Genomic DNA, 57,671 nt, shown 5'->3' on the forward strand with positions numbered 1-57,671 from the left:
CTCGCTCGGACCTTGCTGCTTTCAAGTCCACAGCGGTGACGCTGCTCGGCGGGCCGGCAACGCTCTCGGCCGATGTCGCTGAGCTGCGAGGCTGCTGATTCGCTGGTCCGCACGAGGTGCGCATTGGCCCACCAGTACTACGAAGTGTGTGACCCTTTGGTTGGTCGAGGAGCACGCGACGCAGGAGCGCGCATCTATTGGCCATATGGGCCATTTCGTTGATCGAGGAGCGCGCGAGCTTGCGAGCACGCGTCTCGAGATCTCGCGAGCCAATCCTTGAACTCGGGTTGCGTTTGAACGTCGGCTCGCGAGGTCTCGAGACACTCGCTGGCGCTCGCTCCTCGACCAACGAAATGGTGATATTCGTCCACCACCATGCCGCGCAGCGGCCCGGAAGCTCGAGACCGGGCGAGCCGATCTCCGGACTTGGGTATCGTGTGAATATCGGCTCACCTGGTTTCGACAAGCTCGACCAACGAGATGGTCCGATGCCGAGAGTAGGCCGCCAGATCGAGGCTGGATGGGGCGGCCTCCTCCGTGCGAGGCGACCGCCGAATCCGGTGGGTTACTTCTTCGTCCAGTAGGCGTAGGCAGTGGCGTTGGTCGCCACCTTGGCGGTGAAGTTCCACTTGCTGCCACCCGTGGCCTTCGTGTACCACCCCTTGAAGACATATCCACTGCGAGTGGGCGACTTCGGTGCCTTGATCACGGTGTTGTAGTTCGTGCTCACCGCGGCAACCGTGCTCCCGCCCTGCGCGTTGAACGTGACCGTGCGCTTCTGCACTGTCCAATGGGCGTACGCGGTGGTGCTGGTCGTCACCTTGGCGGTGAAGTTCCACTTGCTGCCACCGGTCGCCTTCGTGTACCACCCCGCGAAGGTGTAACCCGTGCGCGTCGGCGACTTCGGCGCCTTGATCGCGGTGTTGTAGTTCGTGCTCACCGCGGCCACCTTGCTGCCGCCCTGCGCGTTGAACGTCACGGTGCGCTTCTGCACCGACCACTGCGCGTACACCGTGGTGTTGCTCGTCACCTTGCCGGCGAAGTTCCAGGCGCTGCCACCGGTCGACTTCGTGTACCAACCCGAGAAGGTGTAGCCGTCGCGAGTCGGAGACTTCGGCGCTGTGATGACCGTTCCGTTGTTCACAGTCACTGCGGCAACCGTGCTGCCACCCTGTGTATTGAAGGTGACCGTCGACTTGACGACCGGCGTCGTTGTCGGAGTCGGAGTCGGCGTGGGCGTGGGAGTCGGAGTCGGAGTCGGCGTCGGAGTCGGAGTCGGAGTCGGCGTCGGAGTCGGCGTCGGCGTCGGCGTCGGAGTCGGAGTCGGCGTCGGAGTCGGAGTCGGCGTCGGCGTCGGAGTCGGCGTCGGCGTCGGCGTCGGCGTCGGAGTCGGAGTCGGCGTCGGAGTCGGAGTCGGAGTCGGAGTCGGCGTGGGCGTGGGAGTCGGAGTGGGCGTCGGCGTCGGAGTCGGAGTCGCCTCCAACTTGACCGACACCGTCGCGGTTGTGCCCGACACACTTGTGACCGATACCGTCACGCCACCCGATCGGGTCGAGAGGGATTCCCCGGCAACCAGGTAAAGCTTGCTTCCTGTTCGCGGAGCCTTCTCTGGGCTGTTCAGCACAATCGACGATCCGTCCGGGCGGGTCGTCAAGACGCGAACGCCCATGGCTGTTCCAACCCCAGCGAGCATGCCGGATTCGTACAAGGAGCCGGCATCCGTTCCTCCGCCGCCCCGGAAGTCCACGTAGTAGACCCGCCCGGTGCGAGGGTCGGTCAGCGCGACATCGCGCAAGCCGGAGGTCGAGCCGACGGATGTCAGGGCAAACGAGGTCTCGGACGTCTCGCTGTCGGCCGGCAGGGTCACCGTTTCCATTTCGCCGTTTGCCACGGCGCCCAAACGCAACTTCTGCGTCACGTTGAGGGCGGTCGGACGGGCGTTCGTGTAGATAACACCACCCGCTCCGTTCACCGACCAGCTCGGACCCATCACGTCGAAGTAGTCGCCGTAGGAGTAGTCGACGCAGCCGTCAGAGAAGGCTCCCGTCGTCGGATCGATCAGGCCCTCGCTCATCGTGGCTACGGGGCACTGGTGCGAGTTCGAGTGTTGAAGGCCGAGGTTGTGACCGAATTCGTGTGTCACGGTGTCGAGATCACCGCGCCCCTTCAGCGAAACCCACATCAGCCCGCCGTAGCTGGCACTGGCCACACCGCTGCCGTTGCCGACCGTGCCGAGTCCCGACGCGGTGCAGGTCGCAGGCACAAGTACGAGCAGGTGCGACGAGGCCGCACCACCGTAGTAGTCAGAGACCTTGGTATGACCGAACCGTGCTGCCGCTTCGGCCCACGCTCCCGTCTGGTTGTCGCACGTGGCCGTGCTCGTGTAGCGCTCAACCGCTCCGCTCAGCGACACCGATTGCACCTGGTTGTTCGATTGCGTCTTCCACGACGCACCGACCTGGGCCAGCAAATCGGCAATCGCCGCATCGCTGATGAAGTCGGTATTGAGCGCTACGCCAGCCGGCGAGACCACCGCAACGTTCACGGTGTGATTCGACGGCGCCGCCGCGGCAGCAAGCGGAATCGGGCTCGTCGCTGCGCCGTTGCCCGAACGAAGCCAATCAGTCGTGCCTGCGTCGTCGCCGACGAAGACCATGTCGTCCCCCTGCGAGCGCGTCGTCGGCGTCAGCCCGCCATCGCCCGCCGGAGATTCAGCAACGGAAGAGGAAACGGCTGCGAGCGCGGTCGGCACGTCAGCGGGACCATCTGGGGTAGCCGTTGCCGCAAAAGCGGTGCCGGCCGGAAGCATCCCGAGCAGCAGTGCACCAGTCACAAGAACGCCACTTCGGCGCAGGAGAGCGTTCATTCGTGTCATAAGTGGCGGGCCTCTCGGGGCAGTCGTCGCATGGCAGGGACTGTTCGCTGCCCGAGCAACGGGGCGCACAGATGAGCAAGATCGTTGCCTATTGTCGACTATCGGCAGCAATATCGCGGTAGTCAGGCGAAAAAACCTTATCGTTTCGCGGGCATCCTACGATCAGGGCCCGCTCAGGGGCCGCCCAGTAGACTGACGCTGCCACTTTTACGTTTACAGACAGGTTACGAACACCCATGAAGATCCTCGTCACCGGCGGCGCCGGGTTCATCGGCTCGAACTTTGTTCGCCGCACACTCGAAGACGCCTACCCCGGCCTCGAAGGAGCAGACGTCGTCGTTCTCGACGCGCTGACTTACTCGGGCAACCTCGCGAACCTGGCCTCCGTCGCCGATTCGCCGCGCTACACCTTCGTCAAGGGTGATATCCGTGACGGCGCGCTGCTCGACACGCTGTTCCCCGACGTGGACGCCGTCGTGCACTTCGCCGCGGAGTCGCACGTCGACCGTTCGGTGCGCGATGCGTCGATCTTTGTCGAGACGAACGTTCTCGGCACCCAGCAGCTGCTCGATGCCGCACTGCGCAACAACCTCAAGCGCTTCGTGCACGTCTCCACCGACGAGGTCTACGGCTCGATCGCCGAAGGCTCCTGGGACGAAGAGCGTCCGCTCGAGCCCAACTCGCCCTACTCCGCGTCGAAGGCCGGCAGCGACCTGCTCGCCCGCAGCTACCACCGCACCCACGGCCTCAACGTGTCGATCACGCGCTGCTCGAACAACTACGGACCCTTCCACTTTCCCGAGAAGGTCATCCCGCTGTTCGTCACGAACCTCATCGACGACAAGCACGTTCCTCTCTATGGCGAGGGAAACAACATCCGTGACTGGCTGCACGTTGACGACCACACCCGCGGCATCGCGATGGTGCTCGTCGGCGGTCGCGCCGGTGAGATCTACAACATCGGCGGCGGAACCGAGCTCACCAACAAGGAGCTCACCCAGATGCTGCTCGACTCGACAGGCAAGGACTGGTCGTACGTCGACCGCGTCGCCGACCGTCTCGGTCACGACCTGCGTTACTCGGTCGACATCAGCAAGATCCGCGCCGAGCTCGGCTACGAGCCGCAGGTTCCGTTCGAGCAGGGCCTGGCCGATGTCGTGGAGTGGTACCGCTCCAGGCGCGAGTGGTGGGAGCCCCTCAAGGCCCGTGCGTCGCTGAGCTAAGCATGACCCGTTATCTGATTGCCGGCGCTGCCGGAATGCTCGGCCGCGACCTGCAGAGCGCCCTCGCCGGGCGCGAGGTCACGGCTCTCGGCCGCGCCGACCTCGATGTCACCGACCTGTCAGCGGTGACGGATGCCGCGGCCGGCCACGACGTGATCATCAACGCGTCGGCCTACACCAAGGTCGACGACGCCGAGTCCCACGAAGACGCAGCCTACGCTGTCAATGCCGTTGGCGCGCGCAATCTCGCTGCGGCGGCATCCGCTCAGCAGGCACGCCTCGTGCAGGTCTCGACCGACTACGTTTTCAACGGCAGCGCCACGCTGCCCTACGCGGAGAACACGCCGCGCGATCCGATTTCGGCGTATGGCCGTACGAAGGGTGCCGGTGAGGAGTTCGTGCTCGCCGAGAACCCCGACCGTAGTTTCATCGTGCGCACCGCCTGGCTTTATGGCGCCCATGGGCCGAACTTCGCGACCACGATGCTGCGCTTGGCCGGCTCCCACGAGACGGTCAGCGTTGTCAATGACCAGCTCGGGCAGCCGACTTGGACTGCCGACCTGGCCGACCAGATTGTGGCGCTGCTCGACAGCGACGCTCCGGCTGGCATTTACCACGGAACCAACTCTGGGGTGGCGAGCTGGTACGACTTCGCGCGCGCCGTCTTCGCGGCAGCGGGGCTCGACCCCGAGCGCGTGAAGCCGACTGACAGCTCCCAGTTCGTGCGACCGGCCCCGCGCCCGTCGTACTCGGTGCTCGGGCATGACGCCTGGAAACTGGCCGGCCTTGAGCCGATGCGCGACTGGAACGCCGCACTCGCCGCTGCCGCACAACAGGGAGTTTTGGGGAAAGTATGACCACGCTACGGGTCGTCGTCGACCAGCTGATTGCACCGGTGCCCGGCAGTATCGGGCGGTACACCGAGCAGCTCACGCAGGCTTTGATCACGGCGGCCCCCGCGGGCTGCGAGGTCGAAGGCATTGTCTCGTCGTCGACCCCGGCCGAGTACGCCCTCATCGAGGAACGCCTCCCCGGCCTGGCGGGGCTCTACAAGACCACCCTGGGTCGTCGCGAACTGGCTGCCGCCTGGCAGCTGGGTATCACCACCTCCCCCGGGCCCGGCATGATCCATTCCCCCAGTCTCCTTGCCCCGCTGCGCCGCCACGACCGGGTGAACGGCGGCACGCAGGTTGCCGTGACCGTGCATGACACCCTGGCCCTGTCGCATCCGGAGGCTTTCACATCGGCGACAGTCGCCTGGACCAAGGGCATGCTGAAACGGGCACGCAAGCACGCGGATGCTGTCGTTGTTCCGAGCCATGCCGTTGCCGCAGAACTTGCAGAGTTCGCCGATTTCGGCGATCGTGTGCGCGTGATCGGCCCGGCGTTGAGCCGCACTTTTCATCTCCCCGGCGCCGAGCTTGCACGGAGTTTTGCCGACGAGCTCATCGCCGAGCGCTTGGCCGCACTCGACCTGCCGACGGAGTTCATCCTCACCGCCGGCACTCTGGAACCCCGCAAGGCTGTGACGTCGCTGATCGCCGCGCTCGGCCGCCCGGGTGCCCCCGATCTTCCCCTGCTCGTGCTCGGCCCCGACACCTGGGGCGAACTCGATCTGGCCGCCGTTGCCGACGAGGCAGGGTTGCCAGTCGGACGCGTGAGATCAATCAGCGGCCTGTCAGACGAGAATGTGGCCTTGGTCATGTCGCGCGCCTCGGCGTTCGTGGCACCGAGCCTGGCGGAAGGCTTCGGCCTGCAGATCATTCAGGCATTCCAGATGGGCACCCCGGTGATCCACTCGGACGCACCGGCCCTGGTGGAGACCGCCGGAGACGCCGGCTTCGTCGTCGAGCGTGAGGATGCCGACGGCTACCCTGAGCGATTGGCGGCCGCACTCGACCGCGTGCTTGGCGACCGTGAGCTGGCCGACCGGCTGCGGGTTTTCGGCAGCGACCGCGCCAAGGCGTTCAGCTGGCGCGATTCGGCTGAGCGCGTCTGGCAGCTGCACGCCGACCTGTAGGCGGCCCGAATCCCGGGTCGGTCAACGGCCGAGCGGTACTACGCGGTCAGCTGGTCAAAGTCGGTGATCAGCTGCACCTTGTCGGCCGAGGCGGAGGAGTCGTCGAAGCGGTAGCGCAACCACTCCTGGGTGAGGCGGCGCGCAACCTCTATGCCGATTACACGCTGGCCAAAGGCGAGTATCTGGGCGTTGTTGCTCAGCACTCCGCGCTCCACCGAGTAGGCGTCATGCGCGGTAACCGCTCGTATTGAAGACACCTTGTTCGCCGCGATGGCCATGCCCAGCCCCGTTCCGCAGATGAGCAGGGCCCGGTCGGCCCGTCCGGCGGCCACCAAGCTGGCGGCCTCGATGGCCACGCTCGGGTAGGGGGTGTGGCTGCTCTCGTCCACTCCGATGTCGATGACCGACGCCACCAGGGGACTAGCCTCGAGGTCGCTCTTCAGAATCTCCTTATAGCTGTAGCCGGCGTCGTCGGCGCCGATGATGATGGTGAGGGGCTGCAGAGTCATTCGACGTGCACCTTTCTTTCGTGCGTTGCGGCATCCGCCAGGGTTGTCACGATGAGGGCGAAGGATGTGGCGCCGGGGTCTGGAGTGCCCAGGCTCTTGTGGGCGTGCGGGCGGGCGCGGCCAAGCTTTGGCAGCAGGTCGGCGGTACTAGCCGCCGCTGCCGAGGCGCTGGCTGCGGCGGCCAGAAATGCCTCCGACAAGGGACGGCCCGTGGCGACGGCGTCGTGCAACGTGGCGGCGAACGGGGCGACGGCGTCGACCATGGTCTTATCACCCGGAACGGCCTTGCCGAGCCGGGTGAGGGCCGCCGCGTAGGCGTCGACTGCGGCGAGTACGCCTGCCGCATCGACCGCGTCATCGTCGCCAAGCACTTGTCCGGCAGCGCGCAGCGCCGACCCCCAGAGCACCCCGGAAGTGCCGCCAGCATGCTCTGCCCAGGCGTCGCCGGCTCGGGCGAGGGTGCTGCCGGCACCAGCGCTCTGGGCGGCCACGGCCGTCGCTGCAGCGAGGGCGGCGTCGAGGCCACGCACCATGCCGCGGCCGTGGTCGCCGTCACCGGCAATGGAATCCATTTGGGCGAGGAGGTCTTCGTTCTCGCGAACCGTGGTGAACGCAGCCGTGGTCAGAGCCACGACCTGCGCGGCGAGCTCCTGCGAGACCGGGCTGCCGGGTGCAATCTGCTCGACCACGGCATCCGCCACAGCCCCGTCATCGTCGCTGCCCGAATCGGCCCCGGGCGCGGAGCCCTTGCGGTAGGCGGGGGTCTCGACCGGCGCGCACCAGAGTGGTTCAAGTTCGTCGTCGAGCCAGACCAAGCTGAGCGAGACGCCGGCCATATCGAGGCTTGTGACGAGCTCCCCCACTTCCGGCTCCACGAGCTGCAGCCCTGCGTCGGCCAGACGCGGCGCGATCTCACCCCAGAGCAGGAACAACTCCTCATACTTGGTGGAGCCCAGACCGTTGAGGATCACACCAACCCGACCGCTGCTGCCAGCGGGCGCCTCGGCGAGCACCGTGCGCACGAGCAATTCGCCGATCTCCCGGGCGCTCTGCAGCGGCACAGTTTCGAGGCCTGGTTCACCGTGGATGCCCAGACCGACCGCCATCGATGCGCGGTCGACAGTGAAGAGCGGCTCGACCGCGCCCGGAAAGGTGCAGCCGGAAAAGGCAATGCCTGCGGTGCGCGTGCGGTCATTGGCCTTGCGGCCGAGGCGCTCGACCTCATTGATGCCAGCGCCCGCCTCGGCGGCGGCGGCGAGCACCTTGAACACCACGAAATCACCCGCGATACCGCGTCGTTTGCTGGTCTCATCGACGGAGGCGCTGAGCATGTCGTCGGTGACGATCACGGAGCGCGCATCGATGCCTTCGGCTGCGAGCTGTTCACACGCAATACCGAAGTTCATCACGTCGCCGGCGTAGTTGCCGAAGCTGAAGATGACGCCGCCGCCACGGTTGGCTTGCCGGCCCACTGAGTAGGCGTACTGGGCAGACGGCGAGGTGAAGATGTTGCCCACCACGGAGCCGTCGCCGAAGCCGGGGCCCACCAGCCCGGCAAAGGCCGGGTAGTGGCCACTGCCGCCGCCGAAGATCACCACGGTCTTGCCCTGGGGGCCCGGGCGACGTCGCACGACGCCGCCCGGCACCGGGCGCACGAATCGCTCGTGCAGCAGTGCGAAACCCGAGAGTGCTTCTTCGGCGAAGTCGGCGGGGTCATTGTGGATTCGGGTCATGGCGGTCTGCTCCTCAGTGGCTATTCGAAGTTGCGGTGGCGAGGCGCGAGGTCGGCGAGAGCTAGGCCGAGACGTTCGGCGAGCTGCAACACCAGGGTGTCGAAAACGAGCTGGGTGCTCTGTTCGAACAAGCTGCCCATCGGCTGGATCGATGCGACCAGATCACCGTCACCTCGGTAGACGGTGGCCGGCACGATGAGGGCGACATCGGCACGTCGGGGCGTACGGGCCTCGGCGATGGCCGAGACGACGATGGTCGTTGCGCCGACTTCCCGCACCCGGTCGAACACGTAGTCGAGGTGGCCGATGGCGCCGGACCCGTTCACCATGACGAACGCGTCGCGGGCGGTGACAGCGGGCGTGGTGTCGTCCCAGCCCCAGTGCACGGTCAGACCGAGGTGTGCCAGCCGCATCGCGAAGCCGCGCGCGGCCAGGCCCTCTCGGCCTACACCGATCACGAAGACGGTGTCGGAGGAGAGGATCGCCTCGATCGTGCGCTCCACCTCGTCGACGTTCACCCGAGCCAGCGTGGCTGCGAGCTCACCGGCGATCGTGGCGGACTGCTCGTGGAAGCCGCTCACAGCGATCGCCGCGCCGACACGACCGCATCCGCCGCGTCGTGGGTCTCGGCCGCGTCCGACGGAGCCGGCTTGGCGGCGGACCTCGCCGCGCCGGGACCGCTGCTCACCGCGGTGGCTCGTGGGTTCCAACGGGCCACGTAGTAGTTGACGATCATGACGAGCAGCAGCATCGAACCCCAGATGAGGTTCTTCACGTAGGGGTTGAATTGCAGGATGGTGAAGGCGCTCTGCAACGACTGCAACAGGATGAGGCCGAGACCCACGCTGATCACCCGACCGCGACCACCGTTGGGGTCGAACCCGGCGAGCACCACGACGAGGATCGCCTGCAGCAAGTAGGACTCGCCGAACCCGACGCGGGCTGAGTTCACCCTGGACACCATGATCACGGCGGCAATGCCCACCAGCAGACCAATCAGTAGATAGGTGAGGATAATTACCCGGTCATTGCGCACCCCGGAGAAGCGCAGCGCCACGTCGTTCTCACCAAAGAGGTAAACGCGTCGGCCGAACCGGGAACGCCGCAGCACGAAGCCCACGACGACGTAGGCGACCACCATCAGGATGAAGATGAGCGGGACGTTCGCCACCGTCGCCGCGCCGAGGGCAGAGAATCCGGTGATGGCGATGGGAACACTCTGACCGTTGGTAATGACCATGCCGACGCCTGTGAATAGGATCATCGTGCCCAGCGTGGCGAGAATGGGCGGGATGGACAGTTTCGCGATGAGTAGGCCGTTGAGCAAACCGCAGAGCATGCCGGTGACCAAAGCCGCGACGATGCCGGCGAGCATCAGCGCTGACGAGTTCGACGCGGTCACCGGCACGAGCTGACCGCTCATGACGGTGGCCCCGACGATGCCCGCGAGCACTGCCGCCGACACAATCGATAGGTCGATGCCTGCGGTCAGCATGGCCAGGCCCATTGCGAGGGCGAGGAAGCCGAATTCGCTGACCTGGGAAGACATCGACTGGAGGTTACCGGCGGAGAGGAAACGGCCGCCGAGCAGGGTGATCAGCACGATGAGGGTGACGGCCGTCATCACGACCAGGACTGACAGGTTCTTGTCTCGGGCGACGAGACGAGCGATGGAACTCATGGTTTCTCTTCTCTCCGGTTAGCTCGTCGCGAAGACGAGGTTCTTTCTGTCCTGGATGCGTTGACGGTAATACATGACGCCCAGACTCATCAGCAGCACGGCGCCGAAGAACAAGTCGTTCCAGGAGGAGCCCAGGCCGAGGAATACGAGAGTGGACTGGAACAGCTGTACGACGACGATGCCGAGGATGGTGCCAAGGATGGTTCCTTCACCGCCGGTGAGCTTGGCACCGCCGATGACGACCGCGGCGATGATCATGAGCTCAGTGCCCACGAGTGAGACCGGGTTGACATATTTGAGTTCGCTGAAATAGATGATGCCCATCAACCCGGAGAGGGCACCCGAGTAGCAGTAGACAAAGAGCTTGGTGCGAAAGATGTTGATGCCCAACCTCGACGCTGACTCCTCGTTACTGCCCACGGCGAAGACCTGTCGCCCCAGCATGGTGCGGTAGAGGATGAACCAGGTGATCACGAGTACCGCGATCACGATCGGCAGGAACACTGTCAGGCCGTAACGTCCGGTATTGGAGTTGATCACGAGCAGGTCGGTGGATCCGAATTCGACGAGTGCCTGCGGCATCGCACCGGTCGGGAACGACTTCGTCCCCAGCACCATGGCCATGAGTCCGTGGTAGGCGCTGGCCGTGCCCAGAGTCACGATAAGGGTGGGCAGCTTAAAGCGATAGATGATCAGGGCATTGATCGAACCAAGCAGGCAGCCCACCACGATCGACACGATGAAAGCGAACAGTATGTTGTTGACGCCGAGCGCCAGCATGAGCTTCACCGACGTGTAGCCCGACACCACGGCAATCGCCGTGAACGAAACGTCAATGCCGCCCGAGATGAGCACGATGAGCACGCCAATGGCCAGGATCATCACACCCGACCCGCTACGCAGCATGTCGAACAGGGTCTCGACACTGAAAAACAGCGGGTTCTTGACGGCGACGATGAGGATGTAGGCGACGATGATGCCCAGGAGATACTTCTCCATCGCGGTGAAGGGCCGATTGAAGACGGCGCGGAACGGGGAGGTCTTCATCGCTGGTCTCCTGTGTTGGTGGTGGCGGGAAGTGTGGTCACGTGACTCACGTGGGAATCCGGGTCGCCGATGATGCTGGCGAGGCGCTCCTTGAATTCGGGGGCACGCAGGTCGGCCTCGTCAAACCGGTCGAGTACGGCACCCTCGTGCATGACGAGCACCCGGTTGCAGTTCGCGATGATCTCTTCTGGCTCGTCTGAGATGACAATGACTCCGATACCGCTGGCGGCAAGAGCATGAATGCGATCGTAGATCTCCTGCTTGGAGCCGATATCGATACCGACGGTGGGGCTGTCAAGAATGAAGACCGTCGGGTTGCGTGCGATCCACTTGCCGATAACCACCTTCTGCTGGTTACCGCCGGAGAGATTCTGCACGAGCGTGTCAACGTTCTTGTTATTCACGTTCATTTCGTGCACGGTCGCCACGGCGAGCGCCTGCTCTGCCTTGCCGTCGATAAGTCGAGCGCGGTCGAGCAGCGAGTCGAGCACGTTGGACGAAACGTTGTTTCGGATCGATTGTGCTCCGAACAGCCCCTGGGTCTTGCGGTCTTCCGGCACGAGCGCAATGCCAAGTTCCATGGCCTCCCACGGCGACCGCATGCTCACCGGCTTACCACCAATCAGAATCTGGCCGGCATCGGGGGCGTTGAGGCCAAACAAAGACAAGGCGAGCTCGGTGCGGCCGGCGCCGAGCAACCCGGTGAGGCCGAGAATGTCCCCCTTGCGCAGGTTGAAATTGACGTTGGAGTAGTTTCCGGTGCGTCCCAGGCCTCGCACCTCGAGGAGGGGGGTCTCATCGGTGAGCTGCCGGTGGTAGCGGGCATATGAGACGCGGCGACCGGTCATGTGGAAGCTCAACGACTCCTCGTCGAGCTCAGCCGCAGTGAAGTCGCCCACCTTGCGGCCATCGCGGAAGATGGTGATGTTGTCGGCGATGGCGAAGACCTCGTCGAGCTTGTGACTGATGAATACGATCGACAGGCCGCGGCTCTTGAGTTCGAGCACGATCTTGAGAAGTCGCTTCACCTCGTTAGTGGTGAGTGCGGTGGTCGGTTCATCCATGAAGAGGATGCGGGCATCCATACTGAGCGCTCGTGCGATGGCGACGAGCTGCTTGTTGGCCACGGACAAGGTGGAAACCCGGTCATCGAGCGGCAGTTCGACGCCCACTCGAGCGAGCTGCTCGGCCGCGATGGTGCGCATAGTCGAGCGCTTCACGAGACGAGAGCCGTCGTGCATCATCCGGTTCATTGCGATGTTCTCTGCCACAGAGAGGTGGTCGAAGAGAGAGAGATCCTGGTAGATCACCTGCACGCCGGCGCTGATCGCGGCGCGCGGACCCTGGTTGTCAACCCGGACGCCGTCGATCGTCACACTGCCCGCGCTCGGCGCATACACGCCGGACACGATCTTGACGAAGGTGGATTTTCCGGAACCATTTTCGCCGGCGAGGCAGAGGATCTCGCCTTCTCCGATTGACAGGTTGATGGTATCGAGTGCGGTCACCCCGCCAAAGGCGATGGAGAGGTCTTCCGCGATGAGAATGGGAGTGCCCATGATCGCTCTATTCGTGAGTAGAAGGGGTGCGACCAAAACCAAGGGCCGCTGCAAGCGGGGGTCGCGCGAGGGCGTCACGCTAGGCGTGACCGGAGGGGTGGTGGCGTCAACAGAGCGCTGGCACCACCACCTGAGATTCGTTACAGGCGCGTGGTACTTAGAACGGGTACTTGTTGCCGGGGTACTGACCCTTTTCGATCATCAGGATCGCGGCGCCAGTGATGAGCTTGCCGTCGACCGTGACGTCGTTGTAGCCCTCGAAGTTGAGGTCGCTGCCCGATTCCACAGCCTTGTTCTGCAGCACGGCGAGGGCAACAGCGTTGGCTGCGTAGCCGGCGCCTGCGGGGTTCCACGCCTGGGCAGAGCGCACGACGCCCTCTTCCAGGTAGGGGCCGGCGACCGAGGGCAAGCTCAGCATCGACGTGGCGATATTGGTGAGGTTCTTCTCCTTCAGCACGGCGGCGAAGTTCGCCCCGGCGGAGACGGATGTGCCGATGAACCCGCCGAGGTCGGGGTAAGCCTTGAGGATCTCGAGCGCGTTGTCGCGGGCCTTGGAGTCGTCATTGTCGTCTTCGTAGGGCTGCGCCGACACCGGGGTGACATCGGGATAGTTCTTCTCCAGGTAGGCGATCCCCGCGTTGTACCAGGCCATGTGAGTCTCGCTGGTGAGTGAGCCAACCTCGCCCACGAACGTGCCCTTGCCGCCCATCTGGTTGGCGAGCTGCTCGAACATCTTCTCGCCGAACTCGGCGTTGTCGAAGGCTTCCAGGTCGTAATCCACACTCTCGGTCGCGGCGAGCGCTGGCGCTTCATGGGTGATAACCACGATGCCGGCATCCCGGGCCTTCTTGAGCACGGGGGCGATCGACTGCGGGTCGTTCGGCACCACAACGAGTGCGTCGACACCTTGGGCGATAAGGTCTTCGACGATCTGCACCTGCTTGGCAGGATCTCCACTGTCCGGGCCGGTCTGCCACGCCTCAACGACGCCGCTATTGTCCTCACCGAACTGGTCGACGCCAGTGCGCATCGCTTCAAACCAGGAGATGCCCTCCACCTTCGACACCGTCGCGATTCGGAAGACACCGTCATCGGACCCGGCGGCCGTGGCTCCACCAGTGTCTCCCACCGTGCCACAGCCGGCCAGTAGGGCAGTTGCCGCGATGGCAGTGACCGCGAGGCCTAAAAACTTAGTTGGTCGCTTCATTACTGTTCTCCTTTGAACGCATCTGTGTTACAAGACACTCCCGACATCACAATGGCCGGGACGGTTGTAACAGTAAAGCACAACTTATCATCAACTCGAATTACCAATCTTGGGCAATCGGTCGATTGATTACCGGTGAAATTGGAGGTATGCGAATGAAGATAGTAAGTGAATACACCGTGTGACAAGTCTGATATGTTTCGTTACATCGCCGTGATTCACGCCGTTTGTAACGGAATTATTACCATCTGATGCGGCGAACACAAACAAAGGGGTTCTAGTGAAGAGTCTGTGGCAGACGCCGATCTCCGGCGGGCAAAGCGCCCTCGAGGAGTGCGTGCAGGGGTCGCGCACGATCGGGGCGCATGACGATCTTGTGTTGCACGGCGGCGGCAACTCCTCGATCAAGGACACCATCGTCGATGTGACCGGCTCTCCCCTCGATGTGATTTACGTCAAGGGCAGTGGCTGGGACATGGCCACAATCGAGCCCCAAGGCTTTGCCCCGCTGCGCTTGAATCGGCTGCGCGAGCTGCTCACCGTCGACACGATTACCGATGCCGTGCTGGTCAACGAACTGCGCTGCGCGCTCGTGGATGCTTCAGCACCCGACCCCTCAATCGAGTCGCTGTTGCATGCGCTTCTGCCCTACCGCGCAGTGCTGCACTCGCATGCCGACGTGATCGTCTCCCTCACCAACCAGCCCGACCCGGCTGCAGCGGTCACCGAGCTCTTCGGCGACAGTGTGGTGCTCATCCCCTACGTCATGCCCGGCTTCGACCTCGCCCGGCTCTGCAACGAACTGTGGCCGCAACTGGCGACTGCGGCCACCCGGGGCATGGTACTGCTCAACCACGGTCTCTTCACCTTTGGTGACACCATGGCCGAGGCATACAACAGGCACCTCGAGCTCATCTCTGCCGCCGAAGCCGCCCTGCGTTCTCCGGTCACGGCAGACGCACAGCCCACACCCCTCCCCGAAAGGGAAGCGGTGGCGCCGTCACTTCCGATCGCTCGCCTGCGCCGAGCTGTCTCGCGGCACGCCGGTCGCCCTCTCATCCTGAGCCACCACACCGGCGCCCGCGTCTGGGAGTTTATGAGCCAGGAGAACGTGGAACAGATCGCCACCCGGGGCCCCGCAACCCCCGACCACATCATCCGGACCAAGCGCCTGCCCCTGGTGGGAAGCGACGTTGATGGCACCGACATCGACCACTACGCGGCCGACTATGAAGCCTATTTTCAGCGCAATCGGGATCGATCCACCGTGCCGCTGGACATGCTTGACCCCACCCCACGGTTCATCCTCGACCGCAAGCAGGGCATGTTCACGGTGGGCAAGACCATTAAGGATGCAAACATCGTGCGTGACATCGCGCTTCACACCTTCGATGTCATCGAGGCCGGCGAACGGCTCGGTCGCTATACCGCCCTCCCAGAAGGCGAGCTGTTCGATGTGGAGTACTGGGACCTCGAGCAGGCCAAGCTGCGCATGGGCGGGGCCCCGGCCGAGCTCTCGGGCCAGGTCGCCTTCGTCACGGGTGCGGCCTCCGGCATCGGCCGAAGTATCGCCCGCCACCTTCTTGACCTCGGCGCATGCGTGGTCGGCATCGACATTTCTCCGGATGTCGCCAGTACGTTCTCGGACGCGGCCTGGCTGGGGCTCCCCGTGGATGTGCGCGACCGCGCCGCCATCGACGGCGCCCTGCGCGCGACTGCTGCGCGTTTCGGCGGACTCGACATGCTCATCATCTCGGCCGGCGTCTTCGCCGAAAGTGCGCCCATCACCGCACTCGACGGCACAGTCTGGGACCGCACCATGGCGATCAACGTGGGTTCGGTGCAAACCCTCTTCGCGCTCGCCCAGCCGCTGCTGGCCGAGTCACCCACTTACGGCCGCGTGGTCGTGATCGGTTCGAAGAACGTGGCGGCCCCCGGCCCCGGCGCCGCCGCGTATTCCGCGTCGAAGGCCGCGCTTACCCAGTTGGCCCGCGTGGCGGCCCTCGAATGGGCGGGCGACCGCATCCGTGTGAACACTGTGCACCCCGATGCAGTCTTCGACACCGCGTTGTGGACCCCTGAATTGCTCAGCGAACGCGCGGCCAAGTACGGCGTCAGCATCGAGGAGTACAAGCGCCGTAACCTGCTCGCCACCGAGGTGACCAGCCTCGACGTTGCCCACATGGTTGGCGCGATGTGCACGGCCACGTTCCAGTCCACCACAGGTGCGCAGGTGCCCGTCGACGGCGGCAACGACAGAGTCATCTAGGTCGCACCGCGACCCCAGATCCGCGAAACTTGACTGCACGACATATCAAAACGGAGGAACAATGACGTCTCGAGTGATATCCATGGGAGCGCACATCGCCGATGCGCTCGGCTGGCCGTTTACGACCGTACCGCCCGGCCAGCACCTCGAATTCATCGAGCAAATCAAGTTCACCGTGGCCGGTACCGCTGCCGCGCCGTCCGTGAACCTGGCCAAGCTCGGCATCGACGTGGCCACCGTTGGCCGCATCGGCAACGACACGATCGGAGATTTCGTGCGCTCAACCATGGCCGGCTACGGGGTCAATACTGACCACCTGATCGTCGACCCCACGCGGCAGACGTCGGCGAGCCTACTGCCGATCCGACGAGACGGCTCGCGGCCGGCGCTCCACGTCATCGGCGCCAACGCCGGCCTCACCGAAGAGGATGTGCCGTGGGGTGTTGTCGAGCAGGCCGAGATCTTTCACCTCGGCGGCGCGTTCATCCTGCCCGGCCTCGACGGCACACCGATGGCCCGGGTGCTCAAGCGAGTGAAGGAACTTGGTCTCACCGTAACGATGGACTTCCTGATGAGTCCACGGGACGACGCCCAAGCCTTGATCGGTCCGTCGCTGCAGTATGTCGATTACCTGATGCCGAACATCGAGGAGGCCGGCTGGTTGGTCGGCAGTGAGGATCGCGAGGAGATCATCGCCTGGCTGCACGGCCAGGGCGCCGGCCACACGATCCTCACCATGGGCGGAGACGGCGTGAGCGTTGCCGCCAATGGCCGCGCCGAAACGGTGCTGCCCGCCTACGAGATCGACGTCGTCGACAGCACAGGCTGCGGCGATGCCTTCACGTCCGGACTCATCTCGGGTCTGCTCGACGGCCTCGACGTCATCGACGCGGCAGAACGTGGCCTTGCCTGCGGCAGCCTCGTGGCGACCGGGCTAGGGTCAGACGCCGGCATCGTGGATCGCGAGCAGGTTGCGGCCTTCCAACGCACCCAGCCCAGACGGGCCGCGTGAGGCAGCCCGCCACACGCTGTCGCACTATGCCAAGCTAGCTAGACCCGCTGGCATCACGAATAGAAAGATCGCTGATCATGCCGAGAATCCACCCCCTGAGCCATGCCTGAGGCGCCCGAGGAACACGCCGACGCGCACGATGCGTTGCACTCCCACGGCCGCACCAAGGCGGCCCGCCTGAGCTTCATCGGCGAGATCGTGAACCAGCGCGGCTTCGTGAGCGTGGATGACCTCACCGAGCAGCTGGGGGTGAGCCGCATGACGGTACACCGCGACCTTGACGAGCTGCAACGTATGAGCATGCTGCGCAAAGTGCGCGGAGGCGCATCCGCTCATCGGTCGACACAATTCGAGAGCGACCTGCAGTTTCGGTCGATGAGCGCCGTCGACGAAAAGAAGCAGATGGCCCGCGTCGCCGCCAGCCTCGTCTCCGAGGGCGACGTGGTGATCATCGATGATTCCACAACCTCACTCGCGGTGGTGCCGTTACTCATCGCTCAGCCACCGCTGACCATCATCACGAATTTTCTGCCGGCGATGCAGCAAGTCAGCAACCATCCCGACGTGCACCTCATCGCTCTCGGCGGCGAGTTCACGCCGCGGTACCAGTCGTTCCTCGGCATGATGTGCGAACGCAACCTGAGCGATCTGTATGCCGACGTATTGATCGCGTCGACGTCAGCCGTGCGCGGACTGGATGTATACCATCAGGACCAGCGGATTGTGAGCGCCAAGCGGGCGATGATGAACGCAGCACAGCGCCGGGTGCTCATGCTCGACCACAGCAAGATTGACCACGGCGCCTTGCACCGCCTGGGCCGCATCGACGAGTTCACTCATGTCATCGTCGACGACAAGGTCGAAGCCGCCGTCGTGAGGAGCTTCGAAGATGCCGGCGTCGTGGTGTTGGTCGCAACGTAGAAGATCGGGTACTGGCCGACCGGCTGCGGGTTTTCGGCAGCGACCGCGCCAAGGCGTTCAGCTGGCGCGATTCGGCTGAGCGCGTCTGGCAGCTGCACGCCGACCTGTAGTCGGCCCGAATCCCGTTCGCGGGAGTAGCTAGCTCCGCGGGGTACCGGGTTCAGGAACAGAGGGCGTGTCGCGGATGCGGCGGCCCTGGATTCCGCGGGCACGCCCCGGCCGACACACCTCCACTCCTGAACGCGGTACCGTGCCGGAGAACGACGGGCAGGTCTCGAGATTGGCTCGCGTGGCCTCGACGGGCTCGACCAACGGGACGGTCGAGCGAGCTACGGGGCGGGCGTCTCCGTCGACGGCGGGTTCAGCGCCGCGTCGATCATTTCGCGGATGGCTGTGTAGTCGGGATCCGTCGGGTCGATGTTGTTGTCCGGCGTCAGGTTCACCGAATTGATCGGCAGCGTCTTCGTCTTCGAGGCGAGGTTCACGAAGTAGCCCAGCATGCCCTGCGGAATGTCGGTCTTCACCACCTGGGTTCCCGCCTTGGCGACGGCTTCGAACTTGGCGATCACGTTCGTGGGGTTGGCCTGCGCCAAGACCGCCTCCTGCAGCTGGTGCTGGCGGTTCATCCGGTCATAGTCGCTCGTGCCGTGGCGCGAGCGGGCAAACCAGAGCGCGTGGTAGCCGTCCATGTGCTGCATCCCTGGCTCGAACCAGAACGCCACATCGGTGAAGGTGTCGTCTGAGTGCACCGGAACCCGCGACTGCACGTCGATGTCGACACCGCCGAGCGCGTCGATCAAGTCGGAGAACCCCTGCATGTCGATCAGCACGAAGTACTGGATTGTCAGGCCGGTGACGCCCTGCGCAGCGTCCCGCATGCCTTCGATACCGGGCTCGCTGCCCTGCGACACCGCATCCGGGTACATCTCCGGACTCTTATCCTCAACCTCGGTGTAGATCCAGTTGAGCTGACAAGGATCGTCTACTCCACCGACCCTGCAGGTTTCGTTGGTCCCGCCGTATCCATCGGGATACTCGGCCTTCATCGGAGAATCGTCGGAGAACGGCACGTAGAGAAGATCTCGCGGCAGCCCGATCATCGTCGCCTGACCGGTGTCGGCGTCGATGCTCACCACAGAGATGCTGTCGGGGCGCATACCCTCACGGTCGGCCCCGGCGTCACCGCCGAGCAGCAGAATGTTGTAGCGACCGTCGACCGGAGGCTCTGTCGGTCCGGCGACAAAGACTGACGACAGGAATCCGCTCGCGGTTGTGGCGACGTATGCGCCGTATGCCGCGGTTCCGCTGACGGCCACCATCAGCACCACCGCAAGACCGGCGATGACGGGTCTGGCCTTCGGCGCAGCCTTGACCAGGCGCACCAGGCGGATGGTGTCGAGGGTGAGGATCACCCAGATGACGGCGTAGAAGACCAACACAGCGGCCGCAGCCCAGAGTCCGAGCGTCGAGGTGAACAGGGTGAACACCGCGGCCGGCCAGAGCAAGTAGGCGACGCCGAGCAGCACTGCCAGCGCCCAGAGCGTGAGAGTGGCACCGAGTCCGAAGCGGCCGAGCCGGCGGTTTCCGGCCAGCACCTGCGCGGATCCGGGCACCAGAAGGTTCAGCACAACCAGCCACCAGCCGCGCTTGGTCATGACCGAGCTGGAGCCGAGTGGCGGATAGCGGATGGGGCTCTGCGCGCTACTCATAGCTTTGATCGAAGATCCCGGCTCTTCTGCTCGACCTGTGCAGCAAGCTCCAGGGCGTATTCATCGAGTTTGATTCGCAGCGAGTCGTCGGCGGTGGCCAGCACCTTGATGGCGATCAAACCGGCATTCTTCGCTCCACCGATCGACACCGTCGCGACGGGGACGCCGGCCGGCATCTGCACGATCGACAGCAGCGAGTCGAGGCCGTCGAGCCGGCTGAGCGGCACAGGAACACCGACGACGGGCAGCGTCGTGACGGCGGCGAGCATGCCGGGCAGGTGAGCGGCGCCACCGGCCCCGGCGATGATGACTTTGAGACCGCGTTCGCGAGCGGATGCGCCGTAGTCGATCATTTTCTGCGGGGTGCGGTGCGCAGAAACCACGTCGACCTCGCAGGCAACGCCGAAGTCACGCAACACCTGCACGGCGTCGCTCATGACGTTCCAGTCGGAATCGGAGCCCATGACGACACCCACGAGTGGAGTCGCGGCAGGGGCGACCGAAACGTCGGTCACAGCATCCGTTGTCTCGGGATTTGCTGGCGCGGGGTTCAGGGGCGTCGGATTCACTGGCACGGAGTCGATCTTATGGGTTCAGTCCTGAAAAAATGCCGCAGTGGCCCGCGCCTGGTACACGACGTCGTCAAGATCGTCGCCTCCAGCCGTGACATGACCAACCTTGCGACCCGGCCTCGGGTCTTTGCCGTAGTTGTGCACCTTGACGCTGGGGTATGCCTCCAACGCACCTGGATAGCGGTCCATGAGGGATCCCTCTGCCGGTCCGCCCAGAATGTTCACCATGACCGACCAGGCGTCGCGCGCGCCCGTTCCGCCGAGCGGAAGGTCGAGCACCGCACGCAGGTGCTGCTCGAACTGTCCGGTCGTCGAACCGTCAATCGACCAGTGCCCACTGTTGTGCGGACGCATGGCGAGTTCGTTGATCAGCAGCCGTTCGTCGACAGTCTCGAACAGCTCGACCGCCATCACTCCCGTGACGCCGATGCCCTCGGCCACGGCGATCGCGATGCTTTCGGCGACCTCAGAGAGTCGGCCGGACGAGTGCGGCGCCGGCGCGATGACCTCGGCGCAGACGCCGTCACGCTGCACCGTTTCGACGACCGGCCAGGCAACGATGTCGCCGGAGGGTCGACGGGCAACGAGCTGTGCCAGTTCCCGCTTGAATTCGACGAGTTCCTCCACCAGCAATGCCCCACCGTTCGCGTCTTCGGCGAGCGCCAAGAACCAGTCGTCGGCCTCATGGGCATGGCGCACGACACGCACGCCTTTGCCGTCGTAGCCGCCCCTGGCGGTCTTCACGACGGCACGGCCACCATGATCGGCGAGAAACTCGGCCAGCTGAGTCGAGTTCTCGACCCGCGCCCAATCGGGCACCGGCAGCCCGAGTTCAGAGAGTTTCTGACGCATCAGCAGTTTGTCTTGGGCGTAGAGCAGGGCGTCGGGGCCGGGATGCACGGCAACGCCGCGTTCGACCAGCTCCCGCAAGATCTCTTGTGGCACGTGCTCGTGGTCGAACGTGATCACGTCGACGGTCTCGGCGAAGGCGAGCACCACCTCGCGATTGCGATAGTCGCCGACCCCGAACGCCGCGAGACCAGCAGACATGCCGTCGGTCTCCGCCAGCACTCGAATCTCGATGCCGAGATTGACTGCCGCGGGAATCATCATTCGGGCCAGCTGACCCCCACCAATGACACCAACAATGGTCGCCATGTTTTTCACCAATTTCTGTGCGAGCTTTCAGGGGGCCGTCGGCCTGCGTTCAGGCAGGCGTCTCAGCAGCGTCGTAGACTGCCGTTCTCGCAGTCTCTTTTCGCACCTCTATCTTCCCTCACTGTTGTTGCATTGCTGAACCGGCCGGACCCCCGTCATGTCTTCACTTTCTTGGAACCGATCCCGATTTCTCGCCTTGGGCGTGCAGATCGGCAAGTTCGGTGCCGTCGGTCTCGTCGGGTTCGCTGTCGACATCACCGTGTTCAATCTGTTGCGCACCACGATCTTCGATCCGAGCAACGTGCACGCCGGCCCGATGTACGCGAAAATCGTCTCGACGGTGCTCGCCATCCTGGTCAACTGGCTCGGCAATCGGTATTGGACGTTCAGCAAGAATCGGCAGTCTCAGACATTGCGCGAGGGCATCGAGTTCTTCGCCGTCAGCATCGTCGGCATGGGTATCGGCCTGGCCTGCCTCTGGATCTCGCACTACGCACTGGGCTTCACCAGCCTGCTCGCCGACAACATTTCTTCGAATGTGATCGGCCTGGCTCTCGGTGCGATCTTCCGCTTCGCGCTTTATCGCTACTGGGTCTTCGCACCTGGCCGCTCCGGCGCCCAGCAGGTGCGCGAAACAGCCGGCCTGCCCGGTTGATCAGCTCGTGATCGGGCCGGAGCCTGAGGCATCCGGTGCATCGCTCGAACGCTGAGCATCTTCGATCAGGTCGTGGAGCGTCTGCTGCACCAATGACGCGCTTGGAACGTCTGCCAAGACGATCGGATGCCCCTGGCCGGTATCGATGAGCACGTCACCTGATCGCGACATCGCCTGCAACCAGCCGCTCCGCACCGAAACGTCGTAGCCGCGGCTGTGCAGCACCTCCTGCTTGACGCGCACGAAGAACCCACGACGCAGGATGACACGTCGGGTCGTGATCGTGTAGCGCGTGCTCAGCCAGAAAAGCAGCGGCAGGAGGCAGAACAGAAAGACGATCAGCCCGGCGACGATCAGCAGCGCCGTATTCTGCCAGGTCTCGGGAAAGGTGCCGGCGAAGTACCCCGTCGCCCCCGACACAGCGATCAGCAGAACGCACGGCCAGAAGAGTCGACGAGCATGGGGATGCAGCCGGGCGATGACCCGCTCGGCCGGAGCTGCGGCCGACTGGGCCGGCCGGTCTGCTGTGCGTTTCGTCATATCTTCGTTAATGTCATGTCTCATTAGTACCGCAGGTGCGTGCAATGCCGTCGGTGCGTCTAGTACCGCAGGTGCGTTACGTCGCCGGCCGCGACAAAACGGGCTTCTGCGGTGGCCTCGTCGGCCACGATGAGTCGGCCCTGCGGGTCAAGGCCTGTCGCGACACCGAGCAAGTCTTCGCCGCCGGGCAACTCGACCCGCACGTGGCTGCCGAGAGTGCCGCACAGTTCGGTGACGGCGGCCAACGACCCGCTCGCAACGGCGTCGCCCCCGCTGGCGATGAAGGCATCGGTCAGGGTGCGGAGCTCGGTGAGATAGCGCACCAGAACGGCGTCGGGGTCGACCGGGCCGTTGGTGGCCAGCAGCAACGACGTCGACGTCACGGTCGGCAGATCGTGCTCGTCGAGCGACACATTGACGCCGGCCCCAATGACGAGTCCGCGGCCGTCAGACAGCAGCTCGCAGAGGATGCCTGACACCTTGTAGCCGTCGATCAACACGTCGTTTGGCCATTTGAGTGAGACATCGTGGCTGGGATTCTCTTCTTCGCGCAGCGGGGTCTCCCCGGCGCGGGATGCTCCGAGCGCACCGGCCACTCGGGATGCTCCGGCCAGTCGCGCGGAGCCGCCGGACTGCAGGGCGTCCTCGACGATTCCCCTGGCGGCTCGCGTCATTGCGGCACCGGCGAGCAGCGGAAACCAGCCGAAGGCGTTCGGGGTGAGGCCGGTGGGACGCAGCAGCACCGAGATGGCCAGCGACTTGCCGCTGGGGGCTTGCCAGACACGGCCGAGTCGGCCGCGACCGCTGGTCTGGTTGTCGGTGACAATGACCGAGAAATCGGGCCAGGCGCCCGCATCCAGACCTGTCGCGTGGCTGACGAGAACATCGTTGGTCGAGCCGGCCTCAGCCAGGTGATCGAACCGTGTCGCAGCCTGACGGCTCTGCGAAAACTCCATGCGCACTTCTTTCTTCGCCCCTGCGTCTAATTCAGGAGATTCTCCCGAATTACTCCCGACAACGCCTTATTCTCGCTCACCCGTTGCGTCGGTGACTAACTCCTGCAATTTGTCCCGGCTGCTGTGACCGGCCGAATGTCGACACGCATGTCGACGCGGATGATTCGGCCAAGGACCCAGAATTGCAGGAGTTAGCCACACCCCCAGGGGGAAACGACCAGCGTTCGGCGCGAGATTTGTAGAGAATCGTCAACGGTTAGCGCAGTCGGTTGGCCGGTAGAGTGAAACGCGTGACTGTAAAAACGCCTGCGGAAGCCCCCGATATGTACACGACGGCCGGAAAGCTGGCCGACCTCAAGGCCCGCTACCACGAGGCTGTCACTGCCAGCGGTGAAGCAGCCATTGAGAAGCAGCACGCCAAGGGCAAGATGACCGCCCGCGAGCGCATCAATCTGCTGCTCGATCTTGGATCGTTTGTCGAAATCGACGAATTCGTGCGTCACCGCACCCACGCGTTCGGCATGGAGAAGAAGCGTCCATACGGCGACGCCGTCGTCACAGGAACCGGCACCATCCACGGCCGTCAGGTGGCCGTCTACTCCCAGGACTTCACCATCTTCGGCGGTTCGCTCGGCGAGGTCGCTGGTGAGAAGATCATCAAGGTGATGGACCTGGCACTGAAGACCGGCGTGCCGATCATCGGCATCCTCGACTCCGGCGGAGCCCGCATTCAGGAAGGCGTCGTCGCCTTGGGCAAGTACGGCGAGATCTTCCGTCGCAACACGGCGGCCTCCGGCGTGATCCCCCAGATCTCGATCATTTGCGGCCCGGCCGCCGGCGGCGCGGTGTACTCCCCCGCCCTGACCGACTTCGTCATCATGGTGGACAAGACCAGCCAGATGTTCGTCACCGGCCCCGACGTGATCAAGACCGTCACCGGCGAAGACGTCGGCATGGAAGAGCTCGGCGGCGCGCTCACCCACAACTCCGTCTCCGGTGTCTCGCACTACCTCGCCAGCGACGAAGAGGATGCCCTCGACTACGCCCGCTCGCTCCTGAGCTTTCTGCCCGACAACAACCTGGCTGAGCTGCCGGTGTTCGACAGCGAGATCGAGCTCGAGACCACCGACGCCGACCGCAAGCTCAACACCATCATTCCCGACTCACCGAACCAGCCGTATGACGTGAAGACCGTCATCCAGCACATCGTCGACCACGGCGACTTTCTCGAGACGCAGCCGCTGTTCGCCCCGAACATCGTTGTCGGGTTCGCTCGGGTTGAGGGCCGCTCGGTCGGAATCGTGGCCAATCAGCCCAACGCGATGGCCGGCACCTTGAACATCGACGCCGGTGAGAAGGCCGCTCGATTCGTGCGTTTCTGTGACGCATTCTCCATTCCGATCCTCACCCTCGTCGATGTTCCCGGCTACCTGCCTGGCACCGAGCAGGAATGGACCGGTGTCATCCGTCGCGGCGCCAAGCTGCTCTATGCGTACGCTGAAGCAACGGTTCCGCTGATCACCGTGATTCTGCGCAAGGCCTACGGCGGCGCGTACATCGTGATGGGCTCGAAGCAACTCGGAGCCGACATCAACCTGGCGTGGCCGACCGCCGAGATCGCGGTGATGGGTGGCCAGGGCGCCGTCAACATTCTCTACCGCGCCGAGATCAAGGCGGCTGAGAATGCTGGTGAGGATGTCGCCGCCGTGCGCACGCGTCTGGCCAACGAATACACCTACAACGTGGCGAGCCCGTTCCTGGCCGCCGAGCGCGGCGAGCTTGACGGCATCATCGAACCGGCCGCCACCCGCGTTGCCATCACCAAGGCGCTGCGCGCCCTCCGCACCAAGCGGTCGAGCCTGCCGCCCAAGAAGCACGGAAACATCCCGCTGTAGGCGGCATCATGGCAGACGAGAATGCATCAGAAGAGGTCGCCCGGTCGCGGTTGACCTTCGTGACGACCGGTCTCAGCGCCACTGAGGTGTCGGCTGTATCGGCCGTGCTCGGTGGATTGCTGCAGGCGGAGTCGGACAGCTTGCGCGCCACTCCGCCTCACGGACAGAGCGCCTGGCATCGGAGCCAACGGGAACTGCGCAGTCCGCTGACTCCCGGTTACGGGCAGTGGCGCGGATTCTCCGGCTAGCTACCGGCTCGGTCGCCCGACTCCACGCACCGGACTCCATGCACCCGACTGCAAATAGTCGAGTAGCGTAGCCACCGGTAGGGCTTGACAAATCCTGTCCCCCCGGCGGTCCCCCTAAATGACGACTAGGGTCCCTCGAAGAAATCCGGCAACATAGTGAGTGCTCGGTGCATCTCAATGAGATCCACCACCAATAGTTCGCCGACTAGGGTAAGCAGGCGAATTTTTGGGGGCGAGTCAGTGTGACATTCGGGTTGTCGCGTTGACTCGAGTTTCCGGAAGGGGATCGGCCAATGGCTGGTCCCCTTTCCTCATTTCTCGTCGGTCGACACCAGCCCGTTCCGGTTGAGCTGGACCGGCTCTCGCCGCGGGATTTCCAACCACAGATCGACTTCGTCATCGGGCGAGTCCTGTCCGAGTGCGCTGACACTCGGGTCGGTGCTGCTGAGGCCGACGACGGTCACCGCCGCCGTGTCGGAGCCGGCCGCCGTGCGGGCGATGATCGTGTCGGCACCGGTGCTTCCGATGGCCGCTGCAAGCTCGTTGAGGATCGCGTCGCGCTCCGGCCCCTGAATATCGTCCATGCCGCCCTCGTCGAGTAGCGTCACGATGGCCCCGCGGCGATGGGCCGCCATCACCTGTTTGCGCACGTCGTCGTTCAACAATTCGCGCCCGCGGATCTCATCGCGGATGGCGGCCTCGAGATAGCGGCATTCCTGGCGTTGAACCGTGTTCAGTCGGCCGTGGCGCTCGACAATGCGTCGCAGCATCGGAACGGCCAGACGGCTCGTGTGTTCGAGTCGCACCTGACGTTCGTAGAGGTGGGCTTCCTGGGCGGCCTGCCACTCGGTGGCTTCCCGTTCCGCACGCGCGAACTGGCGCGCATCACGCCCGGCCCGCGCCAAACCTCTGGACAGCGTGACGGCGATCGTCACCCAGACGACGCTTCCGATGACGCCCAGCGAGCCGAGCGCCGCTGGACCGGCCCAGACGATGGTGTGCACGACGAGAAAGCCGACACCGACCCAGGCGACAACCTGGTTCTTGCGGGTGGCGACGATGGTCATCAGGGTGCCGACGGCGGCGACGTACCAGGTGGCGTAGCCGTTGCTCGACGAGGAACCGTCGAGGGTGCTTCCGACGAGCAAGGGCAGCGCAGCGCAAACGGCGAGGTCGAAGAATGACAGCCAGAGCGGCATGCGCATCGGTGACGTCGGCCAGAGACTGATCAGAGTTGCGACGGCGTAGAGCACCAGGGCAACGATGACCGGCCCCTGCCGGTCCGGCACGTCAAGCGAGTAGACCCCGAGCAGAATGTGGTAGCCGGAGAGCAGCGCGGCAAGTCCGAGGATGAGGCTGCGCGGGACGGTGATCATTCGTTCACGCTCCGCTCGTCTTCCTGGTCGACGTCGAGACCAAGCGCAGGAATCTCGTCGCTGCTGAACTGCCCGAGTACTGAGTTCTGGCCCGCATCGGTGTCTGGCCACTCAATGGTGATTGTCGTGCCCTCTCCCACGCGGGAGAACACGCGAACCGCACCGCCGGCACCGGACACTCGCTCAAGAATCGACACCCGCAGCCCCAGCCGGTCGTGTGGAACCTGCAATGGATCGAAGCCGACCCCGTTGTCAGAGATCTCGACGATGCATCCGCCCCGCTGATTGGCCTTGATCACCAGGGTGCGCGTCAACTCGGCGCTGGGCGGACCCGCATGCCGGGTGCTATTGACCATCGCTTGCACGCTTGCTGAATAGAGCGCTTCGCTGGCATGCACCGGCAGGCTGAGAAACTCGATCTCCTCCTCCACGACAGTGAACGGGCTGGCGAAGGCCTCGGCTGCCTCACGGATGCGATGACTGAGCCGGGCGAGCGGGATGACGATGTCGTCGCCGGAATGCACCGCCCCGGCATCGCTCAATCGGGTGATCGCTTCACCGGCCATCGTTGCAGCCAGAGTCTGGGCTTTGGGGGTCTCGGCGCTGGCCGCCGACAGCAATGTCGTCAGCACGCTGTCGTGCACGATCGAATCGACCTCAACCCGTTCGAGTTCTGTCGCATGCTGACGCACTGCGACCGCGTACTTGGTCAGCGCATTGGTCTGAGCAATGTCGACGGCCGCCGTGGCCTGTCGCAACAGAGTGATGATGATGAGCACCACAAAACCGAGCAGGATGGCGTAGACCGCGTCGAGGGAGGCCAAGGCGAGGTCTTTGCCGCCTCCGGCGGGAGTGGTGCGCAGCAGGCCGTAGATGAGCGGGATGACCACCGTGTAGGTCGCCGCCCAGACCAGCGGAAAGGCGATTGCCGCGCAGGAGGTCGCGACCGTGCAGAGATACCAGAGCCAGGGGGCGCCGTCGAGCACCGTCGAGGGGTCTTTCATCAGAAACGGCCAGGCGACGAGCTCAATGAAGTAGAGCGCGGTGATTACTGTCGCCACGATGCTGACGCCGCGCTTGACGATTGCCGTGACAACCAGCGCGATCACCGAGAGGGCGATCGCCGACGCCAGCCCGATCGACAGCACGGGGATGCGTTGGTCGAGCTGGCTGAAGAACATCGGCAGGCACTGCAGCGAGAAGACCAGTGCGACACCCGCGACAGAACGCGAGATCACCGTTTCAATCTGCGCCCGGCTGATGGGGTTGCGGGGCGCCTTGACACCCAGATTAACGCCAGTGCCGCCCTCCCCCACCGAGTTGAAGGTGAGGTCGTTGGTTTGGCCGGCCGAACGAGGAAGCCGGCCGCTCGACACTGGCGGAAGGCCCGCGTATGCCGCGGCCGGGCGGCTAGCTTCGTCCATTTCCACTGTCGGCATCGAGGCCGGGAAGAATCCCGTCTTCGACCGCGCGGCGCAACAGGTCGACCTTCGTCGGGGCCGGACGGCCGACCTCGACATACTTCACACGGATGCGGTCGAGATATTCGCGCGCCGTCGAATGGGCGATGCCCAGTTGCATGGCGACCATCTTCAACGGCAGCCCTGAGGCATACAGGTGAAGCACATCGCGTTCACGACGCCCCAGCTGGGCTTTGGCAAAGGCGTGGTCGGCGTCAATCGCTGTCGCCCACTCCAGGTTGTTGAGCACGTCGCCTCTGGCAACCGAGGCAACGGCGGCCATGACGGTCGTGGTCGGCGACGACTTCGGGATCACTCCGGCCGCACCGGCAGCGAGAGCCTCCCGCACCAGCGCGACCCGGTCGGCGATGCTGTGCACCAGAACCGAGGCACCGGTGTCCTGAGCCAACTTGACGTTGTCTGTGACGCGAGAGCCGTCACCCAGCGACAGGTCGAGCACGATCACATCGCAGTGCCGACCGGCCAGACCTGCGACGAGCTCGCTGGCCGTCGGGGCCGTGTGAATGACCTCGTAGCCGGCCTTCTCGCAGGCTGCCGCCAGCCCCAGACGCACTGACTCATGGTCGTCGACGATGCCGATGCGCACCGGACGATCGACGCTCGCGGTGTTGCGTGGTGCGGTGAGGGTCACGATGCCTACATTCTCTGGAGTGATTCGTTCAGTTGAGAGTATCGACAGTTACGGCTGACGGGTAAGCAACGCCACTGCTTCAACATGGTGAGTGTTCGGGAAAAGGTCGAACGCACGCATCTTCTGCAGCTGGTAGCCGTGGGCCGCAAACAGCGCGATATCGCGGGCCAACGCCACCGGATCGCATGCAACGTAGACGATCTGTGCGGGCGAGAGCACGGCGAGCGCGTCGACGACAGCCTTGCCGGCGCCGGAACGCGGCGGGTCGAGCACCACTGTCGCCGCCTGCTGGCGCGAACGATCTGCGGCGCTGGCTTCGCGCCCGATTCGACCCAGGAACCGGTCGACCCGATCGGTCTGTGCGCTCGCGCCGACCCAGTCAGAGAGGTTCTCTCCGGCGAACTCGGTAGCGCGCAGGTCGCTCTCGACCGAGGTGATGCGAGTGGTCGAACCGAACTTGTCGCCGACTGCCGCGGCGAGAAGGCCGACGCCGCCGTACAAATCGAGGTTGTCGGCACGCGGGTCGAACAGCGACTCGTCGATGGCCTCCTGCACGGCACTCGTCAACGTCTGCGCCGCGCTCGAGTGCACCTGCCAGAATCCCGACACGTCAAGCTGGAACTCGCGGTCGCCGACACGTTCGATGATCGTGCGCGGCGGGGTGGCAACGCGCTTGCCCTTTGCATCGCTTTCGGCGACGACGATCTGCACGCGCCCCGTGCTCGGACCGACGACATCCACGGATGCCGCACCCTTGAAGTATTCGTCGAGCGGCGCAGCCATCTCAACACCGTGAGCGGCCAACGGCAGGTCGTCGACCGAGATCACGCGGTGCGAGCGTGCGGCGTACGGGCCGACCCGGCCATCCTCGGCGACGTGCAGCCGCACGCGAGTGCGCCAGCCGGTTCCGTCGAGCTCGTCACCCGGAGAAGCGTTTTCGCCGACGGGCACAGCCTCGACGACGACATCCGTCTCGATGCCGGCCATGCGCTTGAACGCGTCGGCCAACACCTGGCGCTTGAGTTCGCGCTGGTGCGTCAGTTCGATGTGGCCGAATTCGGCTCCACCGGCGCGATCCTGCGGGGCGCGCTCGACGGCCGCCGCAGCCCACACGTGCGGCTGACGCTCGGGGGCTGCCTTCAGCACCTCGACGGTCTCGGCGCGCCAGAAGCTCTTCTTGTTTGCATCGGTGAGGCGCACACGCACGCGCTCTCCCGGAAGTGTGTCGTTGACGAAGACCACGCGGCCCTCGTGACGGGCGACGAAAATGCCGCCGTGAGCTACATTTGTGACGTCGAGTTCGAGCTCGGCTCCGACGACACCGGGTTCGCTCTGTCGTTCATTGTGACCGGTCTGATTGTTATTGCTCGTACCCATCTCTCGAGCATCCCACACTGCCTGGGTACCTGCATCACCCGCCCTCCGAAGGAAACCATGCGTCTGTACCTCGCCTCCACGTCACCTGCGCGTTTGATGTTGCTCCGCTCCGCCGGAATCGAACCCATCACCCTGGCGCCTGAGGTCGATGAGACGGCAGTGGCGGATGCCGCGGCTGCTGCCGCCGGGGTGCAGCTCGCGCCACACGAGGTGGTTCAGTTGCTCGCCCAGGCGAAAGCCGAGGCGGTTGTCGACATGTTGCTCGGGGGCGCCGGCCCTGCCGATGGCGCTGAGAAGGGCACCAGTGACGGCACCGTGCCGGCTCAGGGCCTCGTGCTCGGCGGCGACTCAGTCTTCGTGCTCGACGGAGTGATCTACGGCAAGCCGCACACGGCAGAGAAGGCTGCGGAACGCTGGCGCCTGCAGCGCGGCCGCACTGGTCAGTTGTATTCAGGTCACTGGTTGATCGAGCTCGTCGACGGCGTGGCGCTTCGGGCCCACGGCGCGGTGGCCGTGGCCCAGGTCACGTTTGCCGACGACATCACCGATTCAGAGCTCGACGCGTACATCGCCACCGGGGAGCCGCTCTACGTCGCCGGCGCCTTCACCATCGACAGTCTTGGCGCGCCATTCATCACCAGCATCGCCGGCGACCCGTCGACCGTCGTCGGGCTGTCATTGCCGACCCTGCGCCGGCTCGTGCGCGAGCTCGGCCACGAGTGGCCGAGTCTCTGGAACCGCGCGGCCTGACTTCGCCGATCGATACCGGTGGTCGAGCTCGTCGAGACTCCCGCCGGCCAATCCGCAGACCCGGCCGACGCCTGGAGGCCGGCTCACGGGGTCTCGACAGACTCGACGGACTCGACAGACTCGAGCAACGGATGATCGACCAACGGATGTCGACAATGTTCAGCTGTGAGGGCCCGCAGCCTCCCGGGAGCGCTGCGCGCGCTCAGAGCTGAACAGTATCGACACACGGCCCCGACACCGGCCACACTCACGCCCGTCGGCGGCACACTGCGACACCCGTGGTCGAGATGAGCACTGCCGCGGCCAGGCCACGGGTTTGATCGCCCCCTTCGGCGACGCTTTGTAGGCATCCGCAGTGGCTGCGGCCGTTATTTTGTCGGACTGAACCAAAGGGCACGCCCCCACGCGCCCTAAGCTAGATCATTGTGTCTCGCATAACGAAGGTCCTCATCGCCAACCGGGGCGAGATCGCCGTCCGGGTCATCCGGGCAGCCAAAGACAGCGGCATTCTCTCGGTCGCGGTCTACGCCGACCAGGATCGCGATGCCCTGCACGCGCGTCTCGCTGACGAGGCTTATGGGCTCGACGGCACGACAAGCGCCGAGACCTATCTTGTGATCGACAAGATTCTCTCGATCGCCCGCCGCTCCGGTGCCGACGCCGTACACCCCGGCTACGGCTTCCTCGCCGAGAACGCCGACTTCGCTCGCGCCGTGATCGACGCCGGCCTGATCTGGATCGGCCCCTCCCCCGAGGCGATCGAGCAGCTCGGCGACAAGGTTTCGGCCCGGCACGTCGCCCAGAAGGTGGGCGCACCCTTGGCCCCCGGCACGCTCAACCCGGTGGCGAATGCCGCTGAGGTTCTCGACTTCGTCGACCTGCACGGCCTCCCGGTCGCCATCAAGGCAGCATTCGGCGGCGGCGGACGCGGCCTCAAGGTGGCCCGCACCCGCGACGAGGTTGCCGAGCTCTTCGACTCGGCTACCCGCGAGGCAATCACCGCGTTCGGTCGTGGCGAGTGCTTCGTCGAGAAGTACCTCGATTCCCCGCGTCACGTCGAAACCCAGTGCCTGGCAGACGCGCACGGCAATGTCGTCGTCGTCTCAACGCGCGACTGCTCGCTGCAGCGCCGCCACCAGAAGCTTGTCGAAGAGGCACCGGCCCCCTTCCTCACCCCCGAACAGACTGAGCTGCTCTACACCGCGTCGAAGGCCATCCTCCGCGAGGTCAACTATGTGGGCGCCGGCACCTGCGAATTCTTGATCGGTCAAGACGGAACCGTGTCGTTCCTCGAGGTGAACACCCGCCTGCAGGTTGAGCACCCGGTCTCCGAAGAAATCACCGGTATCGACCTCGTGCGCGAGCAGTTCCGCCTCGCCGCCGGCGGAGTTCTCGACTACGACGACCCCGTGGCCACCGGTCACTCCTTTGAATTCCGCATCAACGGTGAGGACGCCGGTCGCGGCTTCTTTCCCGCCCCCGGCCCCGTTCACGTCTTCAAGCCCGCCGGCGGCCCCGGCGTGCGCGTTGACACGGGCGTGCAGTCTGGCGATGTGATCTCCGGATCGTTCGACTCCCTGTTGGCCAAGCTGATCGTCACCGGGGCGACCCGCGAGGAGGCTCTGGAGCGTTCGCGCCGTGCCCTCGACGAGTTCGAGATTGCCGGGCTTCCGACGGTTCTCCCGTTCCACCGCAAGATCGTGCGCGACCCGGCGTTTGCCCCGACCGACGGGCAGCCGTTCTCGGTGTATACCCGCTGGATCGAGACCGAGTTCGAGAACGACATCGAGCCGTGGAGCGGAACGCTTGACGACCTCGCCGGACCGGAAAAACGACACAGTGTCGTTGTCGAGGTTGAAGGCCGACGCATCGAAGTGACGATGCCGACCCGTCTGCTGCCGGGGGCAGCATCCGCATCGACGGCCGGACCTGCGCCGCGTCGTCGCGGAGGAAACCACTCGGTCAACACCGCGACCGGCGATGCGGTGAAGGCTCCCATGCAGGCCACGGTCGTGAAGCTGCTCGTTTCAGAGGGTGACACTGTCGTCAAGGGCGACCTGCTTCTCGTGCTCGAGGCGATGAAGATGGAACAGCCGCTGACGGCGCACAAGGATGGAATCGTCGGCGCCGTGGCCGCCGAGGTCGGCGCCACCGTGTCGTCGGGGCACCTGCTGTTGACCGTCGTCGACACGGTCGCCGCGTAGCTCAGGCCGCGCAACTCACGTCTGCACAACGCCGAAGGGGCGGTGCCAGGAAGAATCTTCCTCGCACCGCCCCTTCGTTTCTCTGCGCGGCCGCGACGAACTAGACGTGACCGATGCCGAAGTTCCACGGTGCGAAGATCACGGTCGACCCCGTGAAATCTTGACCGGTGACGGAGTGTGCATTTGCATAGGTATCGAACTGGCGCGGCCCGATGTCGGGGCCACGCTCGGCCTGGATCTGGTTGTACCCACCGGCGGTGAAGGGTTCGTCCATCCATTCGGCGAGCTCGGCCAGGTCGCCGCCGGGCTGGAAGCCCTGGATCGTCGCGACGGAGACGCTCTGGCCGACGCTCGGCGAATCGAAAATGACGGAGAGATTCATGTCCCGCTCACCATTCGCCTCGTGGTCGTCATTCACCTGGACGCCCGCCCAGTCATACTGCGTCCACGGAGATGACTCCATCCCGCCGGCGAACTCAGTGACGGTCGGCTCGCCACCCAGGATGTCGTTCAATGCAGCGACGAAATCGGCAGCTTCGGCATCGTAAGAGAGGGCGCGAATCGTGGCACCGGACGTGTCATTCAGATCGAGGTTTTCCGGACGCACGATGATGGCGGTCACGGCGGCCAGGGGGTTAACCGGCTCGGCCGACGGTGTCGCACTCGGCTTCGCCCGCGGCGGGGTCGTCGCCGAGCCTGGGGCGGAAGCATCGGGGACGCTTCCGTCCGGGGTCGGCGCCGACGTGCAGCCAGCGAGTAGGGTTGCCAGTAAGACGGCGCCGACCAGGGGTCGTAGGTATCGCATTGTTGGTTCCTCCGCCTGTATTTTGGCGGAGATTGTGTTCACACCCGGTCAGGCGGGTGTGTCGCGGTGTCGTGTCGTGGCACCTCGCGCGTATTTGGACCGGTGACGGAACTGCTGCGAGTTGCTCCTGCTTGAGTCGCTACCGCTTCGAAACGCTACTGAACGATGTGCATGGCGCGGGCGGCATCCGTGATGGAGCTGGTCAGCGACGGGTACACCGGGAATGCGCGCGCGACCTCATCGACGGTGAGCCGGTGCTCGACCGCGAGGGCGAGAGGAAAGATCAGTTCGCTGGCCTTGGGTGCGACGATCACGCCGCCGATCACCGCACCGCTACCGACGCTGGCGAAGAGCTTGACGAAGCCGTCCTTGATGCCCATCATCTTGGCGCGCGGGTTCGACGAGAGCGGCAGCTTGTAGATCTCGCCGCGAACCAGTCCCTCTTCGATCTGCTTCTGGGTCCAGCCGACGGTGGCGATCTCGGGCTGAGTGAAAATATTCGCTGCGACGTTGCGCACCTCGATCGGGCTAACGGCGTCTCCCATCGCGTGGAAGACCGCGGTGCGACCCGACATCGAGGCGACGGATGCCAGCGGCAGCCCGGTCGTGCAGTCACCGGCCGCGTAGATGTTCGGCACAGAGGTGCGCGCGACCCGGTTGACCCGGATGTGTCCGGACTCGTTGACCTGCACGCCGGCCTCTTCGAGACCGATTCCCACTGTGTTCGGAACCGAGCCGACGGCCATCAGACAGTGGCTCCCCTCGACGGTGCGCCCGTCGGAGAGCGTCGCCAGCACGCCGGTGGCAGTGCGCACCACAGATTCGGCGCGCGACTTCGACAGCACCACCATGCCGTTGCGGGTGAACACGTCTTCAATCACCGACGCGGCATCCGCGTCTTCACCGGGCAGAACCTGGTCGCGGCTTGAGATCAAAGTGACCTTGGAGCCCAGGGCGCGGTAGGCGGAGGCGAACTCGGCGCCGGTCACGCCGGAACCGACAACGATCAAGTGCTCGGGAACTGCCTTGAGGTTGTAGAGCTGCGTCCAGGTCAGGATGCGTTCGCCATCGGGCAAGGCCGACGGCAGGATGCGCGGGCTCGCGCCGACAGACACGACGATCGTGTCGGCCTCGATGCGATCGAAATCGGTGCCGGAATCGCCGGGTGCAGTGGAGACGATGACGCCGTTGGGGCCGTCGAGGCGGCCCTGCCCCTGCACCAGACGCACGCCGGCTCGGATCAGGATGGCCTTCATATCTTCGGACTGCTGCCGGGCGAGTCCGAGAAGACGCTTGTTGACGGCGGCCAGGTTGATGGCGACCTCTGGGCGAGCCGGCTTGCCGGTGGTGCCACGCACGAAGAACTGCACACCGAGGTCGGTGGCCTCGCGAATCGAGTTTGACGCCTCTGCGGTGGCGATGAGCGACTTCGACGGCACGACGTCGGTGATCACAGCGGATCCGCCGACACCGACGCGTTCGACGAGCGTGACGTCGGCTCCCTGCTGGGCGCCGGCAAGCGCCGCTTCGAAACCGCCTGGCCCTCCACCGAGTACTACTATGCGTTGCTTGCGTTCAAACTCGTTGGCCATGGCTCTATTCTCCCGCCCCAACACCGTCAGCGCGAAACCGGCGTTCCGTACGATTCAGATCCCATTCGACGGAGATTTTCGCCTCACCTGACCTGAGCCGCCGTTCCCTGCGCAATCGAGCAAATATTGCGGCGATATCTCCGTCGAATGGGGCAGCCAATTAGAGTGGTGGGATGCTGAATTCCGAGACAAATCCGCTAGACGCTCCCGACGCTGATCCGTTTGAGATCGCCCGGACCGCTGCTGCCGAAATCGCCGCTCTCACCGGCGTCGCCCAGCACGACGTTGCCCTCACTTTGGGTAGCGGATGGGGCAAGGCCGCCGACCTGATCGGCGAGACCACCCACACCATCCCCGCCCAGGAGATCACCGGTTTCAGCGCTCCGGCGCTGGAAGGACACGTCGGAACCCTGCGCTCTGTGCTGCTGCCGAGCGGCAAGCGCGCGCTCGTCATCGGAGCCCGCACCCACTACTACGAAGGCCACGGTGTGCGCAGAGTCGTGCACAGCGTGCGCACCGCAGCGGCGGCCGGCGTGAAGACGATGGTGCTCACCAATGGCGCCGGGGGCATCAAGGAGAGCTGGAAGCCCGGAACCCCCGTGCTGATCAGCGACCACATCAACCTCACCTCAGACTCCCCCCTCGAAGGCGCGACGTTCGTCGATCTCACCGACCTCTACTCCTCGCGGCTGCGCGACCTCGCGCGCACGATCGAGCCAACCCTCGACGACGGCGTGTACTGCCAGTTCCGCGGACCGCAGTATGAGACGCCGGCCGAAGTGCAGATGGCGAAGTCGTTCGGTGGCCACATCGTGGGCATGTCGACGGCGCTCGAGGCGATTGCCGCCCGCCAGGCGGGCATGGAGATCCTCGGAATGTCGCTGATCACCAACTTGGCCGCCGGCATTCAGAAGACGCCGCTCAGCCATACAGAGGTCATCGAGGCCGGGCGGAACGCCGAGACGGTGATCAGCGCTCTCCTCGCCCGCATCGTGGCGGCACTGTGAGCGGGATCGGCGACGACAGCCGCCCGCGAGGTCGTCACGCTGCCGGCCCCGACGATCTGAACGCGACCCGGATGATGCCGATCGCGGCTCCGACGGCGGGCGGTGCGGGCACTGGGTCCGGCGAGCCTTCCTCCCGACCGGAACAGTCACACCCGGCGGAAGCCGCTGGCCACGATGTCGTCGAACCCAACGGCGCCGACCGAGCCGACGGAACGGATGCGACACCGACCGCCGCCATCCCGACCACAGCGACCGCTGCCATCCCGACTGCGGTAGCTGCCACCACCGACCCCGCACTCCTCGCCGCGGTGCAGGCCTGGCTGGCCCAGGATCCCGACCCCGAGACGCGCGCTGAGCTGCGCTCACTGCTGGCGCTGGCGACGGGCGGGGATGCCGCGGCTGCAGCCGATCTGCGCTCCCGCTTCGACGGCCGGCTCGCGTTCGGAACTGCGGGACTCCGCGGCGAGATCGCGGCCGGCCCCAATCGGATGAACCGGGTGCTCGTCGCCCAGGCTGCTGCCGGGCTCGCGGCCTACCTGCACGCGGCGGCCCGGCCGGGCGTCACCCCGTCGATCGTGATCGGCTATGACGGCCGCAAGAACTCACAGGTCTTCGCCACCGACACGGCCGAGCTGATGAGCGGAGCCGGCGTGCGCGCCATCCTGCTGCCGCGGTTGTTGCCGACCCCCGTGCTCGCCTTTGCGGTGCGCCACCTCGGCACCAGCGCCGGAGTGATGGTCACGGCTTCGCACAACCCGCCGAACGACAACGGCTACAAGGTCTATCTCGGCGATGAGAACGATGGGTCGCAGATCGTGTCGCCCGCCGACGCGGCGATCGCCGCGGCGATTCTCGAGGTGTCGGCCGAAAAGCTCGTTCCCGAGCTGCCCCGTGCGCCCTATGAGACGGCGTCGGAGGCGGTCGTGCAGGCCTACATCGCGGCCACCGCGAGTCTGGCTCCGCGCCCGCGCGCGCAGGTCAACACGGTCTACACAGCCCTGCATGGTGTGGGCTGGGACACCACCCGTCGCGTCTTCGAAGCCGCTGGCTTCGTGCTGCCGACCCTCGTCGATGCGCAGATCGCCCCCGATGCGCGGTTCCCGACCGTTGCCTTCCCGAACCCCGAAGAGCCCGGCGCCATGGACTTGGCCTACGAGACCGCGCGCGAGGTCAGCGCGGAGCTCATCATCGCCAACGATCCGGATGCCGACCGTCTCGCGATCGCCATCCCCGATGCGACGCGTGCGGAGGGTTATCGCCGGTTGAGCGGCAACGAGGTCGGGGCGATCCTCGGTTGGCGTGCCGCCGAGCACGCAGCCCGCGCAGCACAGGCCGCCCCCGGCAGCCCGGCGCCGACCGGCACCCTGGCCTGCTCGATCGTCTCGTCGCCGGCGCTGGCCGCCGTCGCAGAGGACTACGGCCTGAGATTTGCCGACACCCTCACCGGGTTCAAATGGGTGTCTCGCGCTCCCGGGCTGATCTACGGATTCGAGGAAGCCCTCGGCTACCTGGTCAACCCCGATTCGGTGCGCGACAAAGACGGCATCTCCGCCGCCCTCGCCTTGCTCTCGCTGGTCAGCGAACTCAAGGCCGACGGCCTGACGCTGGCAGACCACCTCGATCAATTCAGTGCCAGGTTCGGGCATTTCGCCTCGGGTCAGATCTCGGTGCGGGTGACCGATCTGTCCGACATCGACCGGGTCATGACGCGGCTTCGGCAAAACCCGCCGATCGCGGTCGGCGGCATCCTGGTCGAACGCATTGAAGATCTGCGCGATGGCTTTGCCGGCCTGCCGCCGAGCGACGTGTTGCGGATCAAGCTCATCGACGGTTCACGCGTGATGGTGCGGCCGAGCGGTACCGAGCCCAAGCTCAAGGTCTACCTCGACACGCACAGTACCGACGGCACGGTTGCCGAGCGCAAGCGTGAGGCGGAGTCGGCGCTTGCCGTGCTGGATGCCGGCATGCGCGAACTGATCGGCTGACGCGCGCCGCGCACTTACTCGCGAAACGGCAGTTGTCGGTGCCTCCCCTGACGTGAGGCTCCGACAACTGCTGACTCGCGCACGCAACCGCTGGCCTGGTCTCACGAACCAGGGCGAGCTCAGCCCAGCGCGATCTCCAGCTTCGCGGTGAGCTCTTCGAGGTCGAAGTAGTTGTTGATCACGACGACGTCGGCGTTGGTCTTGCCGATCGCGTCGACGAGTTCTGACGAGGTGAGGATGACCTGGGCGTCTGCGGCGACATCCTGCACATGCTTGATGTCGGTGGCCGTGACCTCCGCGTCGATGTCGAGCCGCCCCAGCACACGCTCCGCGTTCACCTTGAGAATCGCGGAGGTGCCGATGCCGGCTCCGCAGAGTGCAACGACCTTCATGCCTGCTCCTCGTCGGTCACGCCGAGCAGCAGGCGAATCTCTTCGGCCGATGCGGCGGCGGCGATCGCCGGAATGACCGCGGGATCATTGAAGATGTTCGCCAGCTCGGCGACGAACTGCACGTGCTCGTCTGGGCTTGTCACGCTGAGCCCGACGATGACGCTGACGGGGTCGTTGTGCGGATGCCCGAACGCCACGGGTTCGGCGAGGGTCACGACGCAGAGACCCTCGCGCAGCACATCGGGACCGGGGCGCGCGTGAGCGAGTGCCAGGCCCGGCGCAATGACGATGTACGCGCCGAACTCGTCGATGACCCCGATCATGCGTTCGGTGTAGTCAGGTGTCGTGGCGCCGGAGCGCGCCAAAGCGTCACCCGCCGCGGTGATCGCAGCGCGCCAATCTGTGGCATGCACGCCGATCGCGATAGCGGGAAGCGGCAGGGACGGCAGTGGCATATGAGCTTTCGTGGTTGGCGTTGGTGACGCGAGGGTGAAGGGGGCTGGAGCGGGTTCGAACGGCCAGGAGGGTCAGGCGTTCGCGAAGCCGGCGATGATGGCATCCGTCAGTTCTTCGCGGTCGTCCAACGGCAGGAAGGCCGCCGCCGCCGCGTTGAGCTGGAACACCTCGAGGTCGTCGACGTCGTAGCTGAAGGCGTCGCTGAGCAGAGCGAGCTCCTTGGTCAGGGTCGTGTTGCTCATCAGGCGGTTGTCGGTGTTGACCGTGACCCGGAAGCCGAGCTGGTAGAGCAGATCGAACGGGTGGTCGAGCAGGTCGTCGCCCCAGGCGGCGATCGCACCGGTCTGCAGGTTGGACGAGGGGCTCAGCTCAAGGGTGATCTCGCGGTCGCGCACCCATTGGGCGATCGGGCCGAGGGTGACGAAAGTGCTCGCGTCATCTTCGCGCTGGATCGTCACGTCTTCGGCGATCCGCACGCCGTGACCGAGACGCAGGGCGCGTCCGTCGAAGAGCGCGCCGCGGATGCTGTCGAGCCCGTCTGCCTCGCCGGCATGCACCGTGACGGGCAGAAACTCCTGCGCCAGGTAATCGAACGCGGCCCGTTGGTTGCGTGCCGGGAATCCGAGCTCTGCACCGGCGATGTCGAAGCCGACGACACCGTTGTTGCGGTGTCGCACGGCGAGTTCAGCGATCTCGAGGCCTCGGTCGGCGTGACGCATCGCGGTGAGGAGCTGACCGATCTTGATGCGCGAGCCGTTCTGGGCAACGCTCTCGATGCCGGCGTCGACGCCTTCCTGCACGGCCTCGACGACCTGGTCGAGGCTGAGACCGCGGCCGAGGTGCTGCTCGGGTGCCCAGCGGATTTCACCGTAGATGACGCCGTCGGCGGCGAGATCTTCGATGAAGTCGCGGGCGACGCGCACGAGCCCCTCGTGGGTCTGCATGACAGCGGTAGTGATGTCGAAGGTCTTGAGGTATTCGACGAGGGAGCCGGAGTTTGCCCGGTCGGCGAACCAGGCTCCGAGTGATGCGGCATCCGTTGCCGGCAGCTCAAAGCCGATCGAGTCGGCGAGTTCGATGATGGTCGACGGGCGCAAACCACCGTCAAGGTGGTCGTGCAGTGCGATTTTCGGCAACGCGTTGATGCTGATGGCGCCACCGGGCAGCAGGTATTCCTGTGGGGTCGTGTTCACTCGTCTAATCTACCGGCGCAGCGCCCCTTGAGTCTCGCTGTTTCGTGAAGCGTCGGCGGGCGGTGGTGTGCACGTGTGTGCGCGGCCCTTCCACCCCTTTGTTCTCCCCGAGAGTTCCACGCCGGTACTTTTCCTCGCGAGTTGTCACAGACGGCCCCTTGAACACGATCCAAGGGGCCATCTGTGACAACTCACGGGGCCAGATGGCACCGACGGGCGCGGCGGATGGCGACGCACGACGGGCGCGGCGGATGGCGACGCACGACGGGCGCGGCGGATGGCGACGCACGGCGGGCGAGGCGGATGGCGACGGAGAACTCGCCTCGGCTATCAGGAACGCTCGCCGCGCCAGCCACGCGACCGAAGTGCACGCTCCACGTTGGCCAGCACCGTCGCATCCGACATGCCCTTGAGCACGCGAACGTTGATCCAGCCTGCTTCGGCGATGTCGGCGAGGCGCTCGACATCACGCTGATACTGCGCTTCATCGGTACGGTGCTGTTGGCCGTCATATTCGACGAGAACCTTGTATTGCGGGTACATGAGGTCGCCCCTAGCCGGCTTGCGCCCGGGAAGCAAGGGGATGGGACGGTTGGTCTCGGGCTCCGGAAAACCGGCACGAATGAGGAGCAAGCGAAGCCTGGTTTCGCGAGGCGACTCGACGCGGGGGCGCACCAGTTCAAACGCCGCGCGAAGCTTCTTGGCGTGGCGATGTCCGGCGTAGGCACGCACGGCAGATGCGAGCTGGTCGGCCGTCGCGAGCGGCGTCGGGAGTCCGATCACCCGGTCACCGGCCGCGACCATTTCGTCGAGTCCCAGCATCGGGGCGAGCTGACACCATGTTTGCGCCGGCCCGAAAACTGCCAATCCGTCGATCAGCACCACGTCAGGCAGGCTGTCACTGGTATGACCGACAATGCCAACCGCCCGTGGCGTCCGCACCGGCTTGACCACAGTCACGTGAAGCGCCGCACTCTCGCTCATTCTCCTGGGCAGCGGGATGCCGTGCAGTTGTGCTGCCGTGACGTGGCTGAACACCGGAGCCGACGGCATCCGCGCAGCCCACGCCTCACAGCGGTCGATGAGAGACTCCGCGCCCGCCTGAGCTCGAACGCCGTAGAACGGGCTCGCCAAGTCGCTGGAGCGCATACGCTTCCGGCTCACCCCACGGTCGCGGGCCTCGCGGGGTGTGAACGGCCCCCAGACGAGTATGGGCGGGAGCGGTGTGCGCCGATGCATCCGCCTAGAGTGCCACGATGCCGAAACATCCGGTCGAATCTGTCCACACCCCGTGATTTTCTCTCGCGAGTTGTCAGAGATGGCCCCTTGAACGCGATCCAAGGGGCTATCTGTGACAACTCGCGGCACCCCGTGCGCGAGGGAACGCGAGAAAACGAGAACGCGAGAAGGCGAGAACGCTCGGCTACGGCTGGAGGGCCGCCGCATCGCCCCTCATCAGCAGCGAGAGCGACTTCGCGGTCTCACCGAGCAGACGACTCACCGTCTGCGCATCGTGCTCGCTGTAACTCGTGGTGACGCAGGGCACGGTGAGGGCTCCGATCGCGTGGTTGTCACGCCCGAAGACCGGGTACACGAGGTCGAGGATGCCGGCCTGCTGCGCGTCGACCTCCTCCAGGAATCCGTGCCGCTTGGCCACACTCATCCGCGTCTCCAGAGTCGCGACACCGGCGTCGCCGAGCCCCCGGGAGCGCAGCTCGGTCAGGGTGTACTCACGGATGTCGTCTGGCGCGAACGCGAGAAGCACCGCACCGCTCGTGGTGGCCGCGATCTCAAACGCCGCCCCGACCCGCACCCGAAAGCCGAAGTCGCCCGGGCTCTCGGCCTGCGCGACGACACGCACACTGGCGCCGTCGAGGATCGACAGGTTGCACGACTGCACTGCATCGCTGGCCAGCCGCTGCATCGGGCCGAGCGCACGCTGCACGAATCCGCGCAGCGGCGGGTGCAATTGCGCCAGCTCGAACATGCGCGTCGACAGCAGATAGAGCCCGGACGGTCGATCGCGCAAGATGAATCCGCGCCGCTCGAGGGCCTGCAAAACCCGAAAGATCTCTCCGACGCTGCGCCCGATCTCCTCGGCGATCTGCGCCTGGGTGAGGCCATCGGAGCGCGCCGCCAACAGCTCGAGCACGTCGAGGGCTTTGTCGAGCGCCGGAACCGCGTAGCTGGTAGCCGTGGCCGCACTTGTGCCCGCCGCTGCGGTCGTGGGCGTGCTCGTGGCCGCGCTCGTGGCCGTGCTCGTGGCCGTGCTTGTGGCCGTGCGCGTGCGCGTGCCCGTCGCCGTGCCCACGCTCGTGCCCGTCGCCGTGCCCACGCTCGAGCCTGTCGCCGTGCCCACGTCCATGCCCGTCGCTGCGCCCGCGACCGGCGCCGTTGCCGCAGCCATCAGCGCTTCGCGTCGAGCGCCGCGACAAAGCGGGTGGCGATCGTGCGCTCGATGTCGACCGGCACCGGCTGGACACCCGGCACGAGAGTCTCCGGCGCTGTTACCACCCGTTCGAGCGACAGCACCTGCAGCAGAAAACCGAGATCCATCGATTCGAGCGAGTTGCCCTTCGGCGCGGCACCGGCCAAATTGACCATGCGTCCCTCGGCGAGCAGCACCACGTGACGGCCGTTGGCACGATCGATGCGCTGGATGGCGTCCGCGACCTGAGTGACCGATTCGGCACCGGCCAGCAGCCCCGGCACGTCGATTTCGCCCGCGAAGTGGCCGCTGTTCGCCAGCACGACGCCGTCTCGGAAGAGATCGAAGGTGTCACCGGCGATCACTCCCGGCTGACCGGTCGCGGTGATCACGACATCCGCCCACTCGGCCAGATCGGAGATCGCGCCGACCCGGTACCCGTCGAGCGCCGCCTCGAAGGCCTTCATCACATCGACCTCGACGATGGCGACCTGACCGCCGAGTGCGCGCAGGTACTGGGCGATCCCCCGCCCGCACCAGCCGTAGCCGGCGACGACGAAGTGGCGGCCCGGCACCATCAAATTGGTGAGGCGCATGAAGCTCTCCACGACCGATTGGCCGACCGCGTGCCGATTCTCGCCGATCGCCTTGAGCAGGCTGTCGTTGATCACGATCACCGGAAAGGGGATCGCTCCGGACATCTCACCGCGCAGGCGCAGACCGCCCGACGTTGTCTCCTCGGTTCCGCCGGTCACGGATGCGGTGCGCCCGGCGGCCACGAGACCGGCGGCGAGGTCACCGCCATTGTCGAGCAGGATGTCGGGTTCGGCATCGAGCACGGCCTGCACATTGCGGTGGTGCTCGTCGAAGCTGTCGTCACGGGCGCCGAACACCGTCATACCGCCGTCACGCAGCACCGCCACGATGTCGTCTTGGGTCGAGCCGTGGTTTCCCGTCGCCACGACCTCAGCCCCGCCCGCCTGCAGGGTTTCGAGCAGCACGGCAGTTTTGGGTTCCAGGTGTAATGACATGCCGATGCGGCGTCCCGCGAACGGACGCGTCGACTCGAATTCGGCGCGGGCCTCCGCGAGCAGCGGCATTCGGGAGCGAATCCACTCGATGCGCGCGCGACCAGTCGCGAGGGTGTCGGCGTCCGGGTCAGTGCGAACAGAGGCATCCGTCAGAGTCTTGTCAGTCATGCACAAAGTTTTGCACACATGAACGTGACTTTCATATATGTTGGACAACATGGTGACGAAGATTATTCTCGACTGCGACCCCGGCCACGACGATGCGATTGCGCTGCTGCTCGCGCACGGCAATCCCGACATTGAACTCGTCGCGGTGACGACGGTGGTCGGCAACCAGACTCTGGAGAAGGTCACCCGCAACGCCCTCTCTGTCGCTCGCGTGGCCGGGATCACCGGGGTTCCGTTCGCGGCCGGCTGCCCACGCCCGCTGGTGCGGCAGATTGAGCTCGCCCCATCGATTCACGGCGAGAGCGGCCTCGACGGTCCCGTCTTGCCAGAGCCCACCATTGAGTTGGACGGCCGTCACGCCGTCGACCTGATCATCGACACGATCATGGCGCACGAACCAGGTGAGATCACCCTGGTGCCCACCGGCGGGTTGACGAACATCGCGATGGCCGCCCGTAAAGAGCCGCGCATCGTCGACCGTGTCAAAGAGGTCGTGTTGATGGGTGGCGGCTTCAACGTGGGCAACTGGTCGGCAACGGCCGAGTTCAACATCGTGATCGACCCCGAAGCCGCACACATCGTCTTCAACGAGAAGTGGCCGCTCACGATGATCGGTCTCGACCTCACCCACCAGGCGTTGGCCACCCCCGATGTCGCCGAGCGCATCGCCGCCGTCGGCACCGGCCCTGCCCGGTTCGTCGGCGAGCTTCTCGAGTTTTTCGGTGAGACCTACAAGGATGCCCAGGGCTTCGACTTCCCGCCCGTTCACGATCCGTGCGCTGTCGCGTTCGTGATCGACCCGACTGTGATGACCGTGCGCAAGGCCCCGCTCGACGTCGAACTCACCGGAACCCTGACGCTGGGCATGACCGTCGCCGACTTCCGCTCCCCCGCGCCCGCCGACTGCACCACGCAGGTCGCCATCGACCTCGATCACGAGAAGTTCTGGGCACTAATCGTCGATGCCTTGGAACGCATCGGCGATCCAGCCGAGTAGTCGCGCGCGCTCGTCACCATCTCGTTGGTCGAGGAGCGAGCGCCAGCGAGTGTCTCGAGACCTCGCGAGCCGATGTCCGAACTCAACCCGAGTTCAAGGATTGGCTCGCGAGATCTCGAGATGCGGCCTCCTTCGTCGGCTGCTCCTCGATCAACGAAGTGGTCATTTGCCTCATAGACGCGGCCTCCCGCGTCGGCTGCTCCTCGATCAACGGGTTGGCCGAGCCCGTCATGGTTTGTGCGGCTAGGAGATACGCTCCGCGATCAGCGGACCACCGGTGAGAATGGGATCCCCCTGGTCACCGATCCGCCAGGCGCCCTCGACAGCTTCGAGCGCGCGGGCGAACCGTTCTGGCTCGTCGGCGCTCAGGGTGAACAGCGGAGTTCCGGCGCGAACAGTGTCGCCCGGCTTCGCGTGCAAATCGATTCCGGCCGCGTGCTGCACCGGGTCCTGCTTCCGTGCGCGACCGGCGCCGAGGCGCCAGGCGCCGATCCCGAAGGGCAGCGCCTGCTGTTCGACGAGAACGCCGTCGCGATCGGCGAGAACCGTGTGGGTCTCTTTCGCGACCGGCAGCGGCGCATCCGGATCTCCGCCCTGAGCCCGGATCACGTCGCGCCACTTGTCCATGGCGCGGCCGTCTTTCAAGGCTGCAGCGACGTCGACATCGACGATTCCGACCACGGCGAGCATCTCGGTGGCCAGCGCGACGGTCAGTTCAACCACGTCGGCGGGGCCGCCTCCGGCGAGCACCTCCACCGACTCCCGCACCTCGTTGGCGTTGCCGATGGCGAAACCAAGCGGAACGTTCATGTTGGTGAGCAGCGCCGTAGTGGCAACGCCGGCATCCCTGCCGAGCTCAACCATCGTGCGGGCGAGCTCCCGCGACTTCTCGATGTCTTTCAAGAAGGCGCCGGAGCCGAACTTCACATCGAGCACGAGCGCGCCGGTTCCCTCGGCGATCTTCTTCGACATGATGGAGGATGCGATCAGCGGAATCGCTTCGACGGTTCCGGTGATGTCGCGCAGCGAATAGAGCTTGCCGTCGGCGGGCGCCAACCCGCTGCCGGCTGCACAGACGACACCTCCATGGTCACGCAGCTGTGCGAACATCTCGTCATTGGTGAGATTCGCGCGCCAGCCGGGGATCGACTCGAGCTTGTCGAGCGTGCCGCCGGTGTGGCCGAGGCCCCGGCCGGACAGCTGCGGAACCGCGGCGCCGAACACCGCGACAAGCGGCATCAACGGCAGGGTGATCTTGTCGCCGACCCCGCCGGTCGAATGTTTGTCGGTCGTCGGCTTGCCGAGACCCGCGAAGCTCATCCGCTCGCCACTGTTGATCATTGCCATCGTAAGATCGCGGATCTCGGTGCGGCTCATCCCGTTCAAGAAGATGGCCATCGCGAGGGCAGCCATCTGCTCGTCGCCGACGTAGCCGCGGGTGAACGCATCGATCAGCCAGTCGATCTGGGCGGTGCTGAGCTCGCCGCGATCGCGCTTGGTGTGGATCAGATCGACGGCATCGAATGCTTCGATGCCGTGCCCTCCGTCGCCACTCACGGCGTCTCTCCGGCATACTCGAGCAGCTGGCGGGGACCGAACGCGTCGGGCAACACCTCGTCGATCGTCTTCACACCCGACACCGTCTTCAGCAGCATTCCCGGCGCCGAGTGCTCATAGAGCAGCTGGCGGCAGCGTCCGCACGGCATCAACACGTTGCCATTGCCGTCGACGCAGGCGAACGCGATGAGGCGTCCGCCACCGGTCAGGTGCAGAGTCGACACCAAAGCGCACTCGGCACAGAGGGTGAGCCCGTACGAGGCGTTCTCGACGTTGCATCCGGTGATCAGACGACCGTCGTCGACGAACGCCGCGACTCCCACCGGAAAGTGCGAGTAGGGAACGTACGCCTTCGTCATCGCGTCGAGGGCTGCGACGTGCAGTGCCTCCCAGTCGACCTGGTCGGCGACCGGCGTCGATGACTCGGTCATTTGATGTACGGCTTTCCGCTCGCAGCGGGGCCCCGCGACTTTCCGACGAATCCGGCCACGGCGAGAATCGTCACAATGTAGGGCAGCATCAGCATGAACTCGCTCGGAACCGGCGAACCGATGATCCCGAGCACGCTCTGCAGGTTCGTCGCGAACCCGAACAGGAGGGCAGCCAGGGTTGCCTTGATCGGGTCCCACTGGCCGAAGATAACCGCCGCGAGGGCGATGAATCCGGCACCGGCTGTCATCTCTTTGTTGAACGAGCCGACGGAGCCGAGGGTGAAGTAGGCGCCACCGAGGCCGGCGACGGCGCCGGCTAGCGAGACGTTCCAGAACCGGGTCAGCCCGACCTTGATGCCGACGGTGTCCGCCGCCTGCGGGTGCTCGCCGACCGCGCGCACTCGAAGGCCCCACCGGGTGCGGTACAGCCCGAACCAGACAGCGGCGATCGCCACGTACATGATGTAGATGATGATCGTCTGCTGAAACAGCAGCGGTCCGATGATCGGGATCTCGCTGAGCACCGGGATGGGAAGTCGATCGAAGCGCGGCGGCGAGTTGAGCAGTTCAGGGTTCGCGGTCATCACCGTGGAGTACAGGAAGTTGGTGAGCCCGAGCACAAGAACGTTCAGCACGACACCGACGATGATCTGGTCGACGAGGTATTTGATCGCGAACGCGGCGAGGATGAACGACACGAGCATTCCGGCGACCATCGCTCCGAGAAGGCCGAGGAACGGCGACCGGGTGATCGATGCGATCATCGCTGAGACGAAGGCTCCGGCGAGCATCTGCCCCTCGATCGCGATGTTCACGACACCGGATCGCTCCGAAATCACACCGCCGAGCGCACCGAAGATCAGTGGAGCGCTCAACGCGACGGTGCCAAGCAGCAAACCGTAGACCGGGATCGACGACCCGGCGCCGGCCCAGGTGAGAAAGTTCACCAGGAAGAGGAAGCCGAAGAGGGCGACCAGCCAGAGCGAGACTTTGTGCCCCGAGCGCACTCGCAGCGCAGCGAGCACGGTCAATGCGGCCATCAGCACCGTGATGATGACACAGGTCGCCACTGTCGGGAACGAAATGACCGGGAGCTGAATCAGATTCGCTTCGGCCGTCAACCGAAACTGGCTCACGCCAGGACGGGAGAAGACAACGAACAAGATGAGGGACAGCAGAGTGATGATTCCGAATGAGACCGGAGCCTTCCAGCTTCTGATCACCGTCGTCTCAAGCACGATCTTGCTGGCTCCCTGTTCAGGAGTGTGCGTCAGGGTAGTCATCACAGACCCTCAACTTTCAGCCGGGTGGGCATGGACTTCTTGAAGACCCCGGGGGTGGGCAACCGGAACAGCGCGCGAACCAGCGGCGGCGCTGCGATGAAGAGAACGATCATTGACTGCACGACCAGCACGATGTCAATGGGGATGCCCTGCGCGGCCTGCATCGAGAATGCGCCCGCTTTCAGCGCTCCGAACAGGATGCCCGCCCAGAAGATGCCCCAGGGCTTGGACCGCCCGAGCAACGCGACAGTGATGGCATCGAACCCGATGCCGGCGTCGATCCCCGAGCTGAAGCCGGTGGTCACGGTACCGAGGATCTGTGAAACTCCGGCGAGGCCGACGAGGGCACCTGAGATCACCATTACCCAGATGAAGACGCTGCCGACATTGATACCCGCCACCCGGGCGGCACTCGGATTCACTCCCACAGCGCGGAACTTGAAGCCGAGACTCGAGCGCGCGAGGATCCACCAGACGACGATGGTCGCAATGATCGCAAAGATGAAGCCGAGGTTCAAGGCGTATTGGTCTCCCAGAAGCTTCGGGAAGACTGCGGTTTCCTTCATCCCCGGCGACTTCGGGTTGTTCGAGCCCGGAGCCTGCAACGCGCCAGGGGTGCGGAGCAGATAGGAGATCAGATAGAACGCCACATAGTTGAGCATGATGGTCGTGATGACCTCGTGGGCGCCGGTACGGGCCTTGAGCAGACCGACCAGGCCGCCCCAGAGCGCTCCACCGACCATGCCGCCGATAATGGCGACGATCATGTGGATGCCGTAGGGCAGATCGAACGAGAAACCGATCCAGCCCGAGATGCCAATGGCGATCAGCATCTGGCCGCGTCCACCGATGTTGAACATGCCGGCGCGGAAACCGAGACCGATTCCGAGACCGGCGATGATCAGCGGGGTGGCAAAGTTCAGCGTCTGCATGATCGGCTTGATCGCATCGGCGAACTCCGGGCGACGGAAGTTGTAAATCGCGCCCTGGAACAGTGAGGAGTATGCGCCGGCTACTGATTGCCAGACCGCGTTCAAGAGGTCGCCGGGACGGGAGAAGAAGTATCCGGCCGTCGCCTGCACGTTCGGGTCGGTGACCGCGATCAGCAACGCACCGACCAGCATGGCCAGCACGATCGACAGGAACGAGATCATGATGGATCCGCCCATGATCTCGTTCATTGCCACCTGAAAACGGGTCGGCGGTTCGACCTTCTGGCCTGTCGCCACCGATCGGGTGTCAGTCACAGGGGCCGGTGGAGTTGGCCCACCCGGCTGACCCGTCGCGGGAATCTGGGGGTCGCTCATGCTGCTTCTCCTGCTTCGGGTGCGGCTTCTCCGGCCATCATCAATCCGAGGGTGTCTCTCGAGGTAGTGCCGGGCACGATGCCCACGATTCCTCCGCGGTACATGACGGCGATTCGATCGGCCAGGGCCGTCACTTCATCGAGTTCGGTCGAGACGACGATGACGGGAACTCCGGCGTCTCGCGCAGCGACGATCTGGCTGTGCACGAACTCGATCGATCCCACGTCAAGACCGCGGGTCGGCTGAGCGGCGACGAAGAGTTGCAGGTCCCGGCTGAGTTCCCGAGCGAGCACCACCTTCTGCTGGTTACCGCCCGACAGCTTGCTCACCGCTGTGGTGATGCCCTGGGCCCGAACGTCATATTCACCGAGTTTCTCCTGAGCGAACTCGTTGAGGTAGCGCAGCTGAAGGTTTCCGGCTTTGACGAATGGCGCACCGTTCGACCGGTCGAGCATCAGGTTCTCGGCAATCGTGAAGTCTCCGACCAGACCGTCTTCGTTGCGGTCCTCCGGAACGAATCCGACTCCGGATTCGAGCACCTTGTTGACGCTCAACTTGGTCAGACTCTTTCCGTTCAAGGAGATGTCGCCGGTGACACGGTCTTGCAGACCCATGATCGCCTCGGTGAGCTCGGTCTGCCCGTTGCCCTGCACTCCGGCGATGGCGAGGATCTCGCCCGCCTTGACATCGAAACTGACCCGGTTGACGACGAGTTGCCCGTGCGGGTCGATGACCGACAGATCGGTGACGACAAGCGCAGAGGCACCCGGCTTCGCGGGTGCTTTGTCGATGACGAGGTCGACCGCGCGGCCGACCATCAACGAGGCGAGTTCTTCATTCGTGGCGGTCGGTGAGGCCTCGCCAACGACCTTGCCCAGACGGATGACGGTGATCCGGTCGGCGACTTCACGCACCTCGCGCAGTTTGTGCGTGATGAAGACGATGGCGGTGCCCGCGGCCTTGAGCTGCTTCATGATCAGCATGAGCTCGTCGGTTTCCTGCGGAGTCAGCACGGCAGTCGGCTCGTCGAAGACGAGCACCTTCGCGTTGTGAGACAAGGCTTTGATGATCTCGACGCGTTGCTGAACGCCCACAGGGAGGTCTTCGATGAGTGCATCGGGATCGAGATCGAAACCGAACTGGTCAGACAGTTCGCGCACGCGCTTTCGCGTCGACGCCATGTTCAGTCGACCACCGAACGTGGTCTCCTCGTGTCCGAGCATCACGTTCTCGGCGACGGTGAACACGGGGATGAGCATGAAGTGCTGATGCACCATGCCGATGCCCGCGGCCATCGCATCGCCAGGGCCAGCGAAGTGCTGCACGACATCGTCGAGCAGGATTTCACCGTCATCGGCCTGATACAGGCCGTAGAGCACGTTCATCAGCGTGGACTTGCCTGCGCCGTTCTCGCCGAGGAGGCAATGGATCTCACCCGGCTCCACGGTGAGGTCGATGTGGTCGTTGGCAACAAGCGAACCGAATCGCTTCGTAATGCCGCGAAGTTCAAGCTTCATGGTCAGTCAATCTACCTTCCGACATTCGCCGCTTCGCGATGTCCAGGGGAACAGTTCAGCACAGATCAGAGGGAGTCGGTGCCGTTCAGGTGATCGGTTAACGGTGAGGGGGAGGCCAGCAGCTGTGCTGGCCCCCCCGACGCCTGATAGTGAGTGTTACTTCGGCGAGGACGGCGACTCGACCGGGATCGAGCCGTCGATGATGCCTGCCTTGATGGTGTCAAGCTCGCCCTGCAGAGCGGGGTCGACCTTCGACTCGAAGTCGTGGAACGGAGCCAGGGCGACACCTTCGTTCTTCAGCGTGCCAACGAACGGCGAGTTGTCGAACTTTCCCTCCGCAGCGGCGGTGGTGGTCTCCTCAACACCGGGCTGGATGCCCTTCAGAATCGAGGTCAAGAAGAGATCGGCGTTAGCCGTGTCGGTCTGGGTCAGGTCGGCGTCAACGCCGATCAGCACGATTCCCTTATTGGCGTCGCGAACTGCCTCAGCAGCGCTCTTATAGATCGGTCCGCCAACCGGAAGGATGACGTCGGCGTTCTGGTCGATTTGGCCCTGTGCAGTCTGCTTGGCGACGGTTCCGGCATCGAAACCACCGGTGAAGACGCCGTTCTGGGAGGCAACGTCCCAGCCGAGAACCTTGACGTCCTTGCTCTTCTGGTCGTTGAAGTACTTGACGCCATCGGCGAAACCATCCATGAAGATGGTGACGGGCGGGATCGGGAGGCCACCGAAGGTGCCGACGACTCCGGTTTTGCTGTAGCTCGCCGCCGCGTAGCCACCCAGGAAGGCGGCCTGCGCGGTGTCGAACACGATTGGTTTGACGTTCGGCAGGTCGATCGAGTTATCGTCGATGATCGCGAAGTTCACCTTGGGGTTCGCTGTGGCGGCTTCTTTCGTCGCTGCGGCCAGGTTGAATCCGACGGTCACGATCAGGTTGCAACCCTGGTCGAGCAGGTTGGTGATGTTCGGCGTGTAGTCGGAGTCAGAGCTCGACTCGACATGGATCTCTTTGACACCGAGTTTTTTGGCCGCATCGGTCAGTCCGGCGAGACCAATCTGGTTGAACGAATTGTCGTTGAATCCACCGGCGTCAGAAACCATACAGGGCAAGAAGTCGCTGGCAACGGGTGCTGCGGAGCCAGACGATTCGCCGGATGTCGGCGCCTGGGCGCATCCGGCGAGGAGAGCGGCGACGCCCAAAGCGGCGAGACCGCCGAAGACGGTCTTTCGGGTTGTGATTCTCAAGAGTGACCTCCAAAAAGTGCGGCCCCGCACTGGGCCGGGGGCTGTGTTGCTACAGGCTACCGAACAATTCGCTGCTCAAACGAGCAAAGTGGCTCAGCCAGATAACGGTTACATCACTGAAACACACCTGTTACATGAGCCTGTTTAGTGCGGAGTGCTTGGACTCTCGACGCTGATGATGCCGGCGATGATCGCTTCACGGATCTGATCGAGTTCTGCCGTCAGTTCCGGCGAGACGGCGGAGGCGAGATCGTGGAACGGCGCGATGTCCACTCCCCCGTTCTCCAGGGTGCCGATGAACGGGCTGTTGTCGAAGGTTCCCTTCAGATCGTCGCTGACGATGCGCACGACGGCATCCTGGGTATTTTTCAGCACGCTGGTGAGAATGATCGGTCGATACTCTGCAGGAAGCGTGTCGTAACCATCGTTGTCGACCCAGATCAGCGATACCCCCGGAGCGCCGATCGCGGCGGCTGCCGCTCCCTCGCCAACCTGGCCGGCGACGGGAAGAATCACATCTGCCCCCTGATCGATCAAGCCCTGCGCCAGAACTTTTCCTTTGTTGACGTCTTCGAAGTCCCCGGTGAACGAGCCGCTCTGCGTCTCTTTGTTCCAGCCGAGCACCGAGACGGCGGTGGAGTGCACCTCGTTGTACTTGGCGACGCCGTCGACAAAACCGTCCATGAACAGTGTCACCGGCGGCTGGTTGTCGCCGCCGAAGGTCGCGACGACTCCGGTCTTGCTCACACCGGCAGCCAGATAGCCGGCCAAGAAGGAGGCCTCCGCCGTGTCGAACACAATCGACTTGATGTTCGGTCCGTCGACCTGCTCATCGACAATGGCGAAGTGCACCTCGGGGTTCGCCGCAGCCTCAGCGAGAGTGGCCTCAGCCAGTTCCCACCCCACAGTAAGAATGAAGGAACATCCGGTGTCGACGGCCTGCGCGACGTTCGGTGCGAGGTCTGTCTCACCGGTCGAGACGATGGCCTTGGCCTCGATCCCGAGTTTCGTTCCGGCCTGCTCCAATCCTTCCCAACTGGACTGGTTGAAGGAGCGGTCTTGTAGACCGCCCGAGTTCGTCACCATGCGGGCGCAATACTCCGCCTCAGCCGAGGTGGTTTGCGGTGTCGGTTGCGGAGCCGGCGCGCAGCCTGCGAACAGAGCCGCAGTCGCCACCGCGACAGTTGCGCCAAGAATGAAACGACGTTGTGACATTGGTTGCCCCCAAGAAAGTGAGTGTGCTGAAGAGGATGCGTCGAGTACGGTGCGTGCGCTCGTGCTGTGAGCTCGGTGGATGGGTGAACGACGGGCGACTACAAAACGTCGCTCGACCCGGAAAGCTTGAGCGCGTCAACGACAGCCTTGACCTTCTGGGCATTCGCGCTTGTCGTCACCAGCAACGCATCGGGGGTGTCGACAACAACGATGTCTTCGACGCCGATCAGCGCGATCACCCGCTTGGTGTGGCTGACGACGATGCCGCTCGATGAGTCTGACAAGACGCGCGCGCCTTCGCCCAGAATCGCCAGATCGCGCTTGCGCCCGCCGGAATGGATCTTCGCGATCGAAGCGAAGTCGCCGACGTCGTCCCAATCGAACTGGCCGGGGATGACCGCGAGCCGGCCGGCCGCCGCAGCCGGCTCGGCGACTGAATAGTCAATGGCGATCTTCTTGAGCTTCGGCCAGATGCGGTCGACGACGGCGCCGCGCTCCGGGGTGTCCCACACCTCGGCGAGTTCCAGAAGCCCGGCGAGGAGTTCTGGCTCGTTCGTGCCGATTTCTTCGAGGATGCGGTCGGCGCGGGCAATGAACATCCCGGCATTCCAGAGGTAGTCGCCACTCGCGACGTACTTCTCTGCCGTCGCCAGGTCGGGCTTCTCCACGAACGACGCGACGGAACGCGCTGTCGGCGCACCCGCAATATCGAGCGGGTCGGCTGACTTGATGTAGCCGAACCCGATCGAGGGCTCAGTGGGCTGGATGCCGAGGGTGACGATGTAGCCGGCATCCGCTGCGGCGATGGCCTCGCGAACACTCTGACGGAACACGACGGCATTCTTGATCACGTGGTCGGCGGCGAACGCGCCGATGATGACGCCAGGCTCGCGCTTCTGAAGGATCGCGGCGGCCAGACCGATCGCGGCCGACGACTCGCGCGGCTCACTTTCGAGTACGACATTGTGATCGGCGAGTTCTGGCAGCTGCGCCTCGACAGCCGCGCGATGGGCACGCCCGGTCACGACCATGATGCGCTGGTCGCCGGCAAGCGGAACCAGCCGGTCCCAGGTGTCGCGCAGAAGGGTCTGCCCCGACCCGGTCAGGTCGTGAAGAAACTTGGGGGCGTCGGCCCGCGACAGGGGCCACAACCGGGATCCGATTCCGCCGGCGGGAATCACGCCATAGAACCGGTTCAGAGCGTCAGTGGAGTGAGACATTCAGCCAGCCTACCCGGCGGGAACTGGGCATCCGAGGTTTCGCGCCGCGGCGTGAGAGCCTCGTGCGACGAGAGATACCGCCCGGCCCCCTCCGCTTCTTAGGTTGCCCTAACCGGAAAATGCATTGCGGCTGGAACTAGACTGGCTCCACGCGCTCAGCGAGCCGCAGGCCCCCCAATCGTCGGGGTCTCACCATTCAGCCAGGGAGGGTTGTTCATGCCACAGATTCCGGCAGGAACCCTGACAGCTCAGCAAAAGACAACATCGCGTCGCCCCGCCGGAACCCTCTATCGGGGCCGTGAAGGAATGTGGTCGTGGGTTCTCCACCGCATCACCGGCGTCGCGATCTTCTTCTTCCTGCTGGTTCACATTCTCGACACCGCGCTCGTGCGCGTCAGTCCTGAGGCCTACAACTCGGTGATCGGCACCTACCAGACGCCGATCATGGGGCTCGGTGAAGTCGCCCTGGTTGGCGCCATCGTGTTCCACGCGTTCAACGGGCTGCGCATCATCCTCATCGACTTCTGGAATGCGAAGTACTCGAAGATCATGTTCTACGTGGTTATCGCGCTCTGGGTGATCACGATGCTTGGCTTCGCTCCCCGCCATTTGATGAACGTCTTTAGCCACTAGGAGGGGGAACAGATATGTCAACCACCATTGAAACTCCCCGCAGTCCCTATTCCCGCGAGGCCCGCACCAGCGTCAAGCGCGGCGTCAACTGGGAGAAGTGGGGCTGGATCTACATGCGCGTCTCCGGCGTGCTGCTGGTCGTGCTCATCTTCGGTCACCTCTTTGTGAACCTGATGGTCGGCGAGGGCGTCGACGCCCTCGACTTCGCCTTCGTCGGCGGCAAATGGTCGAGCCCGTTCTGGCAGGTCTGGGACGTGCTGATGCTCTGGCTCGCACTGATCCACGGTGGCAACGGCATGCGCACGATCGTGAACGACTACGCGTCGACCCGCCTCACCCGCGGCATCTTCAAGTCAGCGATTCTCGCCGCCGTCGTCGTACTGATCGTGCTGGGCACCCTCGTTGTCTTCACCTTCGACCCTTGCCCGGCCGGCGCGCCCGCCGACCTTCTCCCCTCGTTCTGCCCGGCCAGCTAGGAGCTGCAAAAACCCATCATGACTACGGATGCCACTGTGACAGCGCCCTCGGAGTCCACCGTTATCGACGGCGTGCACTACCACAAGTTCGACATTGTGATCGTTGGAGCCGGAGGGGCCGGCATGCGTGCCGCCATCGAAGCCGGCCCGAACGCATCCACCGCTGTCATCTCCAAGCTCTACCCGACCCGCTCGCACACCGGTGCGGCGCAGGGCGGCATGGCGGCGGCCCTGGCCAACGTCGAAGAGGACAACTGGGAATGGCACACCTTCGACACCGTCAAGGGTGGCGACTACCTGGTTGACCAGGATGCCGCCGAGATCCTGGCGAAGGAAGCCATCGACGCGGTCATCGACCTTGAGAACATGGGTCTGCCCTTCAACCGCACGCCGGAAGGCAAGATCGACCAGCGTCGTTTCGGCGGTCACACCCGCGACCATGGCAAGAGCCCGGTTCGCCGCGCCTGCTACGCCGCCGACCGCACCGGCCACATGATTCTGCAGACGCTGTACCAGAACTGCGTCAAGCGCGGCATCAACTTCTTCAACGAGTTCTACGTGCTCGACCTGATCATGACCAACGTCGACGGCGTCGACCAGCCGTCTGGTGTCGTCGCCTACGACCTGTCGAGCGGCGAACTGCACGTCTTCCAGGCGAAGGCGATGATCTTCGCAACCGGTGGTTTCGGCAAGATCTACAAGACCACCTCGAACGCGCACACCCTCACCGGCGACGGCGTCGGCATCATCTGGCGCAAGGGCCTGCCGCTCGAGGACATGGAGTTCTTCCAGTTTCACCCGACCGGCCTGGCCGGACTCGGCATCCTCTTGACCGAGGGCGCTCGCGGTGAGGGCGCGATTTTGCGCAACGCCTCAGGCGAGCGTTTCATGGAGCGCTACGCGCCGACCATCAAGGACCTCGCCCCGCGTGACATCGTCGCCCGCTGCATGGTCAAGGAGGTCGCAGAAGGCCGCGGCGCCGGTCCGCACAAGGACTATGTCTACCTTGACTGCACCCACTTGGGCGCCGAGGTTCTCGAAACCAAGCTGCCCGATATCACCGAGTTCGCTCGCACTTATCTGGGCGTCGACCCGGTGACCGAGATGGTTCCGGTCATGCCGACC

50 protein-coding genes (1 of these 50 only partly in view) are annotated in these 57,671 nt (G+C 64.7%); 17 read left to right on the plus strand and 33 right to left on the minus strand.

Annotated features, from left to right (window positions below; translation table 11 throughout):
• Positions 1 to 565: 565 nt before the first annotated feature.
• On the minus strand, positions 566 to 2,833 hold the full coding sequence (locus tag ABD791_RS08290; protein WP_345064723.1) for an InlB B-repeat-containing protein: 2,268 nt from the start codon (positions 2,831 to 2,833) through the stop codon (positions 566 to 568).
• A 278-nt stretch (positions 2,834 to 3,111) separates the two neighbouring features.
• On the opposite strand from ABD791_RS08290, the gene rfbB reads away from it, so the two are divergent.
• The 3 genes from rfbB to ABD791_RS08305 are packed head-to-tail and all read left to right on the plus strand — an operon-like array spanning position 3,112 to position 6,118.
• On the plus strand, positions 3,112 to 4,098 hold the full coding sequence (gene rfbB / locus ABD791_RS08295; protein WP_345064726.1) for a dTDP-glucose 4,6-dehydratase: 987 nt from the start codon (positions 3,112 to 3,114) through the stop codon (positions 4,096 to 4,098).
• Positions 4,099 to 4,100: 2 nt separating this feature from the next.
• Positions 4,101 to 4,955: a dTDP-4-dehydrorhamnose reductase gene (gene rfbD / locus ABD791_RS08300; protein ID WP_345064729.1), complete on the plus strand. Its 855-nt coding sequence runs from the start codon at positions 4,101 to 4,103 to the stop codon at positions 4,953 to 4,955.
• Positions 4,952 to 6,118: a glycosyltransferase family 4 protein gene (locus ABD791_RS08305; RefSeq protein WP_345064732.1), complete on the plus strand. Its 1,167-nt coding sequence runs from the start codon at positions 4,952 to 4,954 to the stop codon at positions 6,116 to 6,118. Before rfbD ends, ABD791_RS08305 begins: the two co-directional genes overlap by 4 nt.
• A 38-nt stretch (positions 6,119 to 6,156) precedes the next feature.
• Here the strand turns inward: ABD791_RS08305 and ABD791_RS08310 are convergent, their stop codons facing one another.
• The 7 genes from ABD791_RS08310 to ABD791_RS08340 all read right to left on the minus strand — a co-directional run bounded on the left by ABD791_RS08310 (position 6,157) and on the right by ABD791_RS08340 (position 13,854).
• The gene (locus tag ABD791_RS08310; protein WP_345064735.1) at positions 6,157 to 6,627 is read right to left on the minus strand and encodes a ribose-5-phosphate isomerase; all 471 of its coding nucleotides are present in this window, start codon (positions 6,625 to 6,627) and stop codon (positions 6,157 to 6,159) included.
• A complete protein-coding gene (locus ABD791_RS08315) occupies positions 6,624 to 8,360 on the minus strand; it encodes a dihydroxyacetone kinase family protein (RefSeq protein WP_345064737.1) in 1,737 nt (578 codons plus the stop codon). Before ABD791_RS08315 ends, ABD791_RS08310 begins: the two co-directional genes overlap by 4 nt.
• 20 nt (positions 8,361 to 8,380) lie before the next feature.
• Entirely contained in the window at positions 8,381 to 8,941 is a 561-nt protein-coding gene (locus ABD791_RS08320; RefSeq protein ID WP_345064740.1) for a phosphoheptose isomerase family protein, read from the minus strand.
• Entirely contained in the window at positions 8,938 to 10,041 is a 1,104-nt protein-coding gene (locus tag ABD791_RS08325; RefSeq protein WP_345064743.1) for an ABC transporter permease, read from the minus strand. The genes ABD791_RS08320 and ABD791_RS08325 overlap by 4 nt, the downstream gene beginning before the upstream one ends.
• An 18-nt stretch (positions 10,042 to 10,059) precedes the next feature.
• Positions 10,060 to 11,088 (minus strand): ABC transporter permease, encoded by a 1,029-nt coding sequence (locus ABD791_RS08330; protein ID WP_345064745.1) that lies wholly within the window; start codon positions 11,086 to 11,088, stop codon positions 10,060 to 10,062.
• A complete protein-coding gene (locus ABD791_RS08335; protein WP_345064747.1) occupies positions 11,085 to 12,647 on the minus strand; it encodes a sugar ABC transporter ATP-binding protein in 1,563 nt (520 codons plus the stop codon). The genes ABD791_RS08330 and ABD791_RS08335 overlap by 4 nt, the downstream gene beginning before the upstream one ends.
• A gap of 157 nt (positions 12,648 to 12,804) precedes the next feature.
• Positions 12,805 to 13,854: a substrate-binding domain-containing protein gene (locus ABD791_RS08340; RefSeq protein ID WP_345064750.1), complete on the minus strand. Its 1,050-nt coding sequence runs from the start codon at positions 13,852 to 13,854 to the stop codon at positions 12,805 to 12,807.
• A 280-nt stretch (positions 13,855 to 14,134) separates the two neighbouring features.
• Between ABD791_RS08340 and ABD791_RS08345 the strand changes: the two genes are divergently transcribed.
• The 3 genes from ABD791_RS08345 (at position 14,135) to ABD791_RS08355 (ending at position 18,056) form a co-directional block, all read left to right on the plus strand.
• Positions 14,135 to 16,123, plus strand: a complete 1,989-nt coding sequence (locus ABD791_RS08345) for a bifunctional aldolase/short-chain dehydrogenase (protein WP_345064753.1) — start codon at positions 14,135 to 14,137, stop codon at positions 16,121 to 16,123.
• Positions 16,124 to 16,205: 82 nt separating this feature from the next.
• Positions 16,206 to 17,135, plus strand: a complete 930-nt coding sequence (locus tag ABD791_RS08350; RefSeq protein WP_345064755.1) for a carbohydrate kinase family protein — start codon at positions 16,206 to 16,208, stop codon at positions 17,133 to 17,135.
• Between the two features lie 102 nt (positions 17,136 to 17,237).
• Entirely contained in the window at positions 17,238 to 18,056 is an 819-nt protein-coding gene (locus ABD791_RS08355; RefSeq protein WP_345064758.1) for a DeoR/GlpR family DNA-binding transcription regulator, read from the plus strand.
• Between the two features lie 329 nt (positions 18,057 to 18,385).
• Here the strand turns inward: ABD791_RS08355 and ABD791_RS08360 are convergent, their stop codons facing one another.
• The 3 genes from ABD791_RS08360 to ABD791_RS08370 all read right to left on the minus strand — a co-directional run bounded on the left by ABD791_RS08360 (position 18,386) and on the right by ABD791_RS08370 (position 21,507).
• On the minus strand, positions 18,386 to 19,765 hold the full coding sequence (locus tag ABD791_RS08360; RefSeq protein WP_345064761.1) for an LCP family glycopolymer transferase: 1,380 nt from the start codon (positions 19,763 to 19,765) through the stop codon (positions 18,386 to 18,388).
• Positions 19,762 to 20,229, minus strand: coding sequence for a 5-(carboxyamino)imidazole ribonucleotide mutase (purE, locus tag ABD791_RS08365; protein WP_345065304.1), 468 nt, complete (start codon positions 20,227 to 20,229; stop codon positions 19,762 to 19,764). Before purE ends, ABD791_RS08360 begins: the two co-directional genes overlap by 4 nt.
• Before the next feature lie 129 nt (positions 20,230 to 20,358).
• Positions 20,359 to 21,507, minus strand: a complete 1,149-nt coding sequence (locus ABD791_RS08370; RefSeq protein WP_345064764.1) for a 5-(carboxyamino)imidazole ribonucleotide synthase — start codon at positions 21,505 to 21,507, stop codon at positions 20,359 to 20,361.
• A gap of 145 nt (positions 21,508 to 21,652) precedes the next feature.
• Between ABD791_RS08370 and ABD791_RS08375 the strand changes: the two genes are divergently transcribed.
• Positions 21,653 to 22,150 carry a GtrA family protein gene (locus ABD791_RS08375; protein ID WP_345064767.1) on the plus strand — a complete coding sequence of 166 codons (498 nt, stop codon included), beginning with the start codon at positions 21,653 to 21,655 and terminating at the stop codon, positions 22,148 to 22,150.
• On the opposite strand, the gene ABD791_RS08380 is transcribed toward ABD791_RS08375, so the two are convergent.
• On the minus strand, positions 22,151 to 22,690 hold the full coding sequence (locus tag ABD791_RS08380) for a PH domain-containing protein (RefSeq protein WP_345064769.1): 540 nt from the start codon (positions 22,688 to 22,690) through the stop codon (positions 22,151 to 22,153).
• Between the two features lie 59 nt (positions 22,691 to 22,749).
• Complete coding sequence (locus ABD791_RS08385; RefSeq protein ID WP_345064772.1) at positions 22,750 to 23,646, minus strand: biotin--[acetyl-CoA-carboxylase] ligase; 897 nt, start codon at positions 23,644 to 23,646, stop codon at positions 22,750 to 22,752.
• Between the two features lie 323 nt (positions 23,647 to 23,969).
• Between ABD791_RS08385 and ABD791_RS08390 the strand changes: the two genes are divergently transcribed.
• The gene (locus ABD791_RS08390; protein ID WP_345065307.1) at positions 23,970 to 25,541 is read left to right on the plus strand and encodes an acyl-CoA carboxylase subunit beta; all 1,572 of its coding nucleotides are present in this window, start codon (positions 23,970 to 23,972) and stop codon (positions 25,539 to 25,541) included.
• Between the two features lie 8 nt (positions 25,542 to 25,549).
• Positions 25,550 to 25,789 (plus strand): acyl-CoA carboxylase subunit epsilon, encoded by a 240-nt coding sequence (locus tag ABD791_RS08395; RefSeq protein WP_345064775.1) that lies wholly within the window; start codon positions 25,550 to 25,552, stop codon positions 25,787 to 25,789.
• A 311-nt stretch (positions 25,790 to 26,100) separates the two neighbouring features.
• Here the strand turns inward: ABD791_RS08395 and ABD791_RS08400 are convergent, their stop codons facing one another.
• Genes ABD791_RS08400 through ABD791_RS08415 form a run of 4 tightly spaced genes read right to left on the minus strand, consistent with a single transcriptional unit; the run spans position 26,101 to position 30,654 of the window.
• A complete protein-coding gene (locus ABD791_RS08400; protein ID WP_345064778.1) occupies positions 26,101 to 27,165 on the minus strand; it encodes a hypothetical protein in 1,065 nt (354 codons plus the stop codon).
• Entirely contained in the window at positions 27,162 to 28,589 is a 1,428-nt protein-coding gene (locus ABD791_RS08405) for a sensor histidine kinase (RefSeq protein WP_345064781.1), read from the minus strand. Before ABD791_RS08405 ends, ABD791_RS08400 begins: the two co-directional genes overlap by 4 nt.
• Positions 28,576 to 29,277, minus strand: coding sequence for a response regulator transcription factor (locus tag ABD791_RS08410; protein WP_345064784.1), 702 nt, complete (start codon positions 29,275 to 29,277; stop codon positions 28,576 to 28,578). The genes ABD791_RS08405 and ABD791_RS08410 overlap by 14 nt, the downstream gene beginning before the upstream one ends.
• Before the next feature lie 48 nt (positions 29,278 to 29,325).
• The gene (locus ABD791_RS08415; RefSeq protein ID WP_345064787.1) at positions 29,326 to 30,654 is read right to left on the minus strand and encodes a class I SAM-dependent RNA methyltransferase; all 1,329 of its coding nucleotides are present in this window, start codon (positions 30,652 to 30,654) and stop codon (positions 29,326 to 29,328) included.
• 57 nt (positions 30,655 to 30,711) lie between these two features.
• Between ABD791_RS08415 and ABD791_RS08420 the strand changes: the two genes are divergently transcribed.
• Complete coding sequence (locus tag ABD791_RS08420) at positions 30,712 to 31,404, plus strand: Maf family protein (RefSeq protein ID WP_345064790.1); 693 nt, start codon at positions 30,712 to 30,714, stop codon at positions 31,402 to 31,404.
• A gap of 425 nt (positions 31,405 to 31,829) precedes the next feature.
• Positions 31,830 to 33,608 carry an acetyl/propionyl/methylcrotonyl-CoA carboxylase subunit alpha gene (locus tag ABD791_RS08425; RefSeq protein WP_345064792.1) on the plus strand — a complete coding sequence of 593 codons (1,779 nt, stop codon included), beginning with the start codon at positions 31,830 to 31,832 and terminating at the stop codon, positions 33,606 to 33,608.
• A 100-nt stretch (positions 33,609 to 33,708) separates the two neighbouring features.
• Here the strand turns inward: ABD791_RS08425 and ABD791_RS08430 are convergent, their stop codons facing one another.
• Both ABD791_RS08430 and ABD791_RS08435 read right to left on the minus strand, forming a co-directional pair.
• Positions 33,709 to 34,413, minus strand: a complete 705-nt coding sequence (locus ABD791_RS08430; protein ID WP_345064795.1) for a hypothetical protein — start codon at positions 34,411 to 34,413, stop codon at positions 33,709 to 33,711.
• Between the two features lie 155 nt (positions 34,414 to 34,568).
• Positions 34,569 to 36,005 (minus strand): NAD(P)H-quinone dehydrogenase, encoded by a 1,437-nt coding sequence (locus tag ABD791_RS08435; RefSeq protein ID WP_345064798.1) that lies wholly within the window; start codon positions 36,003 to 36,005, stop codon positions 34,569 to 34,571.
• A gap of 173 nt (positions 36,006 to 36,178) precedes the next feature.
• On the opposite strand from ABD791_RS08435, the gene ABD791_RS08440 reads away from it, so the two are divergent.
• The gene (locus ABD791_RS08440; RefSeq protein ID WP_345064801.1) at positions 36,179 to 37,012 is read left to right on the plus strand and encodes a purine-nucleoside phosphorylase; all 834 of its coding nucleotides are present in this window, start codon (positions 36,179 to 36,181) and stop codon (positions 37,010 to 37,012) included.
• Complete coding sequence (locus ABD791_RS08445) at positions 37,009 to 38,997, plus strand: phospho-sugar mutase (RefSeq protein ID WP_345064804.1); 1,989 nt, start codon at positions 37,009 to 37,011, stop codon at positions 38,995 to 38,997. Before ABD791_RS08440 ends, ABD791_RS08445 begins: the two co-directional genes overlap by 4 nt.
• A 119-nt stretch (positions 38,998 to 39,116) precedes the next feature.
• Here the strand turns inward: ABD791_RS08445 and ABD791_RS08450 are convergent, their stop codons facing one another.
• The 6 genes from ABD791_RS08450 to ABD791_RS08475 all read right to left on the minus strand — a co-directional run bounded on the left by ABD791_RS08450 (position 39,117) and on the right by ABD791_RS08475 (position 44,665).
• Complete coding sequence (locus tag ABD791_RS08450; RefSeq protein WP_345064807.1) at positions 39,117 to 39,389, minus strand: PTS sugar transporter subunit IIB; 273 nt, start codon at positions 39,387 to 39,389, stop codon at positions 39,117 to 39,119.
• Positions 39,386 to 39,844, minus strand: coding sequence for a PTS sugar transporter subunit IIA (locus tag ABD791_RS08455; protein WP_345064809.1), 459 nt, complete (start codon positions 39,842 to 39,844; stop codon positions 39,386 to 39,388). Before ABD791_RS08455 ends, ABD791_RS08450 begins: the two co-directional genes overlap by 4 nt.
• Before the next feature lie 72 nt (positions 39,845 to 39,916).
• Positions 39,917 to 41,038 carry an adenosine deaminase gene (locus ABD791_RS08460; RefSeq protein WP_345064812.1) on the minus strand — a complete coding sequence of 374 codons (1,122 nt, stop codon included), beginning with the start codon at positions 41,036 to 41,038 and terminating at the stop codon, positions 39,917 to 39,919.
• Between the two features lie 330 nt (positions 41,039 to 41,368).
• Positions 41,369 to 42,187, minus strand: a complete 819-nt coding sequence (locus ABD791_RS08465) for a hypothetical protein (RefSeq protein ID WP_345064815.1) — start codon at positions 42,185 to 42,187, stop codon at positions 41,369 to 41,371.
• Between the two features lie 274 nt (positions 42,188 to 42,461).
• Entirely contained in the window at positions 42,462 to 43,445 is a 984-nt protein-coding gene (locus ABD791_RS08470; RefSeq protein ID WP_345064818.1) for an IclR family transcriptional regulator, read from the minus strand.
• The gene (locus tag ABD791_RS08475) at positions 43,445 to 44,665 is read right to left on the minus strand and encodes an adenosylhomocysteinase (protein ID WP_345064820.1); all 1,221 of its coding nucleotides are present in this window, start codon (positions 44,663 to 44,665) and stop codon (positions 43,445 to 43,447) included. Before ABD791_RS08475 ends, ABD791_RS08470 begins: the two co-directional genes overlap by 1 nt.
• A gap of 49 nt (positions 44,666 to 44,714) precedes the next feature.
• Between ABD791_RS08475 and uriH the strand changes: the two genes are divergently transcribed.
• Entirely contained in the window at positions 44,715 to 45,662 is a 948-nt protein-coding gene (uriH, locus tag ABD791_RS08480) for a uridine-preferring nucleoside hydrolase UriH (RefSeq protein ID WP_345064822.1), read from the plus strand.
• A gap of 243 nt (positions 45,663 to 45,905) precedes the next feature.
• Here uriH and ABD791_RS08485 read toward each other — a convergent pair whose 3' ends face one another.
• The 8 genes from ABD791_RS08485 to ABD791_RS08520 all read right to left on the minus strand — a co-directional run bounded on the left by ABD791_RS08485 (position 45,906) and on the right by ABD791_RS08520 (position 55,437).
• Positions 45,906 to 47,219, minus strand: coding sequence for a thymidine phosphorylase (locus tag ABD791_RS08485; protein ID WP_345064825.1), 1,314 nt, complete (start codon positions 47,217 to 47,219; stop codon positions 45,906 to 45,908).
• Positions 47,216 to 47,650 (minus strand): cytidine deaminase, encoded by a 435-nt coding sequence (locus ABD791_RS08490; protein WP_345064828.1) that lies wholly within the window; start codon positions 47,648 to 47,650, stop codon positions 47,216 to 47,218. The genes ABD791_RS08485 and ABD791_RS08490 overlap by 4 nt, the downstream gene beginning before the upstream one ends.
• Positions 47,647 to 48,933: an ABC transporter permease gene (locus ABD791_RS08495; RefSeq protein ID WP_345064831.1), complete on the minus strand. Its 1,287-nt coding sequence runs from the start codon at positions 48,931 to 48,933 to the stop codon at positions 47,647 to 47,649. Before ABD791_RS08495 ends, ABD791_RS08490 begins: the two co-directional genes overlap by 4 nt.
• Complete coding sequence (locus ABD791_RS08500) at positions 48,933 to 50,240, minus strand: ABC transporter permease (protein ID WP_345064834.1); 1,308 nt, start codon at positions 50,238 to 50,240, stop codon at positions 48,933 to 48,935. The genes ABD791_RS08495 and ABD791_RS08500 overlap by 1 nt, the downstream gene beginning before the upstream one ends.
• A complete protein-coding gene (locus ABD791_RS08505) occupies positions 50,237 to 51,757 on the minus strand; it encodes an ABC transporter ATP-binding protein (RefSeq protein ID WP_345064836.1) in 1,521 nt (506 codons plus the stop codon). The genes ABD791_RS08500 and ABD791_RS08505 overlap by 4 nt, the downstream gene beginning before the upstream one ends.
• A 156-nt stretch (positions 51,758 to 51,913) precedes the next feature.
• Complete coding sequence (locus tag ABD791_RS08510) at positions 51,914 to 53,002, minus strand: BMP family lipoprotein (RefSeq protein ID WP_345064839.1); 1,089 nt, start codon at positions 53,000 to 53,002, stop codon at positions 51,914 to 51,916.
• A gap of 144 nt (positions 53,003 to 53,146) precedes the next feature.
• Positions 53,147 to 54,217 carry a BMP family lipoprotein gene (locus ABD791_RS08515; protein WP_425562241.1) on the minus strand — a complete coding sequence of 357 codons (1,071 nt, stop codon included), beginning with the start codon at positions 54,215 to 54,217 and terminating at the stop codon, positions 53,147 to 53,149.
• A 98-nt stretch (positions 54,218 to 54,315) separates the two neighbouring features.
• Positions 54,316 to 55,437: a mannose-1-phosphate guanylyltransferase gene (locus ABD791_RS08520; protein ID WP_345064845.1), complete on the minus strand. Its 1,122-nt coding sequence runs from the start codon at positions 55,435 to 55,437 to the stop codon at positions 54,316 to 54,318.
• A gap of 216 nt (positions 55,438 to 55,653) precedes the next feature.
• Here ABD791_RS08520 and sdhC point away from each other — a divergent pair, with 216 nt between their 5' ends.
• The 3 genes in view from sdhC to sdhA are tightly spaced (at most 18 nt apart) and all read left to right on the plus strand, a layout consistent with a single transcriptional unit that may run on beyond the window.
• The gene (gene sdhC / locus ABD791_RS08525) at positions 55,654 to 56,070 is read left to right on the plus strand and encodes a succinate dehydrogenase, cytochrome b556 subunit (protein ID WP_345064848.1); all 417 of its coding nucleotides are present in this window, start codon (positions 55,654 to 55,656) and stop codon (positions 56,068 to 56,070) included.
• 14 nt (positions 56,071 to 56,084) lie between these two features.
• Positions 56,085 to 56,546 carry a succinate dehydrogenase hydrophobic membrane anchor subunit gene (locus ABD791_RS08530; protein WP_345064851.1) on the plus strand — a complete coding sequence of 154 codons (462 nt, stop codon included), beginning with the start codon at positions 56,085 to 56,087 and terminating at the stop codon, positions 56,544 to 56,546.
• Between the two features lie 18 nt (positions 56,547 to 56,564).
• Positions 56,565 to 57,671: the 5' portion of a succinate dehydrogenase flavoprotein subunit gene (gene sdhA, locus ABD791_RS08535; protein ID WP_345064855.1), read on the plus strand. Its footprint extends 711 nt past the window's final position; 1,107 of the gene's 1,818 nt are visible here — the first part of the coding sequence; the start codon lies at positions 56,565 to 56,567; its stop codon lies off the right edge, out of view.

This window comes from Glaciibacter kafniensis (genome assembly GCF_039538945.1).
In the GTDB taxonomy this organism is placed as follows: Bacteria; Actinomycetota; Actinomycetes; order Actinomycetales; family Microbacteriaceae; genus Cryobacterium; species Cryobacterium kafniensis.

Coding starts and splice junctions, on each gene's coding strand:
- ABD791_RS08430 (WP_345064795.1), bottom strand. CDS start 34,413: ATGCGATACCTACGACCCCTGGTCGGCGCCGTCTTACTGGCAACCCTA.
- ABD791_RS08475 (WP_345064820.1), bottom strand. CDS start 44,665: ATGACTGACAAGACTCTGACGGATGCCTCTGTTCGCACTGACCCGGAC.
- ABD791_RS08420 (WP_345064790.1), top strand. CDS start 30,712: ATGCGTCTGTACCTCGCCTCCACGTCACCTGCGCGTTTGATGTTGCTC.
- ABD791_RS08440 (WP_345064801.1), top strand. CDS start 36,179: ATGCTGAATTCCGAGACAAATCCGCTAGACGCTCCCGACGCTGATCCG.
- ABD791_RS08490 (WP_345064828.1), bottom strand. CDS start 47,650: ATGACCGAGTCATCGACGCCGGTCGCCGACCAGGTCGACTGGGAGGCA.
- ABD791_RS08520 (WP_345064845.1), bottom strand. CDS start 55,437: ATGTCTCACTCCACTGACGCTCTGAACCGGTTCTATGGCGTGATTCCC.
- ABD791_RS08380 (WP_345064769.1), bottom strand. CDS start 22,690: ATGACGAAACGCACAGCAGACCGGCCGGCCCAGTCGGCCGCAGCTCCG.
- rfbD (WP_345064729.1), top strand. CDS start 4,101: ATGACCCGTTATCTGATTGCCGGCGCTGCCGGAATGCTCGGCCGCGAC.
- ABD791_RS08470 (WP_345064818.1), bottom strand. CDS start 43,445: ATGGCTGCGGCAACGGCGCCGGTCGCGGGCGCAGCGACGGGCATGGAC.
- ABD791_RS08435 (WP_345064798.1), bottom strand. CDS start 36,005: ATGGCCAACGAGTTTGAACGCAAGCAACGCATAGTAGTACTCGGTGGA.
- ABD791_RS08375 (WP_345064767.1), top strand. CDS start 21,653: ATGTCTTCACTTTCTTGGAACCGATCCCGATTTCTCGCCTTGGGCGTG.
- ABD791_RS08450 (WP_345064807.1), bottom strand. CDS start 39,389: ATGAAGGTCGTTGCACTCTGCGGAGCCGGCATCGGCACCTCCGCGATT.
- ABD791_RS08390 (WP_345065307.1), top strand. CDS start 23,970: ATGTACACGACGGCCGGAAAGCTGGCCGACCTCAAGGCCCGCTACCAC.
- ABD791_RS08500 (WP_345064834.1), bottom strand. CDS start 50,240: ATGAGCGACCCCCAGATTCCCGCGACGGGTCAGCCGGGTGGGCCAACT.
- ABD791_RS08360 (WP_345064761.1), bottom strand. CDS start 19,765: ATGAGTAGCGCGCAGAGCCCCATCCGCTATCCGCCACTCGGCTCCAGC.
- sdhC (WP_345064848.1), top strand. CDS start 55,654: ATGCCACAGATTCCGGCAGGAACCCTGACAGCTCAGCAAAAGACAACA.
- ABD791_RS08330 (WP_345064745.1), bottom strand. CDS start 11,088: ATGAAGACCTCCCCGTTCCGCGCCGTCTTCAATCGGCCCTTCACCGCG.
- rfbB (WP_345064726.1), top strand. CDS start 3,112: ATGAAGATCCTCGTCACCGGCGGCGCCGGGTTCATCGGCTCGAACTTT.
- ABD791_RS08465 (WP_345064815.1), bottom strand. CDS start 42,187: ATGCGCTCCAGCGACTTGGCGAGCCCGTTCTACGGCGTTCGAGCTCAG.
- uriH (WP_345064822.1), top strand. CDS start 44,715: ATGGTGACGAAGATTATTCTCGACTGCGACCCCGGCCACGACGATGCG.
- ABD791_RS08415 (WP_345064787.1), bottom strand. CDS start 30,654: ATGGGTACGAGCAATAACAATCAGACCGGTCACAATGAACGACAGAGC.
- ABD791_RS08530 (WP_345064851.1), top strand. CDS start 56,085: ATGTCAACCACCATTGAAACTCCCCGCAGTCCCTATTCCCGCGAGGCC.
- ABD791_RS08310 (WP_345064735.1), bottom strand. CDS start 6,627: ATGACTCTGCAGCCCCTCACCATCATCATCGGCGCCGACGACGCCGGC.
- ABD791_RS08350 (WP_345064755.1), top strand. CDS start 16,206: ATGGGAGCGCACATCGCCGATGCGCTCGGCTGGCCGTTTACGACCGTA.
- ABD791_RS08455 (WP_345064809.1), bottom strand. CDS start 39,844: ATGCCACTGCCGTCCCTGCCGCTTCCCGCTATCGCGATCGGCGTGCAT.
- ABD791_RS08340 (WP_345064750.1), bottom strand. CDS start 13,854: ATGAAGCGACCAACTAAGTTTTTAGGCCTCGCGGTCACTGCCATCGCG.
- ABD791_RS08395 (WP_345064775.1), top strand. CDS start 25,550: ATGGCAGACGAGAATGCATCAGAAGAGGTCGCCCGGTCGCGGTTGACC.
- ABD791_RS08355 (WP_345064758.1), top strand. CDS start 17,238: ATGCCTGAGGCGCCCGAGGAACACGCCGACGCGCACGATGCGTTGCAC.
- ABD791_RS08515 (WP_425562241.1), bottom strand. CDS start 54,217: ATGTCACAACGTCGTTTCATTCTTGGCGCAACTGTCGCGGTGGCGACT.
- ABD791_RS08405 (WP_345064781.1), bottom strand. CDS start 28,589: ATGGACGAAGCTAGCCGCCCGGCCGCGGCATACGCGGGCCTTCCGCCA.
- ABD791_RS08505 (WP_345064836.1), bottom strand. CDS start 51,757: ATGAAGCTTGAACTTCGCGGCATTACGAAGCGATTCGGTTCGCTTGTT.
- purE (WP_345065304.1), bottom strand. CDS start 20,229: ATGGGCTCCGATTCCGACTGGAACGTCATGAGCGACGCCGTGCAGGTG.
- ABD791_RS08325 (WP_345064743.1), bottom strand. CDS start 10,041: ATGAGTTCCATCGCTCGTCTCGTCGCCCGAGACAAGAACCTGTCAGTC.
- ABD791_RS08305 (WP_345064732.1), top strand. CDS start 4,952: ATGACCACGCTACGGGTCGTCGTCGACCAGCTGATTGCACCGGTGCCC.
- ABD791_RS08400 (WP_345064778.1), bottom strand. CDS start 27,165: ATGATCACCGTCCCGCGCAGCCTCATCCTCGGACTTGCCGCGCTGCTC.
- ABD791_RS08495 (WP_345064831.1), bottom strand. CDS start 48,933: ATGACTACCCTGACGCACACTCCTGAACAGGGAGCCAGCAAGATCGTG.
- ABD791_RS08315 (WP_345064737.1), bottom strand. CDS start 8,360: ATGACCCGAATCCACAATGACCCCGCCGACTTCGCCGAAGAAGCACTC.
- ABD791_RS08385 (WP_345064772.1), bottom strand. CDS start 23,646: ATGGAGTTTTCGCAGAGCCGTCAGGCTGCGACACGGTTCGATCACCTG.
- ABD791_RS08335 (WP_345064747.1), bottom strand. CDS start 12,647: ATGGGCACTCCCATTCTCATCGCGGAAGACCTCTCCATCGCCTTTGGC.